This window comes from Streptomyces sp. NPDC002730, from assembly GCF_042888805.1.
Lineage (GTDB): Bacteria > Actinomycetota > Actinomycetes > Streptomycetales > Streptomycetaceae > Streptomyces.
Map to the genome: position 1 here is coordinate 201,590 of NZ_JBIAQG010000006.1, position 57,671 is coordinate 259,260.

The 57,671-nt window shown below is 69.4% G+C and carries 45 protein-coding genes (1 of these 45 cut by a window edge); 23 read left to right on the forward strand and 22 right to left on the reverse strand.

The features are described 5' to 3' along the window. From ACFYXH_RS17235 to ACFYXH_RS17250, 4 genes are all read left to right on the forward strand, one after another. A partial coding sequence (locus ACFYXH_RS17235) for a hypothetical protein (RefSeq protein ID WP_389563317.1) occupies positions 1–728 on the forward strand: 728 nt, incomplete at its 5' end. Next, on the forward strand, positions 712–1,959 hold the full coding sequence (locus ACFYXH_RS17240) for a hypothetical protein (protein ID WP_389563319.1): 1,248 nt from the start codon (positions 712–714) through the stop codon (positions 1,957–1,959). The genes ACFYXH_RS17235 and ACFYXH_RS17240, both read left to right, overlap by 17 nt. A gap of 37 nt (positions 1,960–1,996) precedes the next feature. After that, positions 1,997–2,905 (forward strand): pseudouridine-5'-phosphate glycosidase, encoded by a 909-nt coding sequence (locus ACFYXH_RS17245; RefSeq protein WP_389563320.1) that lies wholly within the window; start codon positions 1,997–1,999, stop codon positions 2,903–2,905. Positions 2,906–2,946: 41 nt separating this feature from the next. Further along, the gene (locus ACFYXH_RS17250; RefSeq protein ID WP_389563893.1) at positions 2,947–3,849 is read left to right on the forward strand and encodes a carbohydrate kinase family protein; all 903 of its coding nucleotides are present in this window, start codon (positions 2,947–2,949) and stop codon (positions 3,847–3,849) included. A 4-nt stretch (positions 3,850–3,853) separates the two neighbouring features. Here ACFYXH_RS17250 and ACFYXH_RS17255 read toward each other — a convergent pair whose 3' ends face one another. After that, entirely contained in the window at positions 3,854–4,531 is a 678-nt protein-coding gene (locus ACFYXH_RS17255) for a uridine kinase (protein ID WP_389563321.1), read from the reverse strand. A gap of 29 nt (positions 4,532–4,560) precedes the next feature. Continuing rightward, the gene (locus ACFYXH_RS17260) at positions 4,561–5,052 is read right to left on the reverse strand and encodes a cupin domain-containing protein (RefSeq protein WP_389563323.1); all 492 of its coding nucleotides are present in this window, start codon (positions 5,050–5,052) and stop codon (positions 4,561–4,563) included. A 206-nt stretch (positions 5,053–5,258) separates the two neighbouring features. Between ACFYXH_RS17260 and ACFYXH_RS17265 the strand changes: the two genes are divergently transcribed. After that, positions 5,259–6,002, forward strand: a complete 744-nt coding sequence (locus ACFYXH_RS17265) for a peptidase (protein WP_389563325.1) — start codon at positions 5,259–5,261, stop codon at positions 6,000–6,002. A 383-nt stretch (positions 6,003–6,385) separates the two neighbouring features. Here the strand turns inward: ACFYXH_RS17265 and ACFYXH_RS17270 are convergent, their stop codons facing one another. Continuing rightward, entirely contained in the window at positions 6,386–7,117 is a 732-nt protein-coding gene (locus ACFYXH_RS17270; RefSeq protein ID WP_326649212.1) for a hypothetical protein, read from the reverse strand. A 70-nt stretch (positions 7,118–7,187) separates the two neighbouring features. Here ACFYXH_RS17270 and ACFYXH_RS17275 point away from each other — a divergent pair, with 70 nt between their 5' ends. Continuing rightward, positions 7,188–7,646: a hypothetical protein gene (locus tag ACFYXH_RS17275; RefSeq protein WP_389563327.1), complete on the forward strand. Its 459-nt coding sequence runs from the start codon at positions 7,188–7,190 to the stop codon at positions 7,644–7,646. Here the strand turns inward: ACFYXH_RS17275 and ACFYXH_RS17280 are convergent. After that, entirely contained in the window at positions 7,615–8,598 is a 984-nt protein-coding gene (locus tag ACFYXH_RS17280; RefSeq protein ID WP_389563329.1) for a D-2-hydroxyacid dehydrogenase family protein, read from the reverse strand. The two genes, ACFYXH_RS17275 and ACFYXH_RS17280, sit on opposite strands and share 32 nt — an antisense overlap. A gap of 35 nt (positions 8,599–8,633) precedes the next feature. On the opposite strand from ACFYXH_RS17280, the gene ACFYXH_RS17285 reads away from it, so the two are divergent. Both ACFYXH_RS17285 and ACFYXH_RS17290 read left to right on the forward strand, forming a co-directional pair. Next, complete coding sequence (locus ACFYXH_RS17285; protein WP_389563330.1) at positions 8,634–9,281, forward strand: DUF2293 domain-containing protein; 648 nt, start codon at positions 8,634–8,636, stop codon at positions 9,279–9,281. 425 nt (positions 9,282–9,706) lie between these two features. Then, positions 9,707–11,422: an RICIN domain-containing protein gene (locus tag ACFYXH_RS17290; RefSeq protein ID WP_389563332.1), complete on the forward strand. Its 1,716-nt coding sequence runs from the start codon at positions 9,707–9,709 to the stop codon at positions 11,420–11,422. 92 nt (positions 11,423–11,514) lie between these two features. Here the strand turns inward: ACFYXH_RS17290 and ACFYXH_RS17295 are convergent, their stop codons facing one another. Further along, a complete protein-coding gene (locus ACFYXH_RS17295; RefSeq protein WP_389563334.1) occupies positions 11,515–12,180 on the reverse strand; it encodes a chaplin in 666 nt (221 codons plus the stop codon). Between the two features lie 165 nt (positions 12,181–12,345). Beyond that, a complete protein-coding gene (locus tag ACFYXH_RS17300; RefSeq protein ID WP_389563336.1) occupies positions 12,346–13,707 on the reverse strand; it encodes an amidohydrolase in 1,362 nt (453 codons plus the stop codon). Between the two features lie 197 nt (positions 13,708–13,904). On the opposite strand from ACFYXH_RS17300, the gene ACFYXH_RS17305 reads away from it, so the two are divergent. Then, complete coding sequence (locus ACFYXH_RS17305) at positions 13,905–14,378, forward strand: DUF3574 domain-containing protein (RefSeq protein ID WP_389563338.1); 474 nt, start codon at positions 13,905–13,907, stop codon at positions 14,376–14,378. 81 nt (positions 14,379–14,459) lie between these two features. Here ACFYXH_RS17305 and ACFYXH_RS17310 read toward each other — a convergent pair whose 3' ends face one another. Next, positions 14,460–15,641, reverse strand: a complete 1,182-nt coding sequence (locus tag ACFYXH_RS17310) for a cytochrome P450 (RefSeq protein WP_389563340.1) — start codon at positions 15,639–15,641, stop codon at positions 14,460–14,462. Between the two features lie 83 nt (positions 15,642–15,724). Here ACFYXH_RS17310 and ACFYXH_RS17315 point away from each other — a divergent pair, with 83 nt between their 5' ends. Then, positions 15,725–16,258, forward strand: a complete 534-nt coding sequence (locus ACFYXH_RS17315) for a hypothetical protein (protein ID WP_389563342.1) — start codon at positions 15,725–15,727, stop codon at positions 16,256–16,258. Positions 16,259–16,285: 27 nt separating this feature from the next. On the opposite strand, the gene ACFYXH_RS17320 is transcribed toward ACFYXH_RS17315, so the two are convergent. Next, positions 16,286–17,257, reverse strand: a complete 972-nt coding sequence (locus tag ACFYXH_RS17320; RefSeq protein WP_389563344.1) for a DNA-3-methyladenine glycosylase family protein — start codon at positions 17,255–17,257, stop codon at positions 16,286–16,288. 2 nt (positions 17,258–17,259) lie between these two features. Beyond that, positions 17,260–17,631 (reverse strand): VOC family protein, encoded by a 372-nt coding sequence (locus ACFYXH_RS17325; protein ID WP_327322904.1) that lies wholly within the window; start codon positions 17,629–17,631, stop codon positions 17,260–17,262. Positions 17,632–17,716: 85 nt separating this feature from the next. Here ACFYXH_RS17325 and ACFYXH_RS17330 point away from each other — a divergent pair, with 85 nt between their 5' ends. After that, a complete protein-coding gene (locus ACFYXH_RS17330; RefSeq protein WP_327322905.1) occupies positions 17,717–18,178 on the forward strand; it encodes a MarR family transcriptional regulator in 462 nt (153 codons plus the stop codon). Here the strand turns inward: ACFYXH_RS17330 and ACFYXH_RS17335 are convergent. After that, a complete protein-coding gene (locus ACFYXH_RS17335) occupies positions 18,146–18,637 on the reverse strand; it encodes an ATP-binding protein (protein WP_389563346.1) in 492 nt (163 codons plus the stop codon). The genes ACFYXH_RS17330 and ACFYXH_RS17335 overlap by 33 nt on opposite strands. A gap of 154 nt (positions 18,638–18,791) precedes the next feature. Here ACFYXH_RS17335 and ACFYXH_RS17340 point away from each other — a divergent pair, with 154 nt between their 5' ends. The 6 genes from ACFYXH_RS17340 (at position 18,792) to pglZ (ending at position 35,085) form a co-directional block, all read left to right on the forward strand. Next, positions 18,792–19,649, forward strand: a complete 858-nt coding sequence (locus ACFYXH_RS17340) for a helix-turn-helix domain-containing protein (protein WP_389563348.1) — start codon at positions 18,792–18,794, stop codon at positions 19,647–19,649. Then, positions 19,646–19,852, forward strand: a complete 207-nt coding sequence (locus ACFYXH_RS17345) for a DUF397 domain-containing protein (protein WP_389563350.1) — start codon at positions 19,646–19,648, stop codon at positions 19,850–19,852. The genes ACFYXH_RS17340 and ACFYXH_RS17345 overlap by 4 nt, the downstream gene beginning before the upstream one ends. Positions 19,853–19,992: 140 nt before the next feature. Beyond that, on the forward strand, positions 19,993–24,648 hold the full coding sequence (pglW, locus tag ACFYXH_RS17350; RefSeq protein WP_389563352.1) for a BREX system serine/threonine kinase PglW: 4,656 nt from the start codon (positions 19,993–19,995) through the stop codon (positions 24,646–24,648). Beyond that, complete coding sequence (pglX, locus tag ACFYXH_RS17355) at positions 24,645–28,298, forward strand: BREX-2 system adenine-specific DNA-methyltransferase PglX (protein WP_389563353.1); 3,654 nt, start codon at positions 24,645–24,647, stop codon at positions 28,296–28,298. Before pglW ends, pglX begins: the two co-directional genes overlap by 4 nt. Before the next feature lie 2 nt (positions 28,299–28,300). Beyond that, a complete protein-coding gene (locus tag ACFYXH_RS17360; protein ID WP_389563355.1) occupies positions 28,301–32,209 on the forward strand; it encodes a phage resistance protein in 3,909 nt (1,302 codons plus the stop codon). Next, the gene (gene pglZ / locus ACFYXH_RS17365) at positions 32,206–35,085 is read left to right on the forward strand and encodes a BREX-2 system phosphatase PglZ (protein ID WP_389563357.1); all 2,880 of its coding nucleotides are present in this window, start codon (positions 32,206–32,208) and stop codon (positions 35,083–35,085) included. The genes ACFYXH_RS17360 and pglZ overlap by 4 nt, the downstream gene beginning before the upstream one ends. A 128-nt stretch (positions 35,086–35,213) precedes the next feature. Here pglZ and ACFYXH_RS17370 read toward each other — a convergent pair whose 3' ends face one another. Further along, positions 35,214–35,927, reverse strand: a complete 714-nt coding sequence (locus ACFYXH_RS17370) for a DUF3800 domain-containing protein (protein ID WP_389563358.1) — start codon at positions 35,925–35,927, stop codon at positions 35,214–35,216. A gap of 129 nt (positions 35,928–36,056) precedes the next feature. Between ACFYXH_RS17370 and brxD the strand changes: the two genes are divergently transcribed. The 4 genes from brxD (at position 36,057) to ACFYXH_RS17390 (ending at position 43,676) form a co-directional block, all read left to right on the forward strand. Continuing rightward, complete coding sequence (gene brxD / locus ACFYXH_RS17375; protein ID WP_389563360.1) at positions 36,057–37,391, forward strand: BREX system ATP-binding protein BrxD; 1,335 nt, start codon at positions 36,057–36,059, stop codon at positions 37,389–37,391. Further along, entirely contained in the window at positions 37,391–39,514 is a 2,124-nt protein-coding gene (locus ACFYXH_RS17380; protein WP_389563362.1) for a DEAD/DEAH box helicase, read from the forward strand. Before brxD ends, ACFYXH_RS17380 begins: the two co-directional genes overlap by 1 nt. A gap of 147 nt (positions 39,515–39,661) precedes the next feature. Next, complete coding sequence (locus ACFYXH_RS17385; protein WP_389563364.1) at positions 39,662–41,620, forward strand: DNA/RNA helicase domain-containing protein; 1,959 nt, start codon at positions 39,662–39,664, stop codon at positions 41,618–41,620. A 133-nt stretch (positions 41,621–41,753) separates the two neighbouring features. Beyond that, positions 41,754–43,676, forward strand: coding sequence for a DNA/RNA helicase domain-containing protein (locus ACFYXH_RS17390; protein ID WP_389563365.1), 1,923 nt, complete (start codon positions 41,754–41,756; stop codon positions 43,674–43,676). Between the two features lie 201 nt (positions 43,677–43,877). On the opposite strand, the gene ACFYXH_RS17395 is transcribed toward ACFYXH_RS17390, so the two are convergent. From ACFYXH_RS17395 to ACFYXH_RS17420, 6 genes are all read right to left on the reverse strand, one after another. Beyond that, positions 43,878–45,134, reverse strand: a complete 1,257-nt coding sequence (locus ACFYXH_RS17395) for an SWIM zinc finger family protein (protein ID WP_389563367.1) — start codon at positions 45,132–45,134, stop codon at positions 43,878–43,880. Next, entirely contained in the window at positions 45,131–47,962 is a 2,832-nt protein-coding gene (locus ACFYXH_RS17400) for a DEAD/DEAH box helicase (RefSeq protein ID WP_389563369.1), read from the reverse strand. Before ACFYXH_RS17400 ends, ACFYXH_RS17395 begins: the two co-directional genes overlap by 4 nt. 148 nt (positions 47,963–48,110) lie before the next feature. After that, positions 48,111–49,604: a carboxylesterase/lipase family protein gene (locus tag ACFYXH_RS17405; RefSeq protein ID WP_389563371.1), complete on the reverse strand. Its 1,494-nt coding sequence runs from the start codon at positions 49,602–49,604 to the stop codon at positions 48,111–48,113. 152 nt (positions 49,605–49,756) lie between these two features. After that, the gene (locus tag ACFYXH_RS17410) at positions 49,757–50,692 is read right to left on the reverse strand and encodes an SPFH domain-containing protein (protein WP_389563373.1); all 936 of its coding nucleotides are present in this window, start codon (positions 50,690–50,692) and stop codon (positions 49,757–49,759) included. 144 nt (positions 50,693–50,836) lie between these two features. After that, positions 50,837–51,286: a DoxX family protein gene (locus ACFYXH_RS17415; protein ID WP_389563374.1), complete on the reverse strand. Its 450-nt coding sequence runs from the start codon at positions 51,284–51,286 to the stop codon at positions 50,837–50,839. 152 nt (positions 51,287–51,438) lie between these two features. Next, positions 51,439–52,431 (reverse strand): acyltransferase domain-containing protein, encoded by a 993-nt coding sequence (locus tag ACFYXH_RS17420; protein ID WP_389563376.1) that lies wholly within the window; start codon positions 52,429–52,431, stop codon positions 51,439–51,441. 112 nt (positions 52,432–52,543) lie between these two features. Between ACFYXH_RS17420 and ACFYXH_RS17425 the strand changes: the two genes are divergently transcribed. Further along, positions 52,544–52,825, forward strand: a complete 282-nt coding sequence (locus ACFYXH_RS17425; protein WP_327322915.1) for a DUF6343 family protein — start codon at positions 52,544–52,546, stop codon at positions 52,823–52,825. Here the strand turns inward: ACFYXH_RS17425 and ACFYXH_RS17430 are convergent. The 4 genes from ACFYXH_RS17430 to ACFYXH_RS17445 all read right to left on the reverse strand — a co-directional run bounded on the left by ACFYXH_RS17430 (position 52,819) and on the right by ACFYXH_RS17445 (position 55,701). Next, positions 52,819–53,445 (reverse strand): hypothetical protein, encoded by a 627-nt coding sequence (locus ACFYXH_RS17430; protein WP_389563378.1) that lies wholly within the window; start codon positions 53,443–53,445, stop codon positions 52,819–52,821. The genes ACFYXH_RS17425 and ACFYXH_RS17430 overlap by 7 nt on opposite strands. A 133-nt stretch (positions 53,446–53,578) precedes the next feature. Further along, positions 53,579–53,947 (reverse strand): tetratricopeptide repeat protein, encoded by a 369-nt coding sequence (locus ACFYXH_RS17435; RefSeq protein WP_326649229.1) that lies wholly within the window; start codon positions 53,945–53,947, stop codon positions 53,579–53,581. A gap of 177 nt (positions 53,948–54,124) precedes the next feature. Beyond that, entirely contained in the window at positions 54,125–54,739 is a 615-nt protein-coding gene (gene coaE, locus ACFYXH_RS17440; protein WP_389563379.1) for a dephospho-CoA kinase, read from the reverse strand. Positions 54,740–54,762: 23 nt separating this feature from the next. Then, a complete protein-coding gene (locus ACFYXH_RS17445; RefSeq protein WP_389563380.1) occupies positions 54,763–55,701 on the reverse strand; it encodes a PAC2 family protein in 939 nt (312 codons plus the stop codon). Between the two features lie 225 nt (positions 55,702–55,926). Between ACFYXH_RS17445 and ACFYXH_RS17450 the strand changes: the two genes are divergently transcribed. Continuing rightward, positions 55,927–56,886 (forward strand): nitrous oxide reductase family maturation protein NosD, encoded by a 960-nt coding sequence (locus ACFYXH_RS17450; protein ID WP_389563382.1) that lies wholly within the window; start codon positions 55,927–55,929, stop codon positions 56,884–56,886. 107 nt (positions 56,887–56,993) lie between these two features. Here the strand turns inward: ACFYXH_RS17450 and rpsA are convergent, their stop codons facing one another. After that, positions 56,994–57,671, reverse strand: the end of a protein-coding gene (gene rpsA, locus ACFYXH_RS17455; RefSeq protein ID WP_327322919.1) for a 30S ribosomal protein S1. It continues 825 nt past the right edge of the window; 678 of the gene's 1,503 nt are visible here — the last part of the coding sequence; its start codon lies off the right edge, out of view — the gene reads right to left on this strand; its stop codon occupies positions 56,994–56,996.

Consider the following 57,671-nt stretch of genomic DNA (forward strand, 5'->3'; position numbering starts at 1 on the left):
CGGCGGAGGCGGAGGCGGAGGCGGAGGCGGAGGCGGAGGCGGAGGCGGAGGCGGAGGCGGAGGCGGAGGCGGAGGCGGAGGCGGAGGCGGAGGCGGAGGCGGCAAGATCGTACGACGGTGTCTCCACGCGCTCGCCGCAGGCCGGATACGTGGTCTCCGGCGGACTGCACCAGTCGCAGAAGACCTCGTACTGGTGCGGCCCCGCCACACTCGTGATCGCCCAGTCCGCCCATGACGAGGTGGCCGGCCGTTCCCAGCAGACCGCCGCGACCCTCCTCAAGACCACAACCAGCGGCACCGCCTGGTACGGCGTCAACATCAACGTCCCGAATCCGACCGGCTATCCGATCGCGGACGCGCTCAACAACCGCCTTCCGGGCGCGGGTTACGTACCGAAGGCGCTGCCGTACACCCCCACCGCCACCGACAAGGCGAACTTCAAGCAGCACATCGTCCACAACACCGACAACGACTACGCGATCGCGGGCAACGCCTGGGAGGTGCCCGGCGGACCCCATCTCGTCGGCCACCCCAATATCGAGATCTTCCACTGGGTCGCGATCGACGGATACAACAGCGACACCTCGGCCGGACAGGTCAGCTACCTCGATCCCGTGGGCGGGGTGAGCACCAGCGTCATCTCCTGGGCGGGCAGCGTGCCGAAGTCGGCGCGGATCTCCTCCGACACCATCACCACGATCATGGGTGGCCGTGGGTACGTCTGGTAGATCCCGGCCCCGGCGCCCGGCAGTCGGTGCGGCACTGCTGGCGGGCATCGTTCTCACCGGATGCTCGCCGGCCCCCGCCCCCACCCCCACCCCGGCGCCGAATCCCACCGCACGGCCGGCGCCTTCCGCCAGTGGGACCACGCGGACCGCCTGCGAGGTCCCACTGCCCGCAAGCTGGCGCAGCGCCTTCGCCGCCGGCGAGCTCAGGGTCCCGGCAGGCGAGCGGGCAGTCCTCACCGAGGTGGGGCCCGCGGCCCGCTGGACCGTCGTACAGCTCTCGGACGACCGGCGGCGACGCGCGGCCCTCGTCCAGGACGGCAGGTCTCCGCGCACGCTCCTCGACTTCGCCGACCCCGTCGAACACCAGCTGCTCAGCGCCGACGTCGACGGTCGGTGGGCGGCCTTCGCGGTGCTCGAGGGCCGTACACTCGCCAGCCCCTGGACCCTGCGCAGCTGGGACGAGCGCACCGGCCGTACCCGCGTACTGGCCCGCTCCGGCGGCCGGCCCGGCCCACTGCCGCAGCCCTTCGTACGCGGCGGGAGGGTCTTCTGGGCCCAGGGGACGGGCGGCGGCGAGGCCACCGTCTACGTCGCGCCCGCGTCGGGAGGCGCGCCGCGCGCCCTGCACACCGGCGTCCTCGACATGCCCTTCGCCGCGGGCGGGCTGCTCGCCTGGCGCGAGGCCGACGCGTCCGGCACGGCCACCCGTCTGTCGGCGGTGTCGTTCGCGACGATGCGCGCCGCGCCGCTGCCCGCGCCGCTCGCGAAGCTGCGCGACTTCCGCTCGGCAGCCTCGGACGGCTCGAGCACATCGGACGGCTCGAGCACCTCGGACGGATCGGACCGCTCGGACGGATCGGACGGCTCGGACCGCTCGGACCGCTCCACCTGGGCGTGGATCGCCGGCGAGCAGGAGCCGAAGCTGATGGTGTGGCGTACGGGGCAGCCCGCGCCGGTCGCGGAAGTGACCGGTTCGCCTGCGGCGGAGGGCATCGACCAGGTGGGCATCAGCGGCGAGTTGGTCACCTGGCGTACGCCGGAGGCCGCGTACGCCCTCGACCTCCGCTCGGCGGCGTACTCCCGTATCACCCCGCAGTACGGCTATGCCCAGGCCAGAGGCGGTGCGCTGGCCATCGCCCACAGCGAGGGGGATGCGAAGGCGGCAGGCTCGCGCTCGGTGATCCAGGTGGTACGGGCGGACCGGCTGCCGAAACTGCCGGGGTGCGCCTGACGTTTGCGCAACCCGCCGCTGTGTCAGAGATGGTGACATGCCATCACACGAGCTTGCGCTGTCCGAGGAAGTGGGGGAGGCGCTCGCCGCGCGCCGCCCCGTCGTCGCCCTGGAGTCGACGATCATCGCGCACGGACTGCCGCGTCCGCGCAATCTGGCCGTCGCCGAGGAGCTGGAGGAGCTCGTACGGCTCGGGGGCGCCGTTCCGGCCACCGTCGCCGTGCTGGACGGCCGGGCCCATATCGGACTGGACAAGGGTCAGTTGGAGCGGATCGCACGGGATGACGACGTACGAAAGTTCGGCCATCGGGATCTCGCGCCCGCGCTGGCGGCCGGGGCCAGCGGGGCGACAACCGTGTCGGCGACGGCATTCCTGGCGGCGCGGGCCGGTATCCGGGTCTTCGCGACCGGCGGGCTCGGCGGTGTACATCGCGAGTGGACCGAGACGCAGGACGAGTCGGCGGACCTGCGGCTGCTGGCGCAGACACGGATCGCGGTGGTGTGCGCGGGCGTGAAGTCGATCCTTGATGTGCCGGCGACGCTGCAGCGGCTGGAGACGCTGGGCGTCGGCATCCTCGGATACGGCACCGACCGCTTCCCCGGCTTCTATCTGACCTCGTCCGGCGAGCCCGTCGACTGGACGGTCCGTACGCCGGAGGAGGCGGCGGAGGTGATCCGGGCGAAGGAGGCTCTCGGCGGCCCCGAGTCGGCTCTGATCGTCGCCAATCCGGTGGCGGAAGGGGAGCAGCTGGATCCGGCGCTGCACGACCGGGTGCTCGGCGAGGCGCTGGACGAATGCCGGGAGCGGGGCATCAGCGGCCAGGCCGTGACCCCGTTCCTCCTCGACTATCTGATGCGGCAGACCGAGGGGGCTTCGGTGGAGGCCAATCTGGCGGCGGTGCGCGGCAATGTGCGGCTGGCGGCGCGGATCGCGGCAGCCCTGTGACCGAGGGCGCAGCGACCGAGCGCACGCCGACCGAGGACGCGATGACCGAGGCCCCGCTGAAGGCAGGGGCACTGCTCGTCATCGGGGATGTCGTCACCGATGTCGTGGCCCGCCACCGCTCCCCGCTCGCCCGGGGGACGGACACGGCGGCCCGGATCCGTGTTCTGCCGGGCGGGGCGGGCGCCAACGCGGCTTGCTGGGCGGCGCATTGGGGCTGCGGAGACGTCCGCCTGCTGGGGAGGGTCGGCGACCGCGAGGCGGGCTGGCACGAGAAGCGGCTGCGGAACGCGGGCGTCCGTCCTCTCCTGATCCCGGACCCCGAGGCCCCGACCGCCACCGTCATCGCCCTCGTCGACGCGACCGCCGAGCGAACGTTCCTCACCGACAGTGGCGCGGTGCTGCGGATATCCCCGGCCGACTGGTCACCGTCGCTGCTGGACGGCGTCGGCCATCTGCATCTCTCCGGCTATCTGCTCTTCGCCGACACCAGTCGCCAACTGGCCCTGCTCGCCCTCGAGTCGGCGCGGGCCCGCGGCGTCCCGGTGAGTGTGGACCCCGCCTCGGCGGGCTTCATCGCCGAGCTCGGCGTGGACCGCGTACTGGCAGCGCTCGACGGCGCGGACGTCCTCATCCCCAACGCCGACGAGGCCCGCCTGCTCACCGGCCTGTCCGACCCGGCAGGCGCCGCCGCCGTACTGAGCCGCCAGGTCCCGCTCACCGTCGTCACCCTGGGCGCCGAAGGAGCGCTGGTCGCGGAGTCCGGCAGGGTCACGGCCCGCGTCCCGCCGGTCCCCGCCGATGCGGTGGACACCACAGGCGCCGGCGACGCCTTCACCGGCGCCTTCCTCGCCGCCCGGCTGGCAGGGGCGGATGCCCGGGAGGCCGCCGCGCAGGGCTGCCGGGCGGGCGCGGAGGCGGTGAGGGTGATCGGCGGCAGGCCGTAGCGCGTCAGCCGAGTCCGCCCCACGCCGGACGGTTCGCGTCGTCGGCCCGTACGAGCGCATCGGCCGCCTCTCCCGGGCCCACCTCGTCCTCGTACCGTTCGAACGCGGGCAGCGTCCAGCGCTCGCTCTCCTCCGTACGCCGCCGGAGCGCAGCGGACGACAGCCGCAGATGCACGGTGAGATCGAACGGGAACCAGTGCCCGAGAAGGAACGGCCCGTGCAGCAACAGCACGCCGCCGGGCGGCAGTTCAACATGCGGGCTGCGGGTCGCCCGGTCTGTCGCCGGATCCCACAGATCGGGCAGCACACGCCCGCTGCCACCCGCCTCCAGCGGCCCGAAGACCTCCCGCCACAGGGCCCCGGTGTCGAACCAGCCGCTGTAGTACGACTCCGGATCCTCGCGCCCGTACTCGTACCGCAGCGAGGCCGGCCGCAGGAACCCGCCCGTCCCGACCACGAGCACGCCCCGCCCGCGCAGCCGGAGCGCCTCGGCGACCCGCTCCGCGAGCGCACCGGTCGGCGCGGCGGGAGCGCCGTCGACACCGATGCGCAGCCAGGGACTGCCGTCCTCGGCCTCGGTCTCCATGACCCGGCCGACGAGCGCATCGGCCAGCCGCTCCCACGTGATCGCTTCGAGTCGCACGCGCCCATCATCGCCCGGACGGGTGCCGGCGCGGCACATCGGAGCCGTCCGCCGGCCCGGCCACCCCGCTACTTACCGGCGCAGGGCGGGGCGTCCGCGTCGTCCGACAGCGGGCTGCCCGCGGGCAGCAGATACGTCACGTACAGCACGACCGGCTCGCTGCCGAGGTTGCGTCCGATGTGCCGGTGGTTCTTGCCGGACGGCTCGATGAAGGCCGTGCCGGCCGGGCTCACCTCGACGGAGCAGTCGTCCAGAGTCCGGGTCAGCGTCCCGGACTTGACGACGGCGAGGAGCTGTCCGGCATGGGTGTGCCAGCCGGTGTACCCGCCCGGCGCCACCGTGATCGTCCGTACGACCACATCGGTGCGGCCCTTGGCCTTCAGCTTCAAGGTCCCCTGGGACATGCCCTGCGCGAGCACCGTCGCCGAGACGCCGCTGCCGGGCGTGGCGTTCGCGGCGGACGGCACGGTCGCGAGCGCCCCCAGACAGCCGACCAGGACCATCGCGGTGCGGGCACGCCCCTGCCGTCTGCTCTGCGGCATCAGCCCTCTGAACCCCATGGAACCCTCCAACTCCTCGGCGCGGCCCCGGCGTTCCCTGGCGAACACCCGCCCGCACTGTCGCCAAACTGCCCCAAGGTATCCGATGGGCGCCCGGCCGAACGCGTACTCTGACGATCTCGACGCCGCGATCAGCCCTATCGGCCGAATCGGCAGGAACCGGGCCGTCCCTGTCGAATCGGTCGCTTCCTGAGTGGATACCTCCAGTGACCCAGTGCTCCACCTGCTCCGTCCCCGTCCACACCCAGTTCGCCTCCCCGGACCTGATCGAGCAGATCGTGTACGGCGGCCTGGATCCGGCCACCGACCCGGCCTGGGAGTCCTCGGGCGCGGCGACCCGGGAGGAGTACGGGCGCTGGTGCGGCCATCTGTGCGGTATGACCTGTCTGCGCATGGCCCTCGGTCCAGGGTCCCCCTCGCTCTTCGAACTGCGCGACGGAGCGCTGAAGTACGGCGCCTACACGGAGGACTCCAACGGTGCCATCCACGGCCTGATCTACGCGCCGCTCGCCACGTACGCGCAGGAAGTACACGCGCTGACGGCCACCGTCCACCGCCAACTGCCTCCGGAGGAGATCCTCGCGCTCCTGGACGAGGGCAGGACGGTGATGGCCTCGGTGCACTACGAGATCCGCAACCCGGACCGCCCGGCGCCCGGCAGAGGCGGCCATCTGGTGCTGCTCACGGGTCGTACGGAGGACCGCGTGCACTTTCACAATCCGTCCGGGACGACGCCGGAGACGCGAGCGGCCGACCTCCCGCTGGCCGGCTTCGCCCGCTTCTTCGCGGGTCGGGGGGTCTCCTTCGCGCCCGGAATGACACCGGAACAGGGACCGGAAACGGGATCGGCACCGGCACCGGCACCGGCACCGGCACCGGGGGCAGGAAACAGCGGGCCGGGAAACGGCCGGGAAAAAGGGCCGGGAATGGGAGCGGGCCCGGGGGCGTAGCCGGCCCCCGAGCCCTGTGATGCCACCCATGTCGCACGCCGGCACGCTTGAGAACCCGGGTCAGTCGTTATGTCGCCGCGTCCTGCCTTTGGACCACCGCGTATCGAGCTACGCGGGCCGGACTTGAACCGGCATCTCGACGCACCAGGGCCCGGGCCCGGTCGATCCGGCGATCGGCGGCGAATGCTGAGTCTGGAGCAATAGTCTGAGATTGATCGCGGTCTGCCTCTGCCGAATTGGGCTACCGCGGCCCGTACGTACGGAAAATGCCGCGGGGAGGAATCGAACCTCCACTGGAACCGCTCAGTCACGACAAGCTTCAGTTTCAGCTTGCGCTCCTCGCGCACCCCGTCCGCACACAGGCGGACGGGGAGTCATTGAGGCTACCCGAACAGATAGCCAAATACAGCGTCGCCCACCCGCTGGTCGGTGACGTCCGCGCCATTCGCCTCCTCGCGGGCGAACTTCACGGCCTGCTGGAGCTTCTCCACCCGCTCGAGCAGTTCGTTCACCCGCCGGGCCGGCAGCGCACCGGAGAACTTCACGGTCGTCCAGTAACCCACCGGAATGTCCTCGTAGTACACCTCGACCTGCGCCGGGTGCTTTTCGGTCGCCTCGGCCTTCACATGGTTGCGGGGGACCTTCTTCGTACGAAGAGTCCTTACCGACTCGGTCTTCCAGGCGTCGGTCGACGGGTCCTGCGTCCACGACTCCGAAGCGTCAAGCACCGGCAGCTTGCGCACAAAGGTATTGATGTCCGTCAACTGCTTCTCGAGGAAGAGGAGATACGCCACCGGAACCTCGCTCACCAGAACGCGTCCGTCCACCGTCACATCGGCGCGCGCGGCGCAGTTGGCCCAGTCCTTGGTGGCTGTGACGTCGAACAGCCGGGTCAGCGTCTTCGCGGTCTCGCGCAGCACGTCCTCGGCCTTGACCTGGACCCGTGTGGACTCGGGCGGAAGCTGCTCGCCCTCCTCGTCCTTGGGCTGGTACGTACGCGAGATGCCGGCCAGCAGCGCAGGCTTCTGCAGCCCGTGATGGGCCGCCGTCAGGTCCTGGTGCGCCTTGGACTTGACGCCTTTCTCGACTGCGATGATCTGATTGAGTTTCGCCACGTCGATCAAGCTAGCAAGACCTGTCACCCACGCTCGAACGATTATTCAGATCCCTCGGGGAGTACGCACCATGGAGACAGCCGTCATCGCGGTCATAGGCACTCTGCTGGGCTCAGTGGCCACTCACTACTTCCAGCGCCAGACCGCCGAGCGCGCCGCTGCTCTCACCCGTGCCGAACAGCTCCGTCAGGAACGGATCTCCGCGTACAGCGCCTTCGCGGGCGCGCTCGTCGACTACCGGCGCGGTCAGAACGACCGCTGGCACCGGGCGAAGGAGAGACCGGGCAGCGCGCTGGCCGAGGAGGCGCGTATCGACTCGTACCGGCTGCGTTCCTCCGCCCATCAGGCGCTGATCCGCGTCCAGTTGGTCTGCGACGACGCGGCGGCGCTGGAGCTGGCCGCGTCCGCCTTCGAGGTCACGAACTGTATGCATGAGGCGCCGGACGAGGCGGACCGCTCGCAGCGTTCGGAGCAGGCCCGCGAGACGCTGTCCGAGTTCATCGGGGCGGCGGCGCCGGGCGTGCGCTGAGAGTGCGCAGGGGGCGGCCTTCGAGATAGCCGGCGATATCCTCGACGGCGCCCTGGAAATACCCCTCGTAATTGCGCCGGGTGACATAGCCGAGGTGCGGCAGGCCGAGGAAGTTCGGCGCGGAGCGCAGCGGATCGTCGTCCGGCAGCGGCTCGGTCTCGAAGACGTCGGAGCCCGCTCCGGCGATCCAGCCGTCGCGCAGTGCCCGCACCAGCGCCGCCTGATCGACGATCGCCGCTCGCGAGGTGTTGACCAGATAGGCCGTGCGCCGCATGTGCTCGAGCTCGCTCGCGCCGATCAGCCCGCGGGTGCGGTCGCTGAGCTGCAGATGTACGGAGACGAAGTCCCCGGCCTCGAGCAACTCCCCCAGGGTGTGCGCTCGTACGACGCCGACCTCGGCGGCCCGCTCGTCGGTGAGGTTCTGGCTCCACGCCATGACGTCCATGCCGAAGGCCCGGCCGACGCGGGCGACTTTCGCGCCGATCTTGCCGAGGCCGAGCAGCGCGAGCCGGCGTCCGTGCAGATCGGCGCCGATGGTGCTCTGCCAGGGGCCGTTCTGCTGCAGGGCCGAGCCCTCCTGAACCACATTCCGCGCCAGTCCCAGGATGAGCGCCCAGGTCAGCTCGGCGGGCGGTTCGGAGCTGCTGGCAGTGCCGCAGACGGTGACGCCGTGGCGGGCGGCGGCTTCGAGGTCGATGGAGGCGTTGCGCATACCGGAGGTGATGAGCAGCTTGAGGCGCGGCAGGCGGGCGAAGAGTGATGCGGGGAAGGGGGTGCGTTCACGCATCGCGACGAGGATCTCGCAGTCGTCGACGGCTTCCGCAACCTCTTGCTCGGACGTGAAATGGCTTTGCAGCGACCGTACTTCGACATCCGGTGCGAGGGCAGACCAGTCCGCCATGGACAGGGCGACATCCTGGTAGTCGTCGAGTACGGCACAGCGCAGCGTCATGGGAGCGGAGCGTACCTGGTGAGGAGGCTGCGGACATGGACCTGGTGGTGATCGAACCACTGAAGCGCCGGCACTGCGCGGAGTGCCGTCAGGGCCCTCTACCGCTGCACCTCCTCGAGTTCAACGCGCCCATCTGTCTGGACTGTGCTGACCTTGCCCATCTGGTGTATCTGCCGCGCGGCTCCGCGGCTCTCACCCGCCGGGCCCGCGAGGCGAGTTCGCTGTGCGCGGTGGTGATCCGCTTCAATCGCCGCCGTAAGCGGTACGAACGCCAGGGGCTGCTGGTCGAGGAAGCGGCGCTGGCCAGGGCGGAGTCGTCGTGCCTGGCGGATGCGGACGCGCGGGCCCGCCGCCGCGAGCGGGACGCGGTCCGCCGCGCTGCCGAGGATGTACGTTTCACCGCCTCGTTCGCCGCGGAGATCCAGCGGCTGTTCCCGGGCTGCCCGTCGGCGCGTGCCCGCGATGTCGCCGCGCACGCCTCGGTGCGCGGCAGCGGCCGGGTCGGCCGCACCGCGGCGGGCCGTTCCTTGGAGGAGGGAGCGGTCACGGCCGCGGTGCGGGCTTCCGTACGGCACCTCGACACGGAGTACGACACCCTGCTGATGGCCGGAGTCGCCCGCCATGAAGCGCGGGCCGGGGTGGCGTCGGTGATCGATGCGGTACTGGCGTCCTGGCGCGCCTAGGCGGAACGCCGGCGGGTGACACCGGGACCCAGGGCACCCCCTTCGTCCTCCCCGCGCCGGCCGCGCGAGGTTCGGGGGGCCGCGGGACCCGGCGGATTCCTGCACACGCGAGTTCACGCAAATCCAACAGATCTGTGGACTCAGTGCTAATGACGTCCCCGTAGGACTCAGGGACCCTGGTGAAACACCGGTCGTTGAGACGGACCTGCCTCTCGTCGGCAAGCCGGCTGGGAGAGGTTCACGTCCGCTGTGCCCGCCGACGCGCCCGCCTCGTACAGGACTGACGGGCCATGAATTCGAGGACACGCGGGACGTGGACGAGGGGCGGCCGGGAACACCGAACGCCACTCCAGCGACAGCCGGTCCGGCTACAGCCCCGGGCCCATGTACGGCGGTAATTGGCAGATGAAGCAGGGAGTTTCTGCGTGACAAAAATCAGACGTCCAACATTCCTGCGCTCCCTGGTGGCGGCACTCGTCTCGCTGGCCACGGTCGCGCTTGCACTCACGATCGCACAGCCGGCTGCGGCCCAATCCGACACCATGGCGGGGCCGTTGGCTCCCGTCCCGGCCAGCGAATACAGCCAGTACCGGCTCACCATCGACCGGGCGAAGCAGTACGACGCCTTCGGCGCCGCGATACGCGGCGTCGAGAAGAGCGGCGCCGTCACCACGAACGGGGTGCTCGGCGTGGCCCTGTCGGGCCAGCACGCCGGACGACCCTTGTGCCACACCACCGGGATCAACGGCACGTTCCTGTACAACGGCTTCTGCTGGGACAAGGACGACGACACGTCCGCGGGCGGCTGGACCCCGCAGGGCCTCACCGCGTCGCACGACGCCCAGCCCGGCGGGACCGTCGCCGGCCACCACTTGTACGTGGCGTCCTGGCACTACGACAACAATGAGTTCGCACGGATCTCCATCGTCAACTCCACCGGCAAGGAATGGACTTACGGCCACGTCCTGCTGGTCGAGCCGACGGGCGACGAGAACGACGCGAACTTCAAGCCGGTCACCAAGACCCACGCCGACGGCGCGGTCTGGTACGGCAACAAGCTGTTCATCGCCAACGGCAACCAGCTGCAGGTCTACGACTTCCAGCACCTGTGGAAGATGCAGCAGAGCGCCAAGGCAGTCGGCATCAACAACGGTGTGTCGTCGGCGCGTTACCACCAATGGGCCCTGCCCATGGTGGGCCGCTACACCATCGGAGATACCGGCGCCGAACCAGGGGCCTGCCCTGCGCCCCACCAAGCGGGGCGCGCGTGTCTCGGCTCGCTGAGCCTGGACCGGAGCGGACCGGTGGACCATCTCGTGTCGGGCGAGTACTACCAGGACAAACACGGCCCGGTGGCCCATCTGGCGCGCTGGCCCCTGAACTCGACCACCGCCCTGCCGGCCGCGGACAACGGCGACACCGTGGGCACGAGCACCGCGAGCGGCGGCTTCAAGGCACCGGTCCAGCAGTTGCAGGGCGTCGCCACGGACGGCACCTACTACTACCTGGCCGCCGAGTGCCCCAAGGGGTACATGGGTGACAACGATCCGGTCAACGGCTACTCGTGCATCTACCAGGCGAAGCCCGGAACCGTCGGAACGGTGCTGACCCGATCGCCGAAGTACACGCAGAACCTGTCCTACGCGCCCTCGTCCGGCCGCCTGTGGGGCCTCAACGAGGTCAGCGGCCAACGCTCCGTGTTCTCCCTCAAGCCCAGGGCCGCCGACCACAGCGTCTACCTGAGCAATTCCTACAGCGCCCTGTGCGCGGGCGGCGGCGGCAAGACCGGGAACGGCGCCCCGGTCATCCAATGGGGCTGCAACAACGCCCGGGACGAGCGCTGGGTGTTCGAGAACACCACGGACTCGAACGGCAAGACCGCCTACTTCGTGCGCAACGAGTACTCGGGCAAGTGCATGGGATCCGCCTCACACCTCAATGACGGCGCCGGGGTGATCCAGTACACCTGCAACGGGGCCGTCGATGAGAAGTGGTGGTACGACAGCGGCAGCAAGACGTTGCGGAACGTCTACTCCGGTAAGTGCCTCGCCATTGGTGCCACCGCCACAAAGGGCACTCAGTTGATCCAGTACACGTGCAACGGCAAGCCGGATGAAAGCTGGGAGCAGATTCCCCGCTGAGGTGAACACCCACCCGGGCAGGACGCTCGTCTCGAGATTGCCAACGGCGGCCGAGGAGCCCGGCCGGACCCCAACCTCACAGGGCAATGCACCTAGGCCGCGCCGCCGCGCTCGTGAGCAGGCCGGGTACGGCGGTAGAGGACGATGCCGCCGAGCAGCAGCGCGGCGCTCGCGGGCACGGCGAAGGCAACCTGTCCGGAACCGGTGTGCGCGAGTGCGGAGGAGGACCCGGGCGTCGCTTGGCGCAGCGTCGGCCTGTGCGACGCTGCGGCCTTCGGCGGAGTGGCGGGCCTCGGCCGTACGGGCGGATTACCGGAGGTGTTGGACGAGGAATTGCCGACGGCGGCATTGTCGATGCCGACGATGTTCACAGAGTTCCCGGTGACATTGATCGGCACGTCGATCGGGAGCTGTACGTCATTGCCGGAGAGGACACCGGGTGAGTCCTTTTCATCGCTTTCGGTGGTGGCACCGCCGCTGCCTGTCGTGTGGGCGCCCGGCTTCAGCTGCCCTCCGTGCGAGGTGTTGGCGCAGGAGTTGCCTACTGCCGGGTTGAGCAGTCCAACGACGTTGACGGTGTTGCCGCACACGTTGACCGGGACATTCACCGGAAGCTGCACCGTGTTGCCGGCCAGCAGTCCGGGCGAATGAGCCGCACCGCCGTCCGCGTTCGAGTCGGCGTGCGCGTTCCCCGCCATGGCGAGCGCGCCACCCGTGAGCATCACGGTGGCCAGACCCTTTCGGTGAACCTGCCTCATGGGTTCCCTGCCTTCAGGAGAAGTTCGCGGGCCCTCGCCCGCACCGGAACCAACGCCGATGACGCCATTCGAGTTATGGAAAAATACGCCTTTCACTCCATCGAGTGTGCGTCTTATCGAATTTCTCTCGTGACCGACCTTCTCGACCGACCCGGCTTACCTCCCTCACCCGTCGTAGTCCTGGATGCGGCGCCCCCGCCGCCTTTCGGTCAGTTCCGGGAGTCGCTCGGTGAGTTCGGCGGTGATGCCGGGCACATCGAGGGTCAGCAGCTGCCGGTCCCGCATCAGAATCCGCCCGTCGACGACGGTGGTGCGTACGTCGCCGGAGCGCGCGCTGTGGACGAGGGTGGCGGCGATGTCATGCAGAGGCTGGGTGTGCGGACCGGTGAGATCCACCAGAATCAGATCGGCCCGCCGTCCTGGCGCGAGCGCACCGACCTGGTCTTCGAGCCCAACGGCCCGTGCGCTCTGGGTGGTTGCGTGGCCGAGTGCCTGGCGGGCGGTGAGCCAGGCCGGATCGCTCTCCACGGATTTCTGGACGAGCGCGGTGAGCGCCATGCTCTCCCACACGTCCAGAGTGTTGTTGGACGCGGCACCGTCGGTGGCCAGCCCGACGGGAATGCCGGCCGTAGCGAGCGCCCTGATGGGTGTGGTGTCCCAGGCGAACTTGAGGTATCCCCTGGGCGCGCTGGCGACCGCGATCCGTCCCGTGCCCCTCTGCAGTACGGACAGGTCCTTTTCGGTGATCCCGGTGCCGTGCGCGATGAGCAGATCGACGTCCAGCAGCCCGGCCCGCTCCAGCACCTCGATGGGCGTACGCCCGCACCGGGCAAGGCTGTTCTCCGTCTGCGCCTTGTTCTCGGCGGCGTGGATGTGTACGAGGAGCCCGTGCCGGCCCGCGAGTTCGGCGGTGGCTGCCAGGTCGGCGTCGTCGACGGTGTACGGGGCGTGCGGAGCGAGCGAGGTGGTGATCCGGCCCTGGGCCGCGCCTCGCATCCGCAGTGCGAAGTCGACTGAGCGCTCGCGCCCTTCGGCCCCCTGACTGGAGAAGTAGGCCGCGCCGAGGTTGGCGCGCAGCCCGCTCTCGGTCACTGCGGCGGCCACCTTGTCCATCGAGAAGTAGTGGTCGGCGAAGGTGGTCACCCCGCCACGGATCATTTCGGCACAGGCGAGCTGCGCGCCGAGTTCGACGACGCGGTCGGTGAGGTTGGACTCGATGGGCCAGATCCAGTCGTTGAACCACTGCTCCACGGGCATGTCCTCGGCGATTCCGCGCAGGGCGACCATTGGTGTGTGGGTGTGGCAGTTGATCAGGCCGGGCATGGCGAGCTGCCCGCGCCCGTCGATGCGCTGGACGGCCGGGAGGCCGGCCACGGCACGCGCGGAGGTGACGGCCTCGATGAGCCGGCCGCGTACGACGACGGCGGCGTCCTGGAGGAAGCCGATCCCATCCTCATCGTCGTGCACGAGGGCGATGCACCCGTCAATGATCAGATCCGCGGGCCGCTCGGCGTCCGCAGCAACCATGTGGTCTTCCTCCTGACGTCCTCGGGCTCCCAGTCTGTCGGTTCGGGGCTGTCCGCGGACACATCGAGGGATGCGCTCGTGCGGGTGGTTTCCGGACGAATTCGGCGCCTCGGCGCACTGTTTCGTGGCCCGATGGCCGGAGCCGCAACGCATGTGGTGGCCGCCCTGCGGCCCCCCGATGGAAGGACCCGCTCCCCGTGCCCACCTTGAAGCAGCGCACTCTCCTCGCCGCCGCCGGTGCCACCGTCGCCGTACTGGCAGTGGGTGCGCCCGCCTCCACCGCCGCGCTCGGCAGTGAACGGGCGAAGGCACCCAGGGCCTCGTCCACGGCGGCGCGTGGTGCGCCCTACATCGAGACGCGGCTGTTCTTCGGTACGGAGCGTCCGGACGGCGGCCCCGATGTGACCGACCGGCAGTTCATGGCGTTCATCGACCGGAGTGTCACGCCGAGCTTCCCGTCCGGGCTGACAGTCCAGGACGGCCGCGGACAGTGGCGGGACTCCAACGGCACCATCGAGCGGGAGCGTTCGTACGAGCTGATCCTGCTCTACCCGGCCGCGGAGGCACACGTACACGACCCGCAGATCGAGCGGATCCGCGAGGCCTACGCCGCGGCGTACGCACAGGACTCGGTGGCCCGGCTGGACGAGCCGACGCTCGCCGACTTCTGAGAGCGGCCCTTCTGCGAGGTCAGGGGCGTCGCCTCGGCCGGCGCGACGCGTACCGCGCCGATCGCCGCCGCGAGGCCCGGCTCAGTAGCGCACGGGCAGGGAGAGCAGCCCTCGGGCGCGCATCGAAGGCCGCCACCGCAGGTCGCCGTGCGGGACGTCGAGCTCCAGCCGCGGAAACCGCTCAAGCAGCGCGGCGAGAGCGATCTCGGTCTCCATCCGGGCCAGGGGGGCGCCCAGGCAGTAGTGAATGCCATGGCCGAGCGCGAGGTGGCCGGTGGCGTCGCGGCCGATGTCGAGGCGGTCGGGGTCGGTGAAGCGGTGCGGGTCGCGGTGGGCGGCCGCGAGCGAGAGCAGGACGGTCTCGCCCGCCGGGATCGTGACGCCGCCGATCGCGATGTCCTCGGTGGGGAAGCGGCGGATGGCCAGCGGTGCGGGTCCGTCGTAACGGGCCAACTCCTCGACGGCGCCGCCCAGTCGGTCCGGGTCGGCGCGCAGCTCGGCCAGCTGGTCGGGGTGGCTGAGCAGAGCCAGGGTGGCGTTGCCTATCAGATGGACGGTGTTCTCGTATCCGGCGAACAGGATGAGGAAGGCCAGGGACATCAACTCGTCCTCGCTCAGCCGGTCTTCCTCATCGCGTACCGCGGTGAGGGCGGAGAGCAGGTCGTCGGCCGGCTCGGCGCGCTTGCGGGCGATGAGCTGGGTGAAGGACGCCAGCAGGCCGCCGACCGCTTCCTTCGCCCGTGACGGCTCCGCAGGATCCGGGGCAACCAGGGCATCGGTCCACGCCCGGAAATCGCGCCGGTCTTCCGGAGCCACGCCGAGCAGGTCGCAGATGACCGTGATGGGCAGCGGCGCGGCGTACGAGGCGATCAGATCGGCCCGCCCGTGCGGGGCGATGGCGTCCAGCAGCTGATCGGCTGTTCTCCTGATCGGCTCGCGCAGCTCCGCGATGCGACGCGGCGTGAACGCCTGGGACACCAGACGCCGGATGCGGGTGTGATCCGGCGGGTCCATGTTGAGCAGATTCGCGTCCAGCGCCGGCGGCAGCGCCATCCCCCGGTAATTGCCAGGTGCCGCGTTGCGCTTGTTCAGGGAAAGCCGGGGATCGGCGAGTGCCTGGCGTACGTCGTCGTAGCGCGTGACCAGCCAGGCCGGCAGCCCGTCCGTCCCGGCGATCCGGTGCACGGGGCCCGACTCACGGAGCCGCGCGTACACGGTGTAGGGGTCGGCCATCAGCTCGCTCGTCGGATCTTGGAGTGCCATGGCTCCACCCTAGAGGCGCCGCATTCCGGAGCTGTCGACGGCTGCATGCCGTATTCCGGCCCGGCAGTGGGCAGTTGTCCTTCATGACGGACCGCCCGCTGCTCCTCCTCGACGTCGACGGCCCCCTCAACCCGTACGCGGCGCGTCTGCCGCGCCTGCGCGGCTACGCGACACACCGCCTGCACCCCTCCTACTGGCTCTCCCACCAGCCCCCGGGCTCCCGCCGCCACCGCCGGGGCCTGCGCATCTACCTCAACCCGGCCCACGGCCCACGACTGACGGGCCTTCCCTTCGAACTGGCCTGGGCCACCACCTGGATGCACGAGGCCAACACCATGATCGCCCCGGGCATCGGCCTGCCCGCCGACCTCCCGGTGATCGAGTGGCCGGAACTCTTCGCGAAGGACCCGGACGGGCTGTACTGGAAGACCCGGCCGCTGCTGGAGTGGGCGGCGGGGCGCCCGTTCGCCTGGGTCGACGACATGATCACGGCCCTGGACACGGCGCATGTCGCGGCGCATCACGACGCGCCTGCGCTGCTGTTGCGGATCCATCCGCGGCGGGGGCTGCGGGAGGAGGACTTCGGCACGCTGGTCAGGTGGGCGGAGGGCTTGTGACGCCGCCGGACTTGACCGCCGCGGGCACTACCGCACCGAGCGACCGCGGGCTGCCGGCCCGGCCTGCTCCTCGCGGCGGGTGCGCAGCAGGAGCGCGACCCAACTGCGGTAGGGCGCCCAGTGATCGCTGATCCCGGCGAGCCGGCGCGCATCGGAGGCGTCGGGATCGCCGAGGCCGTAGGCATCGGCCATCGAAGCGTGAAGTCGGCGTTCATGACGGGGGAAGACGTCGGGGTGTCCGGCGCCGCGGATGAGGATGAGCTCCGCGGAGAAGGGGCCGATGCCGGGCAGGGTCCGCAGATGCGCGAGGGCGTCTTCCGCCGGCATCGCGCGCAGCCGGGCGGCGTCGAGATCACCGGCGAGAGCCGCGTCGGCGAGGACACGCAGCCGTTCGACCTTCGTCTCGGGCAGGCCCGGAACACGGCTGAGTCCGCGCAGGTCCAGCGGGGTGGGGAAGGCGTGCAGCGACTCCCCGGCGACGGTGACGCGCGGTCCATGGTGCTCGGCAATGCGGGCCTTGATCCCGGCGGCCTGGACCATCCGGATGCGGTGGCCGATGACCGCCCAGGCCGCGGCCTCGTACGGCGAGTAAAAACACACCGGCCGCAACCCCGGGTACGCCGCGATGAGCTGGGCCACGACGGGATCGGCCTCGGCGAGCCGTGGGAACCCGTTGCCGTCCACGTCGAGCGAGAGGATGCGGGCCAGTTGCGCCCGCACCGCGCTCATCCCATCCGATTCCGCAGTTGCCGTGCCCATCCCGTCGTTGCCCGGATTCCCGGTGTGCACGGTGACATCCGCCTGTACGGTCCCCTCCGACCCCTCCGCCTGCCTCACCTCCGCGCTCACCGTCGAGTGGCCGTCGTCGGCGGGAAAGGCCAGGCGCAGCACCCTGCCGTCCGAGGCGTCGCGGTACCCGGCGGGTGTAAAGCCCTCCAGGAACCGCAGGCTCGCCGCAAGTGAGAACGGCCCACGCGGGGTGATGACGATGGCGGTCATGGTCAGCCTTCGTGCGTGGTGATGGCGTACCCCTCAGGGCCGACGAACGTGAACATCCTGCCGAACGGACCATCCTCCGGTGCCTTGACGATGGGGATCCCGGCGGCGTGGAGCCTGTCGTGCAGGGCCTGCGCGTCAGTGGTCCGGAACCACAGGGCGACCCCGAGGCCGGGCCGCTCGACGGCGCCGAGATCCACTCCCGGCAGCGGCTCACGAACGGCGAACGGAACCGGCTCGGTGGCGAACACCACGGCGCCGGGCGGCGAGGCAGGCGCCCGGCGCAGCCCGAGGTGCTTCTCGTAGAAGGCGGCAGCCGCTTCGACGTCGCGCACCTGCAGAGCGATGAAGTCCGGGCCGCTGGCGGTCACAGTCATGAGTACTCCTCGATCGTGTTGCATGTCAGGACTTTGACATAAGCGGAAGATAGACGGCGCCGCGCTGACATGTCAAACTCCTGACATGCACGATGGGACTGCTTCCAGCCAGGCTCCGCGGGCCGCCGACGTGACCGAGCGCCTGGGATACCGCCTCAAGCGCGCCGCCGCGGCGCTGCGCAGCGCGATGGACAGAGCACTGCGTGAGTACGGCCTGACGGTGCCGCAGTACGCCTGCCTCGAACTCCTCGACCAGCGCCCCGGCCTGTCCAACGCCGAGCTAGCCCGCGGCACCTTCGTCACGCGGCAGTCCATGAACGTCGTCCTTCGCGGACTGCAGGACGCCGGCCTCATCACCCGGCCGGCCACCACCGACCGCGGTCGCGCTCTGCCCGCCCACCTCACCGAGGAGGGCCAACGTCGGCTCGCGGCGGCACGCTCCGCCGTCTACGCCATCGACCAGCGCATGACCGACGCCGTCCCGGAGCAACGTCTCGCCGAGCTCCTCGCCGACCTAGACCACATGGCGGCGGCACTCGACGGGTGAGAACGGCCGCGCGTCAAGGGCGATCGAGCACCAGACGGTCTTCAGGACGGGATCACTGCGGTCGATGCCCCAGTCGACAGCGAGGGCGTCGACGAGAAGCAGGCCGCGACCGCCCTCGGAGTCGAGGGGTGCGGCCCCGAGTTCAGCCGGGGCGGGCAGCCCTCGGTCGCGGCGGGCATCGCTGACCTCAATACGGAGCGTGCCAGGAGGCGTGACGGTGAGCCCCAGCCGGAAATCCCGGCCGGGGACACGGCCATGCGTGATGGCATTCGCGGCGAGTTCAGCCGTCAGGAGGGCAGCGGTCCGGGAGGAGTCGGAGTCGTACGGCCAGCCCCAGGCGTCGAGTTGCTGAGTGGCGAGCCGTCGGGCGAGGCGGGCGCCACGGCGAGTCGCGCTCAGCCGGACCGTGAAGCGGTGGGTGGGGACGGGGAGTTCGGTGCTGACGGTTTCGTGATTCACATCACTCAGCGTGTCCGTGCGTGCGTAACCTGAACAGGAGCGTTGTCGGTACGCAGCGTGATTGTCCAAGCTCGGAGGCGTGCTGTCCGGGTTGTCGGGCGTGACGCGGAGCGCAGGGCGGCGTTGGGCAGGGGCGCGTCGAAGGTGGGACAGCATGGCGAATACGACAGGGCCGATGGACGACGAGGCGGAACAGCAGCCGGACTGGGACGAGGGGACGGCGGAACTCCTCAAGACCGTCGGCAAACAGGTCAGGCTGTGGCGGGAACGGGCCCACTTGACGCAGGCCGAGGTCGGCACGGCGATCGGCTACACCGAGCACCAGGTCTCGGCAGTCGAGCGAGGTCGGCGCATCCCGAAGCCGGAGTTCCTGGACAGGGCAGACGAGACTCTGGGGGCGGGCGGAATCCTGGCTGCGTTCAAGGAGGACGTGGAACGCGCACGGTATCCCAAGAAGGTGCGGGATCTCGCCAAGCTGGAGACGGACGCACTCGAGCTGGGCGCGTACGCGAGCGCCGTTATTCACGGGCTCCTTCAGACCGAGGAGTATGCCCAGGCGCTGTACCGCATGCACCGGCCGATGCTGGACGAGGACGCCATCGAGCGGAATGTGGCCGCGCGTATGGCCCGCCGGGAGATCTTCGAGCGGCGGCCCGCGCCGTTCCTGAGTTTTGTCCAGGAAGAGGTGACGCTGCGCCGCCCGGTCGGTGGCAGGATGGTGATGCGCGGGCAGCTCGAACGGATCCTGGAGATCGGCCAGTTGCGGAACGTGGAGATCCAGGTGATGCCGACGGACCGCGAGGACCATGCGGGCCTCCCGGGATCGTTCCTGCTGCTGGATCCCAAGAACGGGCAGAAGGCAGCGCATTCGGAGGCCGCGTTCTCCAGTCACGTGACGGCAGAGCGGAATAAGGTCCGCGTCCTTGAAGCACGCTATGGGATCATCCGGGCGCAGGCTCTGACTCCACGGGAGTCACTGGCATTCATCGAGAAAGTGCTGGGAGAGACATGACCATCAAGCCCTCTGCCGACCATGCCGCCGGACTGAAGTGGTTCAAGAGCAGCTACAGCACAAGCGAAGGCCCCGAGTGCGTCGAGGTCGCCTCCGCCCCCGGCACCGTCCACGTCCGGGACTCCAAGGACAAGGCAGGCGCGCAGCTCGCCTTCACAGACGGCTCATGGGCGGCGTTCGTTTTGTTCGCAGCCTCCCGCTAGCACCCAACTGCCCTGCATCCCAAGGCATTTGCTCGCCTCAAACCTGCCGTATTTCACACCTACCCGTTACGATCTGTGCTGGGGAGTTCGCTGCCTGAGCAGCGCAATCAGTACAGATCAACACGAAGCGGGGACGGCGCATGCGGGACGGCCGGTGGACGACGGTCACCGACTCCGAATTCGAGCATGAGCGCCGCGGGCTGGAGGCTGTCCGCAAGCACCTGCCGGACACCGAGCCGTGGCGTGCCTGGTCGAACTTCACCTTTACCGCGAACTCCGGCCACGTCCGCGAGGTCGACCTGCTGGTCGTCTCGCCAGGCGGTGTGTGCCTGATCGAGCTGAAGGACTGGCACGGCTCGGTCGAGTCCCGCAACGGCGGCTGGCTGCAGACTCAACCCAGCGGCCGCCAGATCTCCCACGGCAATCCACTGCACTTGGCGAACAAGAAGGCCAAGGAGCTGGGCGGGCTGCTGTCGCAGAACGCCGGCCGGAGGGTGTGGGTGTCGGAGGCGGTGTGCTTCACCGACTCCTCCTTACGTCGGCGACTGGCCCCTCACGACCAGCATGGTGTGTACACCGTCAGCGATCTGGTCACGATGTTGCACCAGCCCCCGAGTGAGGAGCGGCGCCGTATCGACGGACCGGGCTCCCGGGCGATCAAGACAGCCCTGGAGCGGGTCGGTATCGCGCGCAGTGACGCGGAGTACAAGGTCGGTCCGTACCTGCTGAACCGGAAGTCCTTCGACTCGGGCCCGACTTGGGCCGACTACCTGGCGCGCCACAGCGACCTGCCGGAGGACGCGCGGATCCGGATCTATCTACGGGAGCGCGGTTCGGACGCGGGACTGCGCGCCTCGGTGGAGCGGGCGGCGAGGCGTGAGGCGGCGGTGCTCCAGCGGTTCCGGCACCCCGGCGTCGTACAGCTCAAGCAGTACGACTCCTCCGGGCACTCCGCGGGCCCTGCACTGATCTTCGACTATGACGCGCAGACGCTGCGCCTCGACGAGTACCTGACCCAGTACGGCGAGAAGCTGGACATCCTCAGCCGCATGGCGCTGGTACGCCAGCTCGCCGAGACCGTGCGCTCGGCGCATGGCCGCCGTATCTTCCACCGGACCCTGGCCGCACGCGCGATCCATGTGATCCCACGTACGCGACGCCGGGCGGCGGGCACGGGCGGCGAGGACGCCGCCTGGCTCAGCCCGCACCTCCAGGTCTCGGACTGGCAGGTCGCGGTATCGCGCAGCTCTGAGCAGAGTGAGCCCGGTGGCGAGCGTCTGGCACCGACCTCGTTCTCACGTGCGGGCGCGCATCTCGCGGAGGGCTCCGACCCGTATCTCGCGCCGGAGCTGACCGCGCTCAACGCCGACCCGATCACGCTGGATGTGTACGGACTCGGTGTGCTGACCTACTTGCTGGCGACCGGCAAGGCCCCGGCCGCCAGCCAGGCCGAGCTGGTGGCGCGCCTGGAGGCGGGCGAGGGCCTGCGGCCGAGCGCGGTGGTGGACGGCCTGTCGGAGGACATAGACGAGCTGGTGCAGGCGGCGACGGCGTTCCGCCCGGAGCAGCGGCTGTCCTCGGCGGACGAGTTCCTCGAGATGCTGGAGATAGTCGAGGAGGGCCTGACCGCGCCTGCGGCCGCCTCCGCCGAGACTCCGGTCCTGGTATCGCGCCCGGCTGCCGAGCCGGAGAAGGACCCGCTGGACGCGGTCGCCGGGGACGTTCTGGCGGGCCGCTGGGAGGTTCGCCGCCGGCTCGGTACGGGCTCGACGAGCCGCGCCTTCCTCGTCCGGGACCTGGACGCGGACCCGCAGGCCCGCCGCTCGAAGGCTTTCGTCGTCCTGAAGGTCGCACTGTCCGACAGCCGCGGCGAGGTGCTGGCGCGCGAGGCCGAGGTGATGGGGCGGCTGCGCGCCGACTCGCGAATAATCCGCCTCGTCGATCCGGAGCCGCAGCGCATCGGGGGCCGCACGGTACTCGTCATGGAGTACGTCGGTGACGAGCGCGACACCGACACAGAGGTGGCGACGTCCGGTTCGAAGTCCCGCCGCCGCGAGGAGACGGTCGCCCGTCAGTTGCGCGAGCAGGGCCGTCTGTCGGTGGACCAGCTTGAGGCGTACGGCGACTATCTGTTCGGCGCGGTGGACTTCCTCGAGGGCGAGGGAGTGTGGCACCGCGACATAAAGCCGGACAATATCGCGATCCGTATCCGCCCGAACCGCACGCGTGAACTGGTGTTGATCGACTTCTCGTTGGCGGGTTATCCGGCGAAGGAGACCGGGGCCGGCACGGACGGCTATCTCGACCCGTTCATCGGAACGCTGACCCGCTCCTATTACGACGCGCACGCCGAGCGGTACGCGCTGGCCGCGACTCTTCATGAGATGGCCTCGGGCGAGCTACCGGTCTGGGGCGACGGAAAAGTCTCAGCACGGCAGACCGACCCGGAGAAGGAGCCGTACCCGCAGATCCAGGCGGACGCCTTCGACTCGGCGGTACGTGAGGGCCTGCGCGCGTTCTTCCGGAAGGCGCTGCACCGGGATGCGGCGCAGCGCTTTCCCGACCTGAAGCCGATGCGCGCCGCCTGGACGAAGATCTTCCTGGCGATGGACGAGGCGGTGCCCTCGTCCCGGCGCACCCGGCACGGATCATCGGATGGCGAGTCCGCCGAGGCCGCCTCCCCGGAAATCGCCGAGGCCGAGCCGGAGAACGCCGAGCAGCAGCGCGACCGGATCGCCGCGGAGGTCGAGCGGAACACGTCCATCGCGGCGTCCGGTCTGAGCCCGGCCGCGGAGTCCTTCGTCTACGGGCTGGGCGTCAACACCGTCGGCGAGCTTCTCGAGTACAGCCAGCGCCGTCTGGTCAACGCCCCCGGCCTGGGCTCGAAGACCCGCCAGGAGGTTCTCGGCCGTATCAAGGAGTGGCGCCAGCTGCTCGCCGAGAAGCCCGCCGCCCCGCTCACCCCGGAAGGCCGCAAGGCCGCGAAGGAGGAGCTGTCGGCGGCCGAGGCAGCGCTTGTGGCGGCGAGCGACACCGCGCTCGGCCTTCCCGAGCAAGCCCTTCGCACGGTCAGCCTGGACACCCTTGCGACGCTATTCGTACCGGAGCTCAAGAAGGACGGTTCCAACCGCAACGAGGTCGAAATGGTGCGGCTGCTGCTGCGCCTGCCCGACGAGAGTGGTGTACTGCCCCAGATCGGCGTCTGGCCGAAGCAGAAGGACGTGGCGGAGGCGCTGCGGCTGAGCCATGGCCGTATCCCGCAGATGCTGAAGACACAGCGGACGCGGTGGAAGAAGCACGCGGCGGTGAAGGCGCTGCGCGCCGAGATCCTGGAGCTGCTGAGCAGCCTGGGCCGGATCGCCTCTGCGGCGGAGATCGCGGACGCGCTCGCGGTACGGCGTGGCACCCGGCTGCAGGAGCGTGAGCAGCGGCGGGCGCTGGCTCTGGCCGCGGTACGCGCCGTGGTGGAGGTCGAACAACTCGTCCCGGACGAGAGCGAGTTCTCGCACGCGGCGAACCGTGACGCGGCCGATGAGGGGATGGGCGCGGGCCTGTTGGCGCTGGAGTTCAGCGAGGAACGCGACGCGCCCGAAACACCATCCGCGCCCGGCCTGCTGGACTACGCGCAGCGGCTGGGCCGTGTCGCGGACCGGCTGGCGAAACTCGACACGCTGCCGACGGCTGCGACGGTGCTGGGCGAGTTGGGCGCGATCAGCGCGCCGAGCGGGGTCGTGGAGTGGGACGAGCGCCGGACGGTGGAGGTCGCCGCGGCAGCTTCCCGGAATGCGGCGGCGACACCGCGTCTGGAGATCTATCCGCGCGATCTGTCGCTGGTACGGGCCCTGCGGCTCACCCAGGCCGGACTGGTGCGGCTCATCCCCGGCGTCGCCGAGTCGTGGCAACCGGGCCTGACTGGCGAGGACGTGCACGAACGGGTGCGCGCCCGTTTCCCGGAGATCCTGGACGGGCGCGGCGGGCACTCCCTGCCGACGGGCGGGCCGCTCACGAAGGCCTTGCAGGAGGCCGGTTTCGACCTGGTGCTGTCCCTGCGGGAGGGCAGCCGGACCTTGCGGTATCTGCCGCGGCAGATCGACATCGGCTCCAGCTATCTGTCCTCGGGCGCGGGGCGACAGGTGACGGGCACGGCGGTCGCCACCCGCTACTCGGACGACCCGCAGCTCGGGGGCGCGGTCGCGGCGGAGGAGCGGCTGGGTGCGTCCGCGAGGCGGGACGGTTTCCGGGTGCTGACGGTGCGGACCATGTATGCGCGGGACGCGGTGAGTGAACTCGCGGGTGGGGACGTCGGCCGCTTCGCGGCGGAGGCCGTGTCGGTGACCGAGCTGTTCCTCGGCGCGCTGCACGAGCAGGTCGACCCGCGCCCCCTGCCAACCTGGGAGACGATCCTGCGCGCGGATGTCGCGGAGCCGGGTTCGGTGGCCGCGACGAAGTTCGCCGAGTACGCCGTAACGGCGTGGGGCGAGGTCGAGCCGCGAGTGAGCAGGCTGTTGTCGGTGGGCGCCGCTTCCATTGTGCCGCTACTGCTGGTGGACGCGGGTGCCTTTGCGCGGTACGACGCGATGGGGGTGCTCGACCGGCTGGCCGAGCAGGCGCGGCAAGGCGGGCGGCCACTGTGGCTGCTCTGCCCGCAGGCCGACCCGGCGCGGGCGCCGCGGCTCGGGACGACGGCCGTGCCGTATCAGGCGGGGCTGGGCGAATGGATAGTGCTGCCGGACTCGTGGGTGACGAACGCCCACCGGGCCGGCGGAACGGTACTTACGGGAGACGTGGCGAAGTGATCGACCGCAAGGCGTTATTGGCAGACCTGATCAAGCAGGTCAAGGCGGTCGAGACCGATCTCGGCAAGCAGGTCAAGGCTGTGCCGGAGGTGGGTGCGCGGCTTCGGGGTGAGTACGACCAGGCGCGCAAGCTGGGTCGTACGGCGGCGACGTGGAACTCCTGGCTCGACGAACGAGTGACGCAGGTCGCGGTGGCGTGGGTGCTGGGGTCTGTGTTCGTCCGGTTCTGCGAGGACAACGAGCTGATACCCGAGCCGTACCTGGCAGGTACAACGGCCGAGCGCCGGGACCTGGCGGAGGCGCGGTACGCGGACTATGTGGCGACTGGCGAGGACCCGACGTATCGGGGCTGGCTGGAGCGGTCCTTCGCGGAACTGGGCGCCGGGCAGGCCGGCAAGCTGCTCTTTGACGAGCGGCACAATCCGCTCTTTCAGATCCCGCTGTCACATGATGGCGCGCGGGCGCTTGTCGACTTCTGGCGCGAGCGGGACGAGGAGGGTGCGTCCCTTGTCCATGACTTCACCGACCCGCTGAACGAGGACGGGACGAAGGGGTGGGACACGCGGTTCCTGGGTGACCTGTACCAGGATCTGTCGGAGGCAGCGCGGAAGACGTACGCGCTGCTCCAGACACCGGAGTTCGTGGAGGAGTTCATCCTCGACCGGACGATGGATCCGGTGGTCAGGGAGTTAGGTGCGTCGTTCGGCGAGCTGAAGATGATCGACCCGACGTGCGGGTCGGGGCACTTCGTGCTGGGCGCGTTCCGGCGACTGGTGCGGTTATGGGGCGAGCGGCAGCCGGGGCGTGAGCTGCATGATCGGGTGCGGGCGGCGCTGGACTCGGTGCATGGGGTGGACATCAACCCGTTCGCGGTGGCTATTGCTCGGTTCCGGCTGCTGATGGCCGCGATGGCTGCGGCGAACGTGCGCACGCTGGCGGACGCCAACAAGTACGAATGGCCACTGCACTTGGCTATTGGTGACTCGCTGATCAAGGCCAGGCAGACCGAGGTCGGCATCACAGGAACGAAGTCTGACGGCGAGTTGGAGTTCATCCTCGACGGTGAGGTTCGTGATGAGCTGGCGGAGTTCTCCTACGCCACCGAGGACGTTCATGAGCACAAGGGAATCCTGGGGCAGGGGCGTTACCACGTGGTGGTGGGCAATCCGCCGTACATCACGGTCAAGGACAAGAACCTCAACGCACTGTACCGCGGTCTCTACAACGCGTGCGGGGGCACGTACGCACTGTCGGTTCCCTTCGCGCAACGATTCTTCGAACTGGCCAAAGCCGGGACTCCTGAGGGCATCGGATACGGCATGGTCGGCCAGATCACCGCGAACTCGTTCATGAAGCGGGAGTTCGGGACCAAACTGATCGAGGAGTACTTCAGGGATCAAGTCGAACTGACGGAGGTCATCGACACTTCTGGCGCGTACATTCCGGGCCATGGCACACCAACTGTGATCCTCGTTGGCCGACGCAGGTCTTGGAAAGAAGGACGAACACCCACGATCCGCACGGTTCGTAGCGTCCAGGGTGAACCCGCTGCACCGGCGACCGGAGCAGACGGGCTGGTCTGGAAGGCGATCGCCAGCCAGATCGACAATCCAGGATCAGTGAGTCAGTGGATTTCGGTAGACAATCTGGACCGAGATCAATACTTCGGGAAACAACCTTGGGTCTTGGGTGACGGAGGCGTCGAGATGCTCAAGAAACTCGAAGCCTCTACAGTTGGTCGACTCGCGTCACTATCAGATGCAATCGGGCGAACTACCCACACGGGCTTAGATGACGCATTTTACCTTCCATCGTCCTCAGCGGGGACTCGAAGGGTGATCAGTGGCTGCGTCCCAGTCATTATGGGCGACGGCGTTCGGGATTACGAGATCACCGCACCCCTCTCGACCCTACTCCCATATAACCAGGCCGGGTCCGCTCGCAGTCTCAGCGAAATTGAGGAACGCTTCCTGTGGAGCAACAGAATTCTGCTGCAACGCAGGGTGGACTTCGGTCAGACTCCCGCCGAACGGGGCTTGCGCTGGTGTGATCACAGCATGTTCTTCCCGAAGCGGTACCGGACTCCGCTGGGTATCGCATTCCCCTTCGTTGGCACCCACGCCCACTTCGTTCTGGACCGAGGCGGGAGGGTCTTCAAACAGACCGCGCCGGTGATCAAATTGCAGGAAGGGGCTAGCGAGGAGGAACACCTACAGCTACTCGGGCTACTCAACAGCTCCACTGCCTGCTTCTGGCTCAAGCAAGTGAGTTACCCAAAGGGCGGCGATCCTGTGGGCGGAGACGGCGCTCGCGTCAGCGTGCACCCTTGGTCCGACCGGTACGAGTTCACCGGGGGCAACGTCGAGCGGTTTCCCCTGTCCGCCGTCTACCCCACGGCCCTCGCTTCCGCCCTCGACACCCTCGCCCAAAGCATGGCCGCCACCAGCCCCTCCGCCCTGACCACAGCCGAAGGGCCCACCCCCACCGCCACCTCCCTCCGCGAGGCCCGCACCGCGTGGCACTCCACCCGCGCCCGGATGATCGCCCTCCAAGAGGAACTGGACTGGCAGGTCTACTCCCTCTACAACCTGCACGCCGAAGACCTCCGCGCCCCCGAGTCCGACGTCCCCGAACTCGCCCTCGGCCAGCGCGCCTTCGAGATCGTGCTTGCTCGTCGTGTCGACGCCGGCGAAGCCTCCGGTGAGTGGTTCAAGCGGCACAACTCCACCCCCATCACCGAGATCCCCGCCCACTGGCCCGACACCTACAAGCAGGTCGTCCAGAAACGCATCGACGCCATCGAGTCCTCCCGCGCCATCGGCATGGTCGAGCGCCCCGAGTACAAGCGCCGCTGGGCCACCGACGGCTGGGACGCCCTCCAGGAGAAGGCCCTTCGCTCCTGGCTGCTCGACAAGATCGAGGATCGCGACCTCTGGTTCCAGGACGAGCGGCCCACCCTCCTCACCCGCGCCCAGCTCACCTCCGCCCTGGCCGCCAACGACGACTTCGTCTCCGTAGCCGCCCTCCACGCGCCCCGCAAGGAACTGGCCGCCGTCGTCGCCGAGCTGCTCACCGACGAGCACGTCCCCTTCCTCCCCGCCCTGCGCTACAAGCCCACCGGCCTGAAGAAGCGCGCCGACTGGGAGCACGTCTGGGACCGCCAGCGGCAAGAGGACGCCGCCCCCGACGAGCCCGCCAAGCGGAAGATCCGGGACTCCATACCCGTACCGCCGAAGTACACCTCGGCCGACTTCCTCAAGCCCTCCTACTGGCGCGCTCGCGGCAAGCTCGACGTACCCAAGGAACGCTTCATCTCCTACGCCACAACCACCATCCCGGGCGCCCCCGACCTGCTCGGCTGGGCCGGCTGGGACCACCAGGAGCAAGCCTTCGCGATCGTCATGCACATCGCGACCAACCCCCCTGCCGACGAGGAGCTCGTTCCGTCCCTCGCCGGACTTCTGGAGCTTCAGCCCTGGCTGAACCAGTGGCACGGCGACTTCGAGGCCCTGTACAGCGGCTCGCCCGCGAGCTACTTCGCCGGCCAGCGCGCGATCCACCAGGACAGGCTCGGCCTCACCGACGACGATCTGCGTGCCTGGCGCCCGGCCGCTCCCGTCCGCGCTCGCCGTACCACCAAGGGGAAGTGACCATGGCCGCGAACAACACCCAGCCGCCGCTGCTGCGCGATGTCATCGACATCAAGCCGTCCATCTCCACCTCCGACTTCGTGCTGAAGCTCGCCGAGGCGGTCACCGAGGACGGTGCCGCCCGCGCGCTGCGAGACTACGTCGTCACCGAGCGGCTGCTCGAGAACTTCGACGAGGCCCTCGACCTGATCAAGGCCGCGCTGGACGGGCACACCTCGAAGGCCGCGTACCTCCATGGCTCGTTCGGTTCCGGTAAGTCGCACTTCATGGCCGTACTGCACGCCCTGCTGAGGGGCGACCAGGCGGCCCGGGCCCGCGCCGACTTCGACCCGCTGCTCGCCCGGCACGAGTGGCTCGGCACCGAGCGGAAGAACTTCCTACTCGTGCCGTACCACATGCTCGACGCAAAGTCCCTGGAACAGCGCGTCCTCGGCGGGTACGTGTCCCACGTCAAGGCACTGCACAAGGACGCGCCCACCCCTCAGGTGTACCGGACGGACAACCTCTTCAAGGACGTGCAGCGGCTGCGCGCGAAGATCGGCGACGAGAAGTTCATCGACGGGCTCGGCGGCTCCGACTCGGCCGGCCCGGTCAGCGAATGGGGCGTCGGGTTCTCCTGGACTCCCGCCCTGCTCGACACCGCGCTCGCCGCCCCGGAACCGGACGGCACCGAGACCTCGCTCAACCTGGTCAACCCGACCAAGCCTGTCGAGCTGCGCGCCAAGCTGGTGCACGACGCGATCGCCGGCTGGTTCCCCGGCTTCGCCAAGAACGCCTCCGAGGGCGAGGAGGGCTTCATCTCCCTCGACGCAGGTCTCGCCGTCATCGCCGAGCACGCCAAGTCCCTCGGCTACGACGGCCTGATCCTGTTCCTCGACGAGCTGATCCTGTGGCTCGCCACCCTCATCCACAACCAGAAGTTCGTCTCCCGGGAAGCCGGGAAGATCACCAACTTCGTGGAGGGCGCGGACTCCCGCCGGGCCATCCCCATCGTGTCGTTCATCGCCCGCCAGCGCGACCTGCGAGAACTGGTCGGCGAAGAGGTCTCCGGCGCGGCCGAGACCTCGATCCAGGACAGCCTCAACCTGGCGTCCGGCCGTTTCGACAAGATCACGCTGGAGGACCGCAACCTCCCGCAGATCGCCCACGCCCGCCTGCTCAAGCCGAAGGACGCCGGGGCAGCGGCCCAGCTCGACGCGGCGTTCACCAAGGCCAAGAAGGCCGGGCCACAGGTGTGGGACACCCTGCTCGGATCGGACGGCACGACCGGCGCGGACGAGGAGTCGTTCCGGCTGACGTACCCCTTCTCGCCCGCCTTCATGGACACCCTCGTCCATATCTCGTCCGCGCTGCAGCGCTCCCGTACCGGTCTGAAGCTGATGGGCCAGCTGCTGGCCGACCACCGCGACGACGCACGGCTTGAGCAGCTGATCCCGCTCGGTGACCTCTACCCGGTGATCGCGGACGGCGGCGACAAGCCGTTCGTGGACAGCCTGAAGGCGGAGTTCACGGCCGCCGACAAGCTGTACAGGACCAAGCTCCGTCCGTACCTCCTCGGCTTCTACGAGGTCACCGAGGAGGACATCGAGCGCTACCGGCACCGGCCCGAGACCATCACCGACCGCCAGCTCACCCAGCGGTGCTTCGCCTTCACCGGCGACAACCGGCTGATATGCACCCTGCTGCTGTCCGCGCTCGCGCCCAGCGTGCCCGCCCTGCGTGATCTGACGATCCGCCGCCTGGTCGCGCTCAACCACGGCTCGGTGGTCGCCCCGATCCCCGGCACCGAGGTCGGCACGGTCCAGCCGAAGATCGCCGAGTGGGCGTCCCGCTTCGCCGAGATCAAGCCGACCGGAACCGAGGTCAACCCGGGCGTACGGCTCGAACTGGCCGGTGTGGACGTCGACTCCGTCATCGCCAACGCCAACGTCAACAACAACCAGTCCAACCGCAGCACCCTGGCCAAGCGACTCCTGCGCGAGGAGCTGGGCATCCAGGATCTGGGACATTTGGGCGCCGACGAGCTGAAGTTCGTCTGGCGCGGCTCGAACCGCACCGCCGAGGTCATCTTCGGCAATATCGCCGACCGTGATGACATGCCCGACCACGAGTTCTCGCCGAGCGACGAGAGCAGTTGGCGGTTCGTGATCGATCTCCCCTACGACGAGGGCGAGTACGGCCCCGTCGACGACGCCAACCGCATCCGCGACTTGCGCGCCCGGCAGACCGAACGGTCCCGCACTGCGGCCTGGATCCCCACCCATCTGTCGGCCGCCCGCTTCCAGGACTTCTGCCGCCTGGTCACCATCAGTTCCGCGCTCGCCGACCCGCAACGCTTCGACAGCCAGTACGCCTCGCACCTCAACGCCGACAACCGGGCCCGCGCCAAGGGCCTCCTGGAGAGCCAGCGCGACTCGCTCATCAAGACGGTGAAGACGGCGTTCAAGCAGGCGTACGGGCTGGCCGACAAAAAGCCTGCCGACGTCGACGTCGCCTTCGGCGACCACTTCGAGCCGCTGCCCGACGTGCCGGATCTGAAGCCCGGCTTCGGCCAGTCGCTGCACGACGCGGCCCGGACAGTGGCAGGCAAGCTGCTCGCCCATCAGTACCCGGCCCATCCCGACCTCGACCCCGAGGGCACCGGCCCCGCGGTGAAGCCCGCCGACGCCAAGATTGTCTTCGCCCACGTCCGGGCCGCGACCGAGGCACCCGACCGGGCCGTCGACGTACCTGCGAAGGACCGGACGTTGATGCGGCGTATCGCAGCGCCACTCGGGCTCGGTCAGCAGAAGGAGGCGTACTTCCAGCTGTCCACCCGCTGGGTCGACCACTTCCATCAGCAGGCCCGCAACGAAGGCGTCACCGGCGATCTCACCGTCGTACGCCTCACCGAATGGCTGGACCGGCCCGAGCCGATGGGCTTGGAGCCCTTCCTCGCCAACCTGGTCATCGCCTCCTACGCGGAGATGGACGACCGGGTGTGGGTGAGGGCCGGCGCGCTGCTCGACCCGGCGCCCGAGCCCTCGGCCGTCAAGTCAGGTGACGCGCTGCGCGCCCAGCCGCTGCCGGAGGAATCCGTGTGGCGCGAAGCCGGGGAGCGCTACCAGGAGATCTTCGGCGACAAGCCGCCGACGCTGCGACGTGGCCGGATGGTCAGCCAGTTCGCACGGCAGATAACCGCTCAGGCCCGCAGGTTCCAACCGCACGCGGCCGATCTCGTACGGGAATTGGAGAAGCACGCCCGCCTGCTCGGCCTGGACGGCGGTGCCGAGAACGACGAGTCCGGGCGCCTCGCCCTCGCCCGGCGCTCCCTCGCCCTGCTCGACGCACTGGTCGCTACCGACCGTGGCGCGGCCAGTGGCACGGGCGGCGCCAAGCAGGTCATCACCGCGCTCGCCTCGTTCGACCTCGGCGAGGTCTCCCCCAGCCGCTGCGGGACGTCCATCAAGCAGGCCGAAGCCGTTGCCTCGGCGCTGGCGACCGCCGCCTGGGACACCCTCGCCCTCGCGCCCAACTGCGGCCCCGAAGGCGAGGCGCTGCTGGAGTCGCTGCGCGGCGCGGCCCGCGTGGATCAGCGGACTTCGAACCTGGTGAACGCACTGAACGACGCACGCAAGGCCGTTGTCGCCCTGCTCGGGCGCAGCCGGATGGCGAACCAGCCCGCACCCACCCCGGTGGCACCGCTGCCCGTCCCGCCCGCGCGGACGCCCGGCTCGGTCGACCTGAACACCGGCACCAGCCACCCGCCCGTACCGACGACACACACTCCGGGCACGGGCAGCACGCCACGCTCCGGCGGTGGCCGGACCAAGGCGTCGCAGGCCCTGGCCTCGTTGCGGGCCGAACTGGACGAACTGGCGACACGGGAACCCGACGCCACCATCGAGATCACCTGGCGGGTGGTGGAGTGAGTACCGCAGTCATCACCAGCGCGGTGCGGCTCACTACCGCCACCGTCACCCAGTACCTGGCGTCCCAGTCAGGACTCGCCTCCGGCAGGCGCAAGGCCGTCCTGCTGCGCGCCGCCCCGGCCTGGGACGGCCGGGCCGAGCTGTCCTGGGGCGAGCGACGGGCACTGGTGGCCCCGGCACCGTCCCCACTCGCCGTGTACGAGCTGGTGCTGACCCACCTCGGTGCGGCGGACCCGTCCGGCCCCGAGGTGCTGGTCGTGCTCACCGACCGGGAGGAGGCGGAGCTCGGCCCCGACCTCCTGTCCAAGGTTCACAAGCAGCGGGTCAACACCGTCGACACCTGGGACGTCGTGCGCGAGGCGTTCGGCGCCGGCGGAACCGACCACCGCCTCTTCGACGAGAACTGGGCCGCCGAAGCACTCCTGGACGCCACCCCGCCCGGCGGCTGGTCCCAGCTCACCGGCGGCGTCCTGTCCCGCACAGATGCGCTGGCCGCACTCACCCTGCGGCGGCTCGGCATCGGCCGCTACGACCCCGACCGCGACCCGCACAGTCCGGCGGCGGGCGACGACGGGCTGGACGTGCACACCCTGCTGCGCTGGTCGCTCGCGCCCGGCGGCCCGGAGCGGCTCCTCGCGCTGCGAGCGCCCGAGCGCGCCGGGCTCGCCCGGTTCCTGAGCGAGGAGGACCAGGCGGGGCTCACCGGGCGGGCGCTGCTGGCGCTGGTCGGTGCCGAACACGGGCCGGACGCGGTCGCGTTCGGGCTGGTGTGCGCGGCCCTCTGGGTCCACGCCGACGCGTCGGCGAACGCCGAGGACTACCGCGCTCGTGGGCGCGCCGAGCGCTGGTTCGGGGACGAGCCACCCGCACACGGCGAAACCCTCGACGCACTCGTGGCCGCCTTCGGTCGCGCCTGCGAGGAGTTCGTGTCCGCCCTGCTGTTGAGCGGTCGTTCCGAGTTGGACGAGGACGCAGGGCGGGCGCGGCGGCTGACCGGGGCGGTACTGGACCGCGCGGCGTCTTTGGTGCGGCAGTTCGGTGCGGAGCGAGCCGCCGGGACAAGTCCCTTGCTGGCAGCTGGACTTGAGGCTCGGTTTGCGGCCGTCGGGCGGACCCTCGTCGTCGGCGATCCGCAGCGGACCGCCGAGGCCGTGAAGTCGCTGAGCCGGCACCGGCTCGCCCCGGATGCCGACGCCCGTACCCGCATCGAGCGGGCGCGCATGGCGCAACGGCTTGCCCAGTGGCTCGCGACCGATCCGTCGGTGGAAGCGGAGACAGTAGCGGCCGGGATCGGTCGGCATGTCGCCGAGACCGGGTGGGTGGACCTGGCTCTGGAACACATCGAGGCGGGGGGCGACCCCGATCCCGTGCTGAAGTCCGCGTACGACACCCTGTGCGTCTCGACGCGGGCACTCCGGCGGGAGGCCGACCGGCTCTTCGCACTGACGCTCGCCACCTGGACGACGGGCGGCACGGACCCCGGTTCCATGCTGACCGTGGAGTCATTCCTCCCGCGGGTCGTGGGCCCGGTGGTGAAGGCCGGGGAGCGTCGAGTGCTCATGCTCGTCCTCGACGGGATGAGCGCGGCGATCGCCGCGGAACTGGGCGAGGAACTGCGTGAGCACTGGGCCGAGTACGACCCTCTGCCCGGCACAAAAGACGCCCCGCGCCGCAGGGCCATGGCCGCTGCGCTGCCGACGATCACGTCGGTGTCGCGCACCTCGCTGTTCGCCGCCCGGCTGACGGAGGGCTCACAGGCCGACGAGAAGCGGCTCTTCCCCGCCCACCGTTTCTGGGGCGATCAGAGCGTGGCGGTCTTCCACAAGGACGCCCTGCGCAGCGAGACCGGCGGCGCCCCCTTCGGACCTGAGCTCGACGAGGCGCTCGCCAGTGACCGTACTCATGTCGCGGTGGTCCTCAACACCGTCGATGACCGGCTCGCCACGGAACAGAAGCTCGGCGACGGAGCATGGCGGCTCGACCAGATAGGGAAGCTGCGGGAGCTGCTGCGCGTCGCCGCCGGCCAGGGTCGCGCCGTCATCCTGACCAGCGATCACGGGCATGTCGTCGACCGGCACGGCGTGAAGGTGGAGGCCGAGGGCATTCAGTCGGCCCGGCACCGTACGCCTGGCGGGTCGCTCGCAGAGACGGAGATCGCGCTGGCGGGGCCGCGTGTGGTCTCCCACGAACCGGGCGGTGCCATCGTCGCCCTGTGGGACGCCGACTCCCGCTACACGGCTCTGAAGGCGGGCTACCACGGAGGCGCGGCGCTCGCCGAGTTCACCATCCCTGTGCTGGCCTTCCTGCCGTTCGGAGCAACGCCGCCCAAGGGATGGCGGGAACTGGGCAGTCAGCAGCCGTCGTGGTGGGCTCTTACCCCGGGGACGCCTGAACCGCAGCCGACGTACCCCCGTGTGGCTGAGGTGTCACCCGTGCCGTCGAAGAAGGCTGCGAAGAAACGGCAGGAGGAGGCCGAACGCGCTGCCGCAGGCGAGCAGTCACTCTTCGACGTCACCCTGGTGCCCAGCACAGAAGGTGTCCTGCTCGTTCCGGAGCTGGTGTCGCCCGACGATGCGCTGGTGAACGGACTGCTCGGTTCGGAGACCTTCCTGGCCCAGGTGCAGCTGCTGGCGCGCAAGCCGGACCTCGCCCGGGTGGAGAAGGCGGTATGTGCGCTGCTCGACGCGGGCGGCACCCTCCCGGTGACGGCGCTGGCGCAGCGCATCGGCCTGCTCGCCACCCGTGCCGACGGCTTCGCCGCCGTCCTGCGACAGCTGCTGAACTACGACGGTGTCCAAGTCCTGGAAACCCTCCCGGACGGCCGCACACTGCGGCTCAATACGCGCTTGATGCGGGATCAGTTCGAGCTCACCTGATCAACTACCGACAGTGATGCGCCCCACTGACAGAGTGAGGGGCTTGTGCTAGCCTCCGAATCAGGCCGTCACCAGAAACTGACGCCCGATTCGCCTTAGGCCCCGCGGTTGCGGGGCCTTTGTGCATCTCAGGGCGCCCAGCACTGCTGGTGGACCACCCGCGGCTCGACATGGGACCACAGCAACTCGTTCGCCTTTCGCGCGCGCGAGTCCGCGTCCTGCCCGCTGATCAGCCGCCGGTGCAGATAAGCGATGAGGTCAGCGGCCTGCAGCAGGCGGCTCGCCTTCGACGGCGCGAAATGGATCGTATCGACGATGCGAGGCAGAGTGCTGCTCAGCGTGCCGCCCGTGCCGTCCTGCTGGTAGTCGCGGAAGTGCTGGCGGTGCTCGTCGGCCCCATCGATCTCGTCGGCGATCACCAGCGCCAGCTGTCTCTCCCCCTGAGCATGGTGATCAATCTGCTCCAGCAGGTGCCGAAGGACGATCTCGTGGGGACGGCAAGAGTCCGCTCCACGTAAGCGATGCGCCTGGACGTCGAGCCCACGGACGATGATCCGTACATCGTGCTCGGCAATCGCCTTCATGGCTTCCGCGTAGACGCCGATCCGGGCGCGGATCATGTTGTTGCCCTTGTTGCCCATGCGAGTCCAGTCTTCCCGTGCCTGGACGAGCGCGTGTCCATGCAACTCCGCGCTCTCCTCGACGGGATACCTCTCGGCAGCCTTGCGCACCACCGAGTCGAGCGTGCGCCCGAGCGGACGGAGGTGCTGCTCGGCCACGAGCAGCGCGACCATCCAATAATGGTCGTCGTCATATGACTCATCGACATAGGTGAGCAACACACGGTGATTGTGGCACACAACGACGCCGCGGCAGCTTGGAGTTGCCCCTTGCAACCAGTCGGTGACGAACCGGGCAGGCGACCTACCGGCACGGCCACGACGCTCCGGTCCGGATGGAAGACTGGCGGGGTGAGTGCAGACCGCCAAAGCCGAACGACCCCCGTCAGCAGGGCCCGCCGCCGTGATGTGATCGACGCTCTTCGGCGGGGAGCCGTGCCCGAGAGCGGGCTCGATCTGCTCGCTACCGGACTCGGGCGGTTCGAAACCGCTCTGGACTCCGAACTGGACGCCGTGGCCTCGGGCTCATCGGTCTTCAAGGCCGTCCGCGGTGAGTACGGATCCGGCAAGACGTTCTTCACCCGCTGGCTCGGTGAGCGTGCCAAGCGCCGCAACTTTGCCGTGGCCGAGATCCAGATCTCCGAGACCGAGACTCCCCTGCACAAGCTGGAGACCGTCTACCGACGTCTCACCGAGCGGCTGGCCACATCCAGCTTCCCGCCCAGTGCCCTCCGTCCCATCGTGGATGCCTGGTTCTACGCCCTGGAAGAGGACGCACTCGCCGCCGGGGCTGTTGAGGAGGAACTGGCGGAGGAAGTCCAGCGGTTGATGACGGCGCGGCTCGACGAGGTCTCCCGGCATGCCCCGGCCTTCGCCGCTGCGCTGCGGGGCTACCGCACCGCGCTCATCGCAGGGGACGAGAACACGGCCGCAGCCGTACTGGCCTGGCTGGGGGGGCAGCCCCATGTGGCCGCCACCGCACGCCGGGCAGCCGGGGTACGCGGCGACCTCGACCACTTCGGTGCGTTCGGCTTCCTTCAAGGGCTGCTCACCGTGCTCCGGGACTCCGGACACGCCGGCCTCTTTGTCGTACTGGACGAGGTGGAGACCCTGCAGCGGGTCCGCTCCGACGCACGAGACAAGGCGCTGAACGCACTGCGGCAACTCATCGACGAGGTGCACTCGGGACGATTCCCCGGCCTCTACCTCGTGATCACGGGGACACCCGCCTTCTACGACGGCCAGCAGGGCGTCCAGCGCCTCGCTCCGCTCGCCCAGCGGCTGGCCACCGACTTCACCACCGATCCGCGCTTCGACAACCCTCGCGCCGTGCAGGTGCGACTTCCCGGATTCACCTTGGACTCGCTCATGGGCCTGGGGATCACCATCCGTGACCTGTACGCGAGCGGCGCCACAGCACCAGAGCGGATCAAGGCAGTGGCGGACGACACGTACATCGCCGACCTGGCCCGGGCGGTCGGCGGGGCCCTCGGTGGCAAAGTCGGGGTGGCGCCCCGGCTGTTCCTCAAGAAGCTCGTCGGTGATGTGCTCGACCGCATCGACCAGTTCGACGACTTCGATCCGCGGCAGCACTACCGGCTGACCCTCTCCGGCAGCGAACTCACCGACACGGAACGCAATCTCGCTGCCGGCCGGACGGCCGACGACATCGACCTGGAGCTGTGATGGCGGCGGCCGATCCCTTGGATCGACTCGACCCCGTCGTCCTGCACCACATCGTCAATACCCTGGGCTGGCCCGACCTACGGCCATTGCAGCGGTCCGCTATTGATCCCCTGATCGACGGCGAGGACGCGGTACTGCTCGCGCCGACAGCAGGCGGCAAGACCGAGGCTGCATGCTTTCCCCTGCTCTCCGCGATGGCACAGCAGCGCTGGACAGGCGTCTCTGTGCTCTACCTGTGCCCGTTGAAAGCTCTGCTGAACAACCTGGTGCCCCGAATCGACGCGTACGCCCAGTGGCTGGGCCGGAGCGCTGCCCTGTGGCACGGAGACACTCGGGAGTCGCAACGCAGACGCATCCGTACCGCACCACCGGACATCCTGCTCACCACACCCGAGTCGCTCGAGGCGATGCTGCTCGGGGTGAAGACCGACCACGCCCAGCTTCTCGGCAGCGTACGAGCGGTGGTCGTGGACGAGGTCCACGCATTCGCCGGAGACGACCGGGGCTGGCATCTCCTGGCCGTACTGGAGCGGCTGGAGCGGGTAACAGGCAGGCGTATTCAGCGCGTGGGGTTGTCGGCGACCGTCGGCAACCCCGAGCAGCTCGTCACCTGGCTGCAAGGGGCGGGGGCGGGCAAGCGAACCGGGCATGTCGTCGCTCCTCTCCTCACGGCCGGCCCCTCCAGTGCGCCACCCGCCGGTGAGGTTGAGCTCGACTATGTGGGGTCGCTGGGCAACGCCGCAAAACTCATTGCGACCCTCAACCGCGGCGAGAAACGTCTCGTCTTCTGCGACTCACGGCGTCAGGTCGAAGAGCTCGGAGCGGCGCTGCGAGCCCGCGAGGTCACCACTTTCCTGTCTCACGCCTCGCTGTCGGCCGAGGAGCGGGCTCGCTCGGAGCAGGCGTTCGCCGAGGCACGGGACTGTGTGATCGTCTCGACCTCGACCCTCGAGCTCGGCATCGATGTGGGCGACCTGGACCGGGTCATTCAGATCGACTCACCAGGCAGCGTCGCATCCTTCCTGCAGCGCATCGGCAGAACCGGGCGACGAGCAGGCAGCGTACGAAACTGCCTGTTTCTGGCCACGCGTGAGGACACGCTGCTCCAGGCGGCGGGACTGTTGCTGTTGTGGGGGCGCGGCTGGGTCGAACCGGTGATCGCGCCGCCGGAGCCCCGGCACCTGGTCGCGCAGCAGCTCCTTGCCGTAACCCTTCAACAGCACAAAATCGGCAATCAGTTGTGGGACCGGGAGTGGAATGGGCTGGCCCCCTTCGACCGGTCCGCCGAGCCTGTGCTGCGGCATCTGGTCGACGAGGGCTTCCTCGACGAGGACGGAGGTCTGCTCTTCATCGGCCCGGAGGCCGAACGGCGCTTCGGGCAGCGGCACTTCATTGAGCTGACTGCTTCGTTCACCGCCCCACCGCAGTTCACCGTCTTGTCAGGGCGTACGGAGATCGGGCAGACCGATCCATCGGTACTGACCGAGGAGCGCCCTGGGCCACGGCGGCTGCTGCTCGGTGGGCGCAGTTGGCACGTCACCTTCATCGACTGGCAGCGACGGCGCGCCTTCGTGGAGCCGGCCGACGGCGGAGGCATCGCCAAGTGGACCGGCGGAGGCATCGCCGGACTGTCGTACGACCTCACCCGCGCGATGCGGGAGGTGCTGCTGGGCGCCGATCCACCTATCGCGTTGACCCGCCGAGCCCAGGCTTGCCTGCAGGAATGGCGCGAGGAGAAGGGGCCGGACCTCGTGCATCCTGCCGGAACACTGGTCACCCGGGCCGGAGAGGACGTGCGCTGGTGGACCTGGGCCGGTTATCGCGCCAATGCAACGCTGACCGCGACCCTGTCCTCGGTCGCCGATCCTGTACAGCGTCCCACCGACGGCTTTGTGCGGCTGCGGGAGGACCTGACCGCGGAGATGTGGCGAGGAGCCCGGGCGGACGCCGGCGAGGCGCTGGTCCTGCCCGACGTCGACAGGCGTGCGGTGCGAGGGCTGAAGTTCTCTGCCGCATTGCCCGAGCGGCTGGCGGTCGCCACCGTCGCTGCCCGGCTGGCGGATTTCAACGGTGCGTCTGCCGCACTTGCCGAGCCGGTGCGCCTGCTCATCACGCGTTCGTGAGCCGGTAAACCAGCTTCCTTGTAGGGCCCCTGCTCCTGCCGAGCAAACGCGCGCTAACGTACTGGTCGTCATTGCGGCCCGACGGGCTTCCGTACACCGGACATGCCCCCACCCGCACGAGTTCTTTCGTGCCATGGGGGATCTTCCTTGCTGCTCCAGAAGTCGGCATCCGACCTCGCTCCGTACATCAGGCCCAGCGGTACGGCCCATCTCCCCCTCACCGAGCTGCTGATAGCCGAGTACGGCATGGTGCACCGCGCGGACCGGAACTCTGCCCCAGGTCCCGGGCTGATCCGGTCCTGGGACCGGAGCCTCCCACCGGTCATCGAGTTACTGAACAGGCTGGACCTCGGCGCGGTGGAGGTCGTGATCGAGTACAAGCTGCCCGGTCGCGACGGAGACGTCGATGTCGTCCTCGCCGGGCAGCACCCGCTCACCGATGATCTGTCGTATGTCCTGGTCGAGTTGAAGCAGTGGCGACGAGCCCAGGTCTGGCCCGACAACCCCGTAGCCGTCGACATCGGCGACGACAAGCTGAAGCTGCATCCGGTGCGGCAGGTTCAGCGGTACTGCGAGTACCTCATCCAGCATCTCGCCCCACTGCACGGCCATCGCGACCGCATCGCGGGGGCAGCTCTGTTGCACAACGCGACAGACGGGATCGAGCAGCTCTACGAACTGCCGGCCAACGCCTTTGGCAGTCTCTACGGCGCGGACCGCATGGACGGCTTCGCCTCGTTCCTCCGAAGCCGACTGGCGGCGAAACCCGGCCTCCGCGCGGCAGAGGTTCTCCTCCGAGCGGAGCAGTACGAGGCACCGTCCTCGAGCGAAGCCTTCAGTCGGGTGGGCGAACCGCACCCGGTGTACGCCCTCCAGGAGGAGCAGGAGATGGCCTTCCGGGAGGTGTACGAGACCGTCCGTCGCCCCAGCAGGGCGAAGAAGAAGGTCGTCATCATCCAGGGAGGTCCCGGCAGCGGGAAGACAGCCGTCGCCGTGGAGCTTCTGCGCACGATGAAGCAGGAGGGGCGGCATGTGGTGCATGCGAGCGGGTCGGCCTCTTTTACCAAGAATCTGCGGGCGGCCGCCAAGGATGCGGCGCCACGAGGCCAGAAGAGCCGGGCCGAGCGGCAGGCTCGCCAGGACTTCCGCTTTTTCCAGACGTTCGGCGATGTTCCTGAGAATGCGATCGAAGTCCTCATCTGCGACGAGGCTCATCGCATTCGAACCGTCTCTGATGGCCAGTACGTCCCCCGAGCGGTCAAGGAGCGCGGATGGCCGCAGGCAGACGAGCTGATCTCCGCCGCCGAAGTGCCGGTGTTTCTGCTCGACGACTGGCAGTCGCTTCGGCCGGGGGAGGTGGGCACTGTCGATTACCTCAAGGAGCGCGCGGCCGCAATGGACTGCGAGGCCGTGGTCCATCAGCTACCCGGAATGTTCCGCGCCGAAGGCAGCATCGAATTCCGCAACTGGGTCACTGAGCTGCTCGGACTCGCCAGAACCAGCCCTCGGCCCTGGACACCCGACGGCCGCTTCGACCTCCGCTTCGCCGAGACACCTGAGGAGTTGGAGACATTCCTCGAGAAGCGCCTCACCGACGGAGCGAGTGCCCGGATGACGGCCGGCTTCTGCTGGGAGTGGCGCGCACCCGCCGACGGACTACTGAGGATGGAGGTTCAGATCGGCGACTGGCATCGGCCCTGGAATGCCCATGCAGCGGTGACCGAAGAAGGTGTGCCGGAGACCAGCCAATGGGCGACAGATGACCGCGGCTTCGGCCAGGTCGGCTGCATCTACACGGCCCAGAACTTCGAGTTCGACTGGAACGGCGTCATCATTGGCCCGGATCTGGTGTGGCGAGGCAACGGGTTCGTCGTGGACCGGAGCAAGACCCATGACGGTGAGCTCAAGAAGCGATCGGCCGACGACGCGGACGTCGAACGCTGTGTCAGGAACGCCTATCACGTCCTCCTCACCCGCGCCCGCACGGGCACCGTCATATACGCCGAGGACCGGGAGACACGGGATGCACTGCGCCGGCTGATCTCGGGCACCATCGCTGAGCAGCCGATCCGCAAGCGGAAGCGAAAGCCCCGGCCGACCGACTGATGCACTCACGGCCATGTCGTTGCCACCGCCACCGAGCTAATCTTGATCGCATCGATCACGCGGCCCGACGGGCTTCCGCTTCAGGACATGCCCCCACCCGCACGAGCTACTTCGTGCTGCCTGGGGGCATTCCTTGCTGTTCCGCGACTCCGCCGCTGCGGTCGCCGCCCGCCATCTCGAAGGGTCGCTGGCCCTGCATTTGACCGAGCAGTTCGTGCATGCACACGGCTATCGGCCGGGTGCTTCCGAGGTGCGGTCCTGGGAGCGGAGCATTCCCGCGCTGACCGGTGCGCTGCTCGACGCCGGGCTCGGCCAGGTGGAGATGCTGCTCGAGTACGGGCTGCCGCTGACCAGCAAGCGGGCGGATGTGGTGCTGGCCGGCACGCATCCGCGTACGCAGGAGCCGTCGTACGTCGTTGTGGAGCTCAAGCAGTGGAGCGAGGCGCACCCGGATGACGGCGATCCGCTGCTGTGCCGGGTGGACGCGTACACGCGGCCCGTACTGAACCCGATCGAGCAGGTGCGGGGTTACTGCGACTATCTGGTGGCGTTCAACGGGGCTCTGGCGGAGCATCCAGAGCGCATTTCCGGAGTCGCGTATCTGCACAATGCGACCGAGTTCGGCATCGGCGGCCTGTACGAGGTGGAGCAGAGTGAGCGTGGACGGCTGTTCTCTGCCGAGCGGCGGGGCGAGTTCCTTGAGTATCTGCAGTCGAAACTGGCTCCGGTTTCCGGTGCCGACGCAGCCGATGCTCTGCTCGCAGGGAAGGTGCGGCCGTCCAAGCAGCTGATGAGTGTGGCGGCGCAGGAGGTACGCGAGCGCGAGCAGTTCGTGTTGCTGGATGAGCAACGTATCGCGTACGAGATGGTGTTGCGGGCTGTCCGGAAAGCTCACGAGTCGGACCACAAAGAGGTCGTCGTGGTCACCGGCGGGCCGGGTACGGGCAAGAGCGTGATCGCACTGTCGCTGCTCGGCGAGTTGTACCGGCAAGGCACTCCTGCCCTGCACGCGACTGGATCACAGTCGTTCACCAAGACGATGCGGAAGGTCGCGGGCGCCCGTAAGCCCGAAGTCCGCGACCTCTTCAAGTACTTCAACAGCTTCATGACAGCCACCCGCAATGGCCTGGATGTGCTGATCTGCGACGAGGCGCACCGTATCCGCGAAACCTCCGCGAATCGATGGACGTCGGCCACCGCTCGGACCGGCAAGCCCCAGATCGAAGAACTGTTGGACGCCGCCCGCGTGCCAGTCTTTCTCCTGGACGAGCACCAGGTGGTGCGGCCCGGAGAGATGGGGACGGTCCATGAGATCAAGGCCGCAGCGGCGGCCAAGGGACTGGAGTGCCGGGTGGTACCGCTGGACAGTCAGTTCCGGTGTGGTGGCAGCGACGCGTATCTGCGGTGGGTGGTGGGGCTGTTGGGTTTGGAGGACGGCGGTCCGGTGGGATGGGAGCCGGACGACCGGATGGAACTCGAAGTCGTGGACTCACCAGAGGAGTTGGAAGCCGCTCTCCAGTCGCACCAGGGGCGGGGGTACGGAGCTCGGATGTCTGCCGGGTACTGCTGGAGGTGGTCGGACGCGAAGCCCGGCGAGCCGTTGCCCGCGGATGTGGAGATCGGCGACTGGGCACGGCCGTGGAACCTGAAGGGCGAGCGGTCGGTGATGGGTGCACCGCCCTCTGCCCTGTGGGCCACGGACCCTGCCGGGTTCGGCCAGGTCGGCTGCGTCTACACAGCCCAGGGCTTCGAGTACGACTGGAGCGGGGTCATACTCGGACCCGATCTGGTCTGGCGGGCTGACCGATGGGTCGTTGATCGTTCGGCGTCCAAAGACCCGGTTTTCAAGAAGGCGACGCCCGCTGAGGACGTGGACCGGCTTATCCGCAACACGTACAAGGTGCTACTCACCCGCGGCATGGTCGGAACCGTGATCTACTCCACGGACGCGGAGACCCGGAGAAAGTTGCGCGAGCTCGTCTACGGCGCGAGGCCAGTCGGCGACCTACGCGGCGCAACTCGTACAGCTCGCCGTACGAGCAGTGGAGTTCCGTAATGGCATGCCCCTGTCCCTCTGGTCGGAGGGCGAGCTGCCCACCTGCTTCTGAGTGGCCCCGCGGGCTGCCGGGCGTCGACCAGCTCGGCACGGGCAGTCCAGGTCGGCGCCGACGGCTCCGGGATCGGCTGAGCCGCGCGAGCCACGGGCCCCCTTCGGCTGAATCCAGGTCCTGAGCAGGCAGCCCGGTCGCTCAGTCCGTCATCTGCCGAGCAGCGCGGCGAGCACGCCGACCGGGTCGGTGTCCGGAGTGCCCCGGGGCCACCAGTCCTCGCGGTCCGCGTCCGATTCATAGCCGTACCAGAGGCCGTTGCGGCCGAAGCGGAGCTGCAGCGTGCGGGTGGAGAGGTGGTTGCGCCAGGGCCGGAAGTGCGGGAAGTCTGCGGCGATCAGGGCCGGGCGGGCGCGGTCGAAGGGGCCGGCGGGCGGGTCCCAGGGTTCTTCGAGTACGGCGAGGGCTTCGAGCCCTCCCTGACGCCAGGCCGCCACCGCGCGGGCCAGGTCGGTCGGAGTGTGATCGGTGGCGGCTGCCAGATCGCGGTAGAGGGCGCGGGTGGAGGCGGTCAGGCCCGAGCCGGGGTGGGCGGCGGCCAGGCGGACCGCGTCCTGCCATTCCGTCAGCTCCGCGGTGGGGTCCGCGCCGGTGGTGAGAAGGGTGTGAGCGCGGGCGGCCGCCTCGGTGGCGAGGAGATCCAGGGCGAGCGGGTCGGGCGCGCCGGGCGAGTGGGGATAGGACGGTGGACGGCCCGGATGGGCCGGAGCCGGGAACGGGGGCGGAAGGGCCGGTAGCGAGCGAGGGGCCAGAGCCTCGCGGGCCGGGACCGTCGGAACGGCAGTGCCGGCGGCCGCGGTGGTGCGCTCGGCGGCCGAGCGGGCCGCGTTGCGATGAGCGAGTGAGGCGAGGATTTCGCGTTCGCCCATGCCGCGCATCAGGAACAGCACGAACGGGTCCTCGTCCAGCAGCCGGGCCGTCTGGTAGCAGAGCGCCGCCGCGTGCTTGCAGGGGTAACCGTCGTCCGGGCAGGAGCAGTCGGGGATCAGGTCGCCCGGCGTGGGCAGGAGGTCCGCCACGGTCGCCAGCGCGTGCGGCACGTCCTTGTCGAGCAGGGCCGCGATGTGGTCGGGTCGGGCCGCCGCGGCGGCCAGGAAGTCGTCCCACTCGCCGTCGGAGAGGGTACGCAGGCGGATCTCCGTACGGTACGGGCGCGGTCTGCTGCCGTGGACGTACGCCACGACCCGGCCCGGCGTGACCGTGATCGCGTCGACATGGCCGCGGCCCGCGTACGCACGGCCCCGGACGAGGCGGGCTCGGTCCAGGGCCGAGTCCTCCAGCGCCTCCACCCAGGTGTTGCCCCACCAGCTGGACGCGAACTCCTCGCCGGTGAGGGGCTCCAGGGCGGGGAACGTACGGCGGCGGTCGTCGTGGCGGGGGCGGGCGGGTTGGGAGCGCGGGGTCATGAGGGCCTCCGCAGGGAGACGAGGTCGGCCAGCTCACGGTCGGTCAGTTCGGTCAGGGCCGCCTCTCCGGAGCCGAGGACCGCGTCCGCCAACGCCCGCTTGGACGCCAGCATTTCGGCGATGCGGTCCTCCACCGTGCCCTCTGCGATCAGTCGGTGGACCTGCACCGGCTGTGTCTGACCGATGCGGTACGCCCGGTCCGTCGCCTGCTCCTCCACGGCAGGGTTCCACCAGCGGTCGAAGTGGATGACATGGCCGGCCCGGGTCAGATTCAGACCGGTGCCGGCGGCCTTGAGGGAGAGGATGAAGACCGGGATCTCGCCGGACTGGAAGCGGTCCACCATGCGCTCGCGCTCGGCCACGGGGGTGCCGCCGTGCAGGAGCTGGGACGGGATCGCCAGGGACGTGAGGTGCGCCGCGAGGATGCGGGCCATGGAGACGTACTGGGTGAAGATCAGGACCGAGCCGTCCTCGGAGAGGATCGTCTCCACCAGTTCGTCGAGGAGAGCCAGTTTGCCGGAGCGGCCCGCCAGCCGGACGGTGCCGACGCCTGTCGCAGCGCCGTGCTCCTTCAGGCTGTGCTCTTTCAAAAACTGCGCGGGATGGTTGCAGATCTGCTTCAGCCCGGTGAGCAGCTTCATCACCAGACCACGGCGCGCGATGCCCTCCGCGCCCTCGATCGCCGCCATCGTCTCCCGTACGACGGCTTCGTAGAGGGACGCCTGCTCGCGGGTGAGCGCGACGGGATGGTCGGACTCCGTCTTCGGCGGCAGTTCGGGCACGATGCCCGGATCGGACTTCTTGCGGCGCAGGAGGAAAGGGCGGACGAGCCGGGACAGCCGCTCGACCGCGTCGTCGTCCTCACCGTTCTCGACGAGGCGCGCGTGCCGGGATCGGAAGGCCTTGAGCGGGCCGAGCAGTCCGGGAGTCGTCCAGTCCAGCAGCGCCCACAGCTCGGAGAGGTTGTTCTCGACGGGGGTGCCGGTCAGAGCGACGCGGGCCGGGGCCGGGATGGTGCGCAGGGCTTTGGCCGTCGCCGAGAACGGGTTCTTGACGTGCTGCGCCTCGTCGGCGACGACCATCCCCCAGGTGTGCGCGGCCAGCCGGTCCGCGCTCGTCCGCATCGTGCCGTACGTGGTGAGGACGAAGCCGCCGTCGAGCTCGGGCAGTGTGCGGTCGGCGCCGTGGAAGCGGCGCACCGGTACGCCGGGTGCGAAGCGGTTGATCTCCCGCTGCCAGTTGCCGAGCAGTGAGGCGGGGCAGACGACCAGCGTCGGGGCCGTCCGGGCACGGTGGAGGTGGAGGGCGATCAACGTGACCGTCTTGCCGAGGCCCATGTCGTCCGCGAGGCAGCCGCCGAGCCCGAGCGAGGTCATCAGGTCCAGCCAGGCCAGGCCCCGCAGCTGGTAGTCGCGGAGTGTGGCGGCAAGGCCCGCCGGAGGCGCGACAGGTGCGGAGGCCGCGGTGAGCCGGTCGCGCAGTGCCGCCAGCGCGCCCGTCGGCACCGCCTCCACCGTCTCGCCGTCCACCTCCGCCGTGCCGGTCAGCGCCACGGCCAGCGCGTCGACCGGCTCGAGCAGCCCCAACTCCCGTTTGCGCGCCTTCCGTACGAGACCGGGGTCGACGACCACCCACTGGTCCCGCAACCGCACGATCGGACGGTGCGACTCGGCCAGCGCGTCCATCTCCCGCTCGGTCAGCGGATCGCCGTCCAGCGCCAACTGCCAGTTGAATTTGAGCAGTTCCTCGCTGTCGAAGAACGGTGTGCCGTCCGTCGCCGAGCCGGGCGCGGACCGTACGACCGCGGCGGCCGAGAGCGTACGCGCCAGCTCCTTCGGCCAGTGCACCGCTACCCCGGCCGCGGCCAGGCGTGCCGCGCCCGGTCCCAGCAGTTCGTACAGCTCGTCCTCGGTCAGCGGGAGCACATCGGGCACGTCCCGTTCCAGCAGCCGGGCAAGTGGCGGCCAGACCCGGGCCGCGCGGCGCAGCGCCAGCACCGCGTCGATCCTGGCGCGCGGCCCGAAGTCCTCGTCGCCGTCGCCCGCCCACAGCCGGGTCGCGTCGATGACGAGCGTCGGGTCGGCGAGGCTGTGCACCTGGACGAGGGCCGCGCCGGCATTGCGCTCCGCGCCGTCCTCCTCGGCGATGTCGAAGAGCTCGAACGCGGACAGGTCGAGGCGGAGCGAGACCCGCACTCCCGCGTCCATGCCCGCCGCGGCCTCCGCCGCCCACTCCCGCGCGGCGGGCAGATGCTGCGCGGAAAGGGCCGCGAACGGCGCTCCCGTTGCATACGGCGCGGCAGGCGTACGCGGCAGGGTGTCGGCCACCGCGTCGAAGAACGACCGCACCAGCGCCTCGGGCTCCGGCAGCCGCAACGGCCGCTGCTCACCGACGGGAACGGCATGCGCCTCGTACGGCATGGCGGCTGCGATCGCCCGCAGCTGGGCGATGTCGTCGGCGTCCAGCGGCCCCGCCCGCCATGCGTCATGGTCGGTCGCGGTCAGGCCGGGCAGCAGCCTGCCGCGCGCCACCAGATGGACCGCGTGCAGCGCGGCAGCGCCCCAGCAGGCCGCGGCGGGGTGCGCGGCCGGGTTCCGACGGGCCCGGGTCAGCAGCGGTACGGCTTCGGCGACCGGCAGCAGCACGGCGGGGACCGTGCGGCTGCGGACGCCGATGCCGTGCCGGCGTACGACCGTGAGCTCGCCGCTCGCGTCCCGGAGCCGGTCGCCGTCCGGGTCCCAGAAAGCGACCCGCCCCTCGCGCGGCAGCGCGGCCGGCACAAAGACCGCAGCGCAGGTGTGCAGCAGCTGCCGCATGTCGGACGTCATCGGGTCACCTCCCTCTGCCGATCACGTACCGAAGTACTGGATCTACGACCTTACGGGTGAGGTCTGACAATGGGCTCCGACAGCCGGCCGGGACGGCTCGGCAGGCACCTCAGCAGGCACCTCGGCAGACGCCTCGGCGGATACGCCCTCAGCGCACCCCGTCCCAGAGCGCCCGCTCCTGTGCCCGCGGGTCCGCCACCGGCCCCGATTCCTCGTCGAAGACCATCGTCGTACGCGATCCGGCGGCGTCGTACGGAGCCCAGCCCGGGTCCCCCGTCGTCGCGAACGCCACCCACGCTCCATGCATCGCGTCCGCGACCTCCTGCCGCGGCCCGTCGCCGATCATCGGCGCGTACGCCGGATCGTGGAGGTTGTCGAAGACGAACGCCAGCTCGGAGCCGTGGCACGCCCCCAGCCGGCCGTCGAAGCGCGGCGAGCGCCGGGCGAACTCGTACATGTACGAGCCGGGCACCGCCTCGGCCAGCCTTATCGCCGGAATCCGGTAGAACCAGTCGGTCGCCACCGCGTCGAAGATCTCTCCGGGCACCGCATCCGGCCGGGTCTCGCGGTAGACCGGAAGGGCCTTGTCCGGATCCAGGCCGTAGGCCGCCGCCGTCGCCCGCAGCTTCCGCTCGGACAGCACGTCCAGGCGCTCCGTCGGCACCAGAAACAGCCGGTACTCCTCGCGGTTGCTGCCCACGAGCAGCTCGACACCGCACTCCGGCGCCGGCAGCCGCAGGCCGTCGGTCACCGGCTCGAAGGGCATCATGTTGAGCGCCGCCTCACCCCACAGCGCCGGGTCGGGACGCGCGCCGATCTCGGCTCTCAACTCCGCCTGCGCACGAAGGAGTTCGGGTGGCGGTAAAGCGGCGAAAGCCTCATGCGTGGGGTCGGCGACGGCCAGCTTCTCCGCCAGCCTGGCCGTGATCAGCCGGGCCGACTCCGGTCGCAGGAAGTGGTGAGCGGCGCCGCTCTGCAGGATCGCCCGGCGGAACAGGCCGTGCGACCGCGCCATCGTCAGCAGTACGCCGATGCTCATCGCCCCTGCCGACTCACCGAACACGGTCACCCGGTCCGGATCGCCGCCGAAGGCCTCGATGTTGTCCTGTACCCACTCCAGAGCGGCTATCTGGTCGAGCAGCCCGCGGTTGTCCGGTACGCCGTCCAGATGCAGGAAACCCTCCGCGCCCAGGCGGTAGTTGAGCGTCACGCACACCACGCCGTCGCGCGCGAACGCACTGCCGTTGTACGCCGAGGCCGACCCGGAGCCGTTCGCGAACGCGCCGCCGTGCAGCCACACCAGCACCGGCAGCCGACTGCCCGGACCCGGCGAGGGCGTCCAGACGTTCAGATTGAGGAAGTCCCTGTCCTGCTCACCGTCCTTGCCGTGCTCACCGTCGCCTCCGGGGATCGAGTCCTCGGGGATGAGGGCGTCGAAGGGCGGTGCGTACGGGACTTTGGGCGCGGTCGGACCGTACGCCGACGCGTCTCGTACGCCCTGCCAGGGCTCGGGCCCCACCGGCGGCGCGAAAGGATGAGCTGCGGCGTACGGAATGCCCAGGAAGGCCGATACTCCCGAGCCGTTGAGACGGCCGCGGACCGCACCCTGACGGGTCGTGCACACCGGTTCACCATGCGTCACGAATCAGGCTCCTTCGGCCGAGGCAGGCGTCCGGTCGTCAGGGACGCCGGGACGTTTCCTACCCGGCCGGGCCCGCGCTCACCCGGCAGCGCGGCCGATGCGGCGGGGCACAGGCGGCGGAGCTTACGCGGCAGGGCTTATGCGGCAGGGGCCTATGCGGCGGGCGGCACCGCGGGCGGCAACGGCGGCACGGGCTGGACCGACTGCACCGGCTGAACCGGCGGCGTCTCCACCGGCCGACTTTCCTGCGACGGTGACTCGGGCTGCGACTCCGGCTGCGCGGGATGCGACGGCAAGGCCTGCTGCGGCTCGGACGGCGACTGCGCGGGCTGCTGGGCCCGTTCCAGGAAGCGCAGCAGCTCCACCGGGAACGGCAGCACCAGGGTGGAGTTCTTCTCGGCCGCGACGGCGACGACAGTCTGCAGCAGCCTCAACTGAAGGGCAGCCGGCTGCTGGGACATCTCCTTGGCGGCCTCGGCGAGCTTCTTGGAGGCCTGGAGCTCGGCGTCGGCGTTGATGACCCGGGCCCGGCGCTCACGGTCCGCCTCGGCCTGGCGCGCCATCGACCGCTTCATCGCCTCGGGCAGGGACACGTCCTTGATCTCGACCCGGTCGATCTGCACACCCCAGCCGATCGCCGGACTGTCGATCATCAACTCCAGTCCCTGGTTGAGCTTTTCACGGTTGGAGAGCAGATCATCCAGATCGCTCTTTCCGATGATCGACCGCAGTGATGTCTGCGCCATCTGCGAGACCGCGAAGCGGTAGTCCTCGACCTGGACAATGGCATCGGGGGCGTCCACGACCTTGAAATAGATCACGGCGTCGACCCTGACCGTCACGTTGTCCCGCGTGATGCCGTCCTGCGCGGGCACCGGCATCGTCACGATCTGCATATTGACCTTACGCAGCCGGTCGATGAAGGGGACGATCATGGTGAAGCCCGGGGCCCTGACGTCGTCACGCAGCCGGCCGAGGCGGAAGACCACGCCCCGCTCGTACTGCTTGACCACCCTCGCGCCCGCCATCGCGTACAGCACACAAGCGGACGCGGCCGCCGCGCCCGCTGCCACCAGCTCCTCGACCATCAGGGCACCCCCTACCGTCCGAGCCGGATGTTAATTACCACGGTATGCCCGGTATACCCCCTCGGTCGAGCTCTCACCCGCCCCTACCGCCCCACCTCAGCAGGAAGGCCGCACCCCGGTGCGGGTGCGGCCCACGGGCGGCTTCTAGAGGCGCTTGCGCACGAGGGCAACGAGCTCGGCCGTGTAATTGCGCCGCACCCAGGCGATCCCGCCGAAGACGACGAAGAGGATGACGGGCGTGATCGCGTACTGACCGTCGAACACAGTCATCTGCGTGATGAAGGCGCCGATCATCAGACCCATGAAGGCGAGCGCCGAAAGACCGGAGAGGATCGGGATCACCAGCGCGATCGCACCGGCCAGCTCCAGGCCGCCCGTCAGATACATGAACCAGTCGCCGAAGCCGATCTTGTCGAAAGCCTCCGTCGCGGAGGAGTGGGCGACAAGCTTGGGCCCGGCGCTCGGGATCGCCATGAACACCGCGAGCACGATCTGGAGCGTGCGCACCGCGAGGTGCGAGCGGCGGCTCAGCGTCGTTCCGGTAGCGGTGGCGGCGGCGGTGTTCGAGGTGGTGGCGCCGGTTGCTGCGGACATTGTGGTCTCCTCCGGTAAGCGTTCCGTAGTGCTTTCGGAGAGGTAGACCGGGAGGGGGCCCAGGACTCATCGCTTACCCGGGCCCCAACTTCAAAATCTTCAACTGCGCGTGTCCGGCGCCTTGGGCCGCGCCCGGACCCGGCTTCGAGGGCTCATATCGCGAACCAACCGTGCCCGCCGTACCAGTGGCGGCCTGCTCGCAGATGGTCGCCGACGGCGCGCTCCACGCCCGTTCGGCGCGGCAGGGCGTCCAGCGGCAGCTCGGGATCGCCGAACACGAACGCAACCGGAGCGCCGTCGTCGGCTTCCTTCTCCTCGTACGCGGTCCGGAAGCGGTCCTGGAAGCGGACGATGTTGGAGTCCTTCGGCAGATACTCGGCGAGCTGGGGGTCGAGCAGCCAGGAGTGGCAGGTGGCCACGCGGTAAGGCTCTTCGGGGAAGTGGCGGGCGAAGAACTCCCGGGCTCTCGCGAGGGATCGGTCGCACACCTCGGGCGGGATCGGCCCGAGGAAGTCCGGGATATGCACATTCAGGGCGAGGTCGCCTGGCCCGAACGGCAGCCCGGCCGCCCGCACGGCTTCACCGGTACGGCCGCCGAGCCGGGAACGCTGGAACTGCAGCCGCCCCAACTGGTAGATCTCGCCCCGGAAGTGCAGCCCGATCCAGCCAGGTATCAACAGCCCGCCCGTGCCGCGCCGCCGTCGGTGAACGGCGATATTGCGCCCGAGGTCGGCGAGCGTACGGCGGGAGACGTCGTCCGGGACGGACTGCTCCCGGTGGTACGCCCGTACGTAAGGGAGCGCGGCGACAAAGACGTACACCGGGAGCCAGCGGCCGACTGCCCCTGACTTCTCGGGCAGCCGCGGCAGTTCCCCGCCACCGCCGATCTTTCCCATGTCCTGGACCAGCTCCCGCACGCCCAACTCCAGGAGCCGGCGCAGCCCGGGGTCCGACATCATCCGGCCCCGCAGGGCGAGGAGTTCATTGATGTCCTCGTGCGGTACTGCCAGATCCAGCAGTGCCTCGGCCAGGCCGTCCGCGTCCGGCAGCTCCACCAGCACGTTCGGCACCAGTGGCCCCTCCCCGGACCGCCGCGGATCCTGGCCCGGCGGACTGCCGTGCTCTGCCATGGGCTGCTTGTCCACTTCTCAGCTCCTTGACGTCGGACTCGGAGATGGGACCGGATGGAAGGGGGACGGATACGGACCGAACACTGACCTGATACTGGTGCATCCTGGAGTAGGAGATGCGAATGTCATGCGCACTGGGAGTGAACCGACAACTGCACGCAGTCCCCTGCGGTTGCGGCTCTGGCTGACTGTATGGGGCCTGATCTGGGCCGCTGCGGGCACAGCGGCCTTCACGCTGGCCGGCCGCCCCGGCTGGGCGGCGGCCTGCGGAGCGCTGCTGCTGATCGTCACGGTCGATCTCGCCATGGTTCTGCGCCATATCCACCAGGGTCCGCACTACCAGCCGGGTCGCGACATACCGCCGTACGAACCGGACCACGGCGGCCGCCGGCCCAGACCCGGTCAGTAGATGTGGACGTTGGACCCGAACAGCCCAAGCCCAGTGGATGCGGCCTGCCGCCAGGCTCGCAAGGGGCCGTCCAGGACGGGCTCCTCGCCCTCGTGGTAGTCGAGCCAGACCTGGTCCTCGGCCGCGACCCGCTCCTGCGGGGTGAAGGTGAGGGCTTCCTCGACCGTCGGCAGCGTCCGCCGGACCTCGTCCGAGGTCAGCAGGAAGTCCCCGCACCACCCCGGCAGCTGCGCGGCCCGCCGGGGACCTATCGCGTGGAACGGCGCGCTGAGGGCGTAGTCCTTGGTGAAGACGGCGATGTACGGAGGCACTGCCTCGGCGAACGCCTCCCATATGTCATAGAGGTGGAATCCGCAGTCGTCGCAGCAGTGCAGATCGTTCAGGGGGATCTCCGACGTCAGCCGCAGGAAGGCATTGACGGCCTCGCCCTGCTCGCTCCCCAACGGCAGGTCGCGCCAACTCCCGTGATCGGGCAGCGGATCGGCACACCATGCCTGCCAGGCCCGCTGCGCCTCCGGCGACTCCCGGTGCCGCTCGATCAGCGGCTGGACCCGCGGCACCAGGCTCGCGATGACGTCGTCCTCGTGCGCGGTGATCGACCACGCGGAAGTGATCCCCATGGCAGTACCCTTCCCCCGTCTCCACCGTGGAACTACGACGTTACGGGGTGGGTCTGACAACGGAGCGAAACGGCCTTCCCCAGGCCTCCGTCGGACCTCCGCCGGGCCTCCATCGGGCTTCCGCCGGGCTTCCTCACGCCTCCGCGTCGAAGCGCGCAGCCTTCAGATACTCCGGCTTCGGGTCCAGCGCCGCCGCCAGGCGGAAGTGACGCTTCGCCTGCTCCGGGCGGCCGGCCCGCTCGAAGGTGCGGGCGAGTGCGAAGTGCGCGAAGGCATTGTCCGGCTCGCGCTCCAGGACCAGCTCGAACTCGAGCTCGGCCGGACGCAGTTGGGCCGCGGCGAAGAAGGCGCGAGCCCGCAGCAGCCGCGCCGCGGTGTTCTCCGGGTGGGCCGCGATCACCGAGTCCAGCAGCTTCACGGCCCCGCGCGGATCCCTCGCCGCCAGCAGATGCTCGGCCGCGCGGTAGTCGATTACGTGCGTATCCGGGTTGCTCTTGGGCACGGTCGCATCCTTCCCTCAGTTGGACGGTTCCAACACCGGGTCCGGCAGCCATATTCCGAACAGAAGACAAACCAACAGCTCAGCCGGGCGGCCGGACAGCCGAATCGGAGTGCACGCTGCTCCCCGAAACCGACACGACACCCTGCGGCACGAACGGGCGCCACGATCGGCGGATGCCTAACGGGAGCCGGACTCCGCGGCTGCCCGCTGGGTCAGCTCCGCCCAGACCTTCCGCACCTGCGGCTCCAGCTGTTCCAGCGGCCCGTCGTTGTCGATGACCAGATCCGCGATGGCCCGCCGCTGCTCCCTCGTGGCCTGCGCGGCCATCCGCGCACGCGCCTCGGACTCGGCCATCCCGCGCAGCCGTACGAGCCGGTCCAGCTGGGTCTCGGGCGATGCGTCCACCACGATCACCAGGTCGTACAGCGTCGCCAGATTGTTCTCGGTGAGCAGCGGTACGTCATGGATCACGACCGCGTCGGGCCCAGCCGTGCCCTCCAGCTCCATCGAGCGCGCTCCGACCAGCGGATGGACGATCGCGTTGAGCGCCGCCAGGCGGTCGGGGTCGGAGAAGACGATCGAGCCGAGCCTCGGCCGGTCCAGGGTGCCGTCGGCAGCCAGGATGTCGGGGCCGAAGGCTTCGACGACGGCAGCGAGCCCGGGCGTTCCGGGCTCGACGACCTCGCGAGCGATCTTGTCGGCGTCGATCAGCACCGCTCCGTACGAGACGAGCAGACGGGAGACTTCGCTCTTGCCGGCTCCGATTCCGCCGGTCAGGCCCACCTTCAGCATGAGCCGCAGCCTACGCGAGCGCTCTACGCGTCACCCTCCCGCTCCGCGAGGAAGCGTTCGAATTCGAGGCCGATCTCGTCGGCGGACGGCAGGTCCACCGGCTCGGCGACCAGACTGCCCCTGGTCTCGGCACCCGCCACGGCGTCGTACTGGTGCTCAAGTCCCTGCACCAGCGCCACCAATTCCTCGTCGCCCTCGCCGATCTGCCGCTCTATCTCGGTCTGGGTGCGATGCGCCTCGGTACGCAGAGAGTGGGCAACGCCCGGCAGGACCAGGCCCGTCGCGGCCGTGATCGCCTCCAGGGCGGTCAGCGCGGCGTCCGGGTACGAGGAACGGGCGACATAGTGCGGCACATGCGCGGCAACGCCCAGAACGTCGTGTCCGGACTCCATCAGGCGGTACTCGATCAGCGACTCCGCACTGCCCGGCACCTGCGCCTCGTCGAAGGGGCTGCGGTGGCCCGGCATGAGGTCCGTGCGGTTGCCGTGCGGGGTGAGCCCGACGGGGCGGGTGTGCGGGACGCCCATCGGGATGCCGTGAAAGTTGACCGAGAGGCGCACTCCGAGCCGCTCGACGATCTGCGCGACGGCGGCGGCGAAGCGCTCCCACTCCACATCCGGCTCGGGTCCCGACAGCAGCAGGAACGGCGCGCCTGTGGCGTCCTGGACGAGCCGGACCTCGAGTGTCGGGGTCTCGTAGCCGCTCCAGCGGTCGCGCCGGAAGGTCAGCAGCGGGCGGCGGGCCCGGTAGTCCACGAGCCTGTCGTGGTCGAAGCGGGCCACGATCTGGTGGGGAAGCGTGTCGAGGAGGTTGTCGACGATCTGCTCGCCGGTCTCACCCGCGTCGATGTATCCGTCGAAGTGGTACAGCATGACCAGGCCGCCCGAGTCCTGCGCGAGCGCCATGTCGACGACCGCGAGGCCCTTCGGCTCCCATTCGTACAAATCCTGCGGATCAAGCACGGTTACCGCTCCTCCTCGTGTCCGTAGAGAAGAACGCGTGGTGACGTACGGGCATTCCCGCCTCACACGATGAACACCTCTGAGGGGAAGCCCAGTTCACGGCAGCAGGTTCACACCGAACTGGTCCAGACCTTGACATGGCCATAGCCCGTCCCTACGGTCACAGGCAGTCGGAGTTCACAAACTCGACCGTCATTCATATACAAGAACGGGAAGGCACCCCACATGCGTACCCGAAAACTGCTCCCCGCCTTACTGTCCTCCGCGCTCTCGACCGGCGGCCTGTCCTTGCTGGCCATCCCGGCACAAGCCGCCACAGTCATCGATGTGACCACCGCCGCCCAGCTGAAGTCCGCACTGTCCGCCGCCCGCCCAGGCGACACGATCCAGCTCGCCGACGGCACCTACAGCGGGAACTTCAAAGCGACGACGCCCGGCACCTCCGGCGCCCGCATTACACTGACCGGCTCCTCGAAGGCGGTGCTCAAGGCCGGCGGCGGATACGGGCTCCACCTCAACGGCGCCTCGTACTGGACCGTCAGGGGCGTCACCGTCACGGGCGGCCAGAAGGGGATCATGACGGACACGGCCGACGGCGTCGTCATCGACTCGGTGACCGTGCACGGCCTGGACATGGAGGGCGTCCATTTCCGCACGTCCAGCCGCAACGGCGTGATCAGGAACTCGCGGATCTACGACACCGGCAACAACGGCAGGGGCATGGGCGAGGGCGTCTACGTCGGCTCCGCGAGCACGCTCTCCGACAAAAGCGACAACATACAGATCCTCGGCAACACCATCGGCCCGGATGTCGGCGGCGAGGCCGTCGACATCAAGGAAGGCACCACCGGGGCGAAGATCACCGGCAATTCCTTCGACGGCCGCGGCCTGACCGGCGCCAACTTCGACGACTCCTGGATCGATGTGAAGGGCAACCAGGTCCTCGTCGAGAACAACACCGGCAAGAACACCACCAACAACGGCTACGAGACCCACAGCCAGCAGAGCGGCTGGGGCTGCGGCACCGTCTTCCGCGGCAACACATCCGATCTGCGCGGGGCCACCGGCTCCAAGCAGCTCGCCATCAATGTCACCAACCACAGCTCGAGCTGCCCGACGACCGTCTATGTGAGCAACACCGTCACCGGCGGCAAGGGCCTGACCAACATCCCTGTCACGCCGTAGCCAGAAATGCGGCGGACTGAAGGTAATGAAGGTGCGGAATGACGTAAGGCCCGCTCCCCAGGGGGAGCGGGCCTTACTTTCAGCTAGTCACCAGCTGGGGCAGAGCGTCAGCTCTGGCCGCCGGCCAGCTTCTCGCGCAGGGCAGCCAGGGCCTCGTCCGACGCCAGGGCGCCGGAGTTGTCGTCCGACTCCGAGGAGTACGAACCACCCGAGACACCCGCCGGGGCACCGCCGGCCGGGGCAGCAGCACCCTCGGCGGCAGCGGCCTCGTCGGCCTCGCGGGACTTGATGACCTGGGCCTGGTGCTGCTCGAAGCGCTGCTGCGCCTCGGCGTACTGGGTCTCCCACGCCTCGCGCTGGGTCTCGAAGCCCGCCAGCCAGTCGTTGGTCTCCGGGTCGAAGCCCTCGGGGTAGATGTAGTTCCCCTGGTCGTCGTACGACGCGGCCATGCCGTACAGCGTCGGGTCGAACTCGACCGAGGCCGGGTCGGCACCGAAGGACTCGTTGGCCTGCTTCAGCGAGAGGCTGATGCGACGACGCTCGAGGTCGATGTCGATGACCTTGACGAAGATCTCGTCGTTGACCTGGACGACCTGCTCCGGGATCTCCACGTGGCGCTCGGCCAGCTCGGAGATGTGGACCAGGCCCTCGATGCCCTCGTCGACGCGGACGAACGCACCGAACGGAACGAGCTTGGTGACCTTACCCGGGACGACCTGACCGATCTGGTGGGTCCGGGCGAACTGCTGCCACGGGTCTTCCTGCGTCGCCTTGAGCGACAGGGA

Coding starts and splice junctions, on each gene's coding strand:
- ACFYXH_RS17245 (WP_389563320.1), top strand. CDS start 1,997: ATGCCATCACACGAGCTTGCGCTGTCCGAGGAAGTGGGGGAGGCGCTC.
- ACFYXH_RS17250 (WP_389563893.1), top strand. CDS start 2,947: ATGACCGAGGCCCCGCTGAAGGCAGGGGCACTGCTCGTCATCGGGGAT.
- ACFYXH_RS17255 (WP_389563321.1), bottom strand. CDS start 4,531: ATGTGCCGCGCCGGCACCCGTCCGGGCGATGATGGGCGCGTGCGACTC.
- ACFYXH_RS17260 (WP_389563323.1), bottom strand. CDS start 5,052: ATGGGGTTCAGAGGGCTGATGCCGCAGAGCAGACGGCAGGGGCGTGCC.
- ACFYXH_RS17275 (WP_389563327.1), top strand. CDS start 7,188: ATGGAGACAGCCGTCATCGCGGTCATAGGCACTCTGCTGGGCTCAGTG.
- ACFYXH_RS17280 (WP_389563329.1), bottom strand. CDS start 8,598: ATGACGCTGCGCTGTGCCGTACTCGACGACTACCAGGATGTCGCCCTG.
- ACFYXH_RS17285 (WP_389563330.1), top strand. CDS start 8,634: ATGGACCTGGTGGTGATCGAACCACTGAAGCGCCGGCACTGCGCGGAG.
- ACFYXH_RS17295 (WP_389563334.1), bottom strand. CDS start 12,180: ATGAGGCAGGTTCACCGAAAGGGTCTGGCCACCGTGATGCTCACGGGT.
- ACFYXH_RS17300 (WP_389563336.1), bottom strand. CDS start 13,707: ATGGTTGCTGCGGACGCCGAGCGGCCCGCGGATCTGATCATTGACGGG.
- ACFYXH_RS17310 (WP_389563340.1), bottom strand. CDS start 15,641: ATGGCACTCCAAGATCCGACGAGCGAGCTGATGGCCGACCCCTACACC.
- ACFYXH_RS17315 (WP_389563342.1), top strand. CDS start 15,725: ATGACGGACCGCCCGCTGCTCCTCCTCGACGTCGACGGCCCCCTCAAC.
- ACFYXH_RS17320 (WP_389563344.1), bottom strand. CDS start 17,257: ATGACCGCCATCGTCATCACCCCGCGTGGGCCGTTCTCACTTGCGGCG.
- ACFYXH_RS17325 (WP_327322904.1), bottom strand. CDS start 17,631: ATGACTGTGACCGCCAGCGGCCCGGACTTCATCGCTCTGCAGGTGCGC.
- ACFYXH_RS17330 (WP_327322905.1), top strand. CDS start 17,717: ATGCACGATGGGACTGCTTCCAGCCAGGCTCCGCGGGCCGCCGACGTG.
- ACFYXH_RS17340 (WP_389563348.1), top strand. CDS start 18,792: ATGGCGAATACGACAGGGCCGATGGACGACGAGGCGGAACAGCAGCCG.
- ACFYXH_RS17345 (WP_389563350.1), top strand. CDS start 19,646: ATGACCATCAAGCCCTCTGCCGACCATGCCGCCGGACTGAAGTGGTTC.
- pglW (WP_389563352.1), top strand. CDS start 19,993: ATGCGGGACGGCCGGTGGACGACGGTCACCGACTCCGAATTCGAGCAT.
- ACFYXH_RS17360 (WP_389563355.1), top strand. CDS start 28,301: ATGGCCGCGAACAACACCCAGCCGCCGCTGCTGCGCGATGTCATCGAC.
- ACFYXH_RS17380 (WP_389563362.1), top strand. CDS start 37,391: ATGGCGGCGGCCGATCCCTTGGATCGACTCGACCCCGTCGTCCTGCAC.
- ACFYXH_RS17395 (WP_389563367.1), bottom strand. CDS start 45,134: ATGACCCCGCGCTCCCAACCCGCCCGCCCCCGCCACGACGACCGCCGC.
- ACFYXH_RS17400 (WP_389563369.1), bottom strand. CDS start 47,962: ATGACGTCCGACATGCGGCAGCTGCTGCACACCTGCGCTGCGGTCTTT.
- ACFYXH_RS17410 (WP_389563373.1), bottom strand. CDS start 50,692: ATGGTCGAGGAGCTGGTGGCAGCGGGCGCGGCGGCCGCGTCCGCTTGT.
- ACFYXH_RS17415 (WP_389563374.1), bottom strand. CDS start 51,286: ATGTCCGCAGCAACCGGCGCCACCACCTCGAACACCGCCGCCGCCACC.
- ACFYXH_RS17425 (WP_327322915.1), top strand. CDS start 52,544: ATGCGCACTGGGAGTGAACCGACAACTGCACGCAGTCCCCTGCGGTTG.
- ACFYXH_RS17430 (WP_389563378.1), bottom strand. CDS start 53,445: ATGGGGATCACTTCCGCGTGGTCGATCACCGCGCACGAGGACGACGTC.
- coaE (WP_389563379.1), bottom strand. CDS start 54,739: ATGCTGAAGGTGGGCCTGACCGGCGGAATCGGAGCCGGCAAGAGCGAA.
- ACFYXH_RS17450 (WP_389563382.1), top strand. CDS start 55,927: ATGCGTACCCGAAAACTGCTCCCCGCCTTACTGTCCTCCGCGCTCTCG.